The sequence below is a fragment of the Catellatospora sp. NPDC049111 genome, assembly GCF_040648615.1.
Lineage (GTDB): Bacteria > Actinomycetota > Actinomycetes > Mycobacteriales > Micromonosporaceae > Catellatospora > Catellatospora aurea.
Map to the genome: position 1 here is coordinate 1 of NZ_JBEZEB010000028.1, position 55034 is coordinate 55034.

57 protein-coding genes and 4 tRNA genes (1 of these 61 running past the window's edge) are annotated in these 55034 nt (G+C 71.7%); 39 read left to right on the forward strand and 22 right to left on the reverse strand.

Features of this window, described 5'->3' with window-relative positions; genetic code table 11:
* Positions 1-115: 115 nt before the first annotated feature.
* The 5 genes from AB0B66_RS29340 to AB0B66_RS29360 all read right to left on the reverse strand — a co-directional run bounded on the left by AB0B66_RS29340 (position 116) and on the right by AB0B66_RS29360 (position 4884).
* The gene (locus AB0B66_RS29340) at positions 116-1258 is read right to left on the reverse strand and encodes an Mrp/NBP35 family ATP-binding protein (protein ID WP_360536031.1); all 1143 of its coding nucleotides are present in this window, start codon (positions 1256-1258) and stop codon (positions 116-118) included.
* 128 nt (positions 1259-1386) lie between these two features.
* Positions 1387-1917 (reverse strand): DUF1003 domain-containing protein, encoded by a 531-nt coding sequence (locus AB0B66_RS29345; protein WP_360536033.1) that lies wholly within the window; start codon positions 1915-1917, stop codon positions 1387-1389.
* 138 nt (positions 1918-2055) lie between these two features.
* Positions 2056-3306, reverse strand: coding sequence for a CBS domain-containing protein (locus AB0B66_RS29350; protein ID WP_360536035.1), 1251 nt, complete (start codon positions 3304-3306; stop codon positions 2056-2058).
* Positions 3307-3344: 38 nt separating this feature from the next.
* Positions 3345-3833, reverse strand: coding sequence for a hypothetical protein (locus tag AB0B66_RS29355; RefSeq protein ID WP_360536037.1), 489 nt, complete (start codon positions 3831-3833; stop codon positions 3345-3347).
* A 118-nt stretch (positions 3834-3951) separates the two neighbouring features.
* On the reverse strand, positions 3952-4884 hold the full coding sequence (locus AB0B66_RS29360; RefSeq protein WP_360536039.1) for a DMT family transporter: 933 nt from the start codon (positions 4882-4884) through the stop codon (positions 3952-3954).
* Positions 4885-5013: 129 nt separating this feature from the next.
* Between AB0B66_RS29360 and AB0B66_RS29365 the strand changes: the two genes are divergently transcribed.
* Positions 5014-5739: an HAD family hydrolase gene (locus tag AB0B66_RS29365; protein ID WP_360536041.1), complete on the forward strand. Its 726-nt coding sequence runs from the start codon at positions 5014-5016 to the stop codon at positions 5737-5739.
* Positions 5740-5951: 212 nt separating this feature from the next.
* Here the strand turns inward: AB0B66_RS29365 and AB0B66_RS29370 are convergent, their stop codons facing one another.
* Entirely contained in the window at positions 5952-6719 is a 768-nt protein-coding gene (locus AB0B66_RS29370; RefSeq protein WP_203691209.1) for an SDR family NAD(P)-dependent oxidoreductase, read from the reverse strand.
* 89 nt (positions 6720-6808) lie between these two features.
* On the opposite strand from AB0B66_RS29370, the gene AB0B66_RS29375 reads away from it, so the two are divergent.
* On the forward strand, positions 6809-7462 hold the full coding sequence (locus AB0B66_RS29375) for a DUF4190 domain-containing protein (protein WP_360536043.1): 654 nt from the start codon (positions 6809-6811) through the stop codon (positions 7460-7462).
* A gap of 33 nt (positions 7463-7495) precedes the next feature.
* A complete protein-coding gene (locus AB0B66_RS29380; protein WP_360536045.1) occupies positions 7496-8647 on the forward strand; it encodes an SAM-dependent methyltransferase in 1152 nt (383 codons plus the stop codon).
* Between the two features lie 124 nt (positions 8648-8771).
* On the opposite strand, the gene AB0B66_RS29385 is transcribed toward AB0B66_RS29380, so the two are convergent.
* The 6 genes from AB0B66_RS29385 to AB0B66_RS29410 all read right to left on the reverse strand — a co-directional run bounded on the left by AB0B66_RS29385 (position 8772) and on the right by AB0B66_RS29410 (position 14699).
* A complete protein-coding gene (locus AB0B66_RS29385) occupies positions 8772-9818 on the reverse strand; it encodes a hypothetical protein (protein ID WP_360536047.1) in 1047 nt (348 codons plus the stop codon).
* Positions 9819-9843: 25 nt separating this feature from the next.
* Positions 9844-10782: a biliverdin-producing heme oxygenase gene (locus AB0B66_RS29390; protein ID WP_360536049.1), complete on the reverse strand. Its 939-nt coding sequence runs from the start codon at positions 10780-10782 to the stop codon at positions 9844-9846.
* A 120-nt stretch (positions 10783-10902) separates the two neighbouring features.
* Positions 10903-12633, reverse strand: a complete 1731-nt coding sequence (locus tag AB0B66_RS29395; protein WP_360536051.1) for a DEAD/DEAH box helicase — start codon at positions 12631-12633, stop codon at positions 10903-10905.
* 298 nt (positions 12634-12931) lie between these two features.
* Positions 12932-13591: a ferritin-like fold-containing protein gene (locus AB0B66_RS29400; protein ID WP_360536053.1), complete on the reverse strand. Its 660-nt coding sequence runs from the start codon at positions 13589-13591 to the stop codon at positions 12932-12934.
* Between the two features lie 155 nt (positions 13592-13746).
* Positions 13747-13974 carry a DUF3107 domain-containing protein gene (locus AB0B66_RS29405; RefSeq protein ID WP_120317219.1) on the reverse strand — a complete coding sequence of 76 codons (228 nt, stop codon included), beginning with the start codon at positions 13972-13974 and terminating at the stop codon, positions 13747-13749.
* Positions 13975-14045: 71 nt separating this feature from the next.
* Positions 14046-14699 (reverse strand): TetR/AcrR family transcriptional regulator, encoded by a 654-nt coding sequence (locus AB0B66_RS29410; protein WP_144121707.1) that lies wholly within the window; start codon positions 14697-14699, stop codon positions 14046-14048.
* A 275-nt stretch (positions 14700-14974) separates the two neighbouring features.
* On the opposite strand from AB0B66_RS29410, the gene AB0B66_RS29415 reads away from it, so the two are divergent.
* From AB0B66_RS29415 to AB0B66_RS29435, 5 genes are all read left to right on the forward strand, one after another.
* Positions 14975-17653: a hypothetical protein gene (locus AB0B66_RS29415; protein WP_360536056.1), complete on the forward strand. Its 2679-nt coding sequence runs from the start codon at positions 14975-14977 to the stop codon at positions 17651-17653.
* 20 nt (positions 17654-17673) lie between these two features.
* Positions 17674-18579: a DUF3152 domain-containing protein gene (locus tag AB0B66_RS29420; protein WP_360536058.1), complete on the forward strand. Its 906-nt coding sequence runs from the start codon at positions 17674-17676 to the stop codon at positions 18577-18579.
* Positions 18579-19457 (forward strand): DUF3152 domain-containing protein, encoded by an 879-nt coding sequence (locus AB0B66_RS29425; protein WP_360536060.1) that lies wholly within the window; start codon positions 18579-18581, stop codon positions 19455-19457. The genes AB0B66_RS29420 and AB0B66_RS29425 overlap by 1 nt, the downstream gene beginning before the upstream one ends.
* A gap of 176 nt (positions 19458-19633) precedes the next feature.
* Entirely contained in the window at positions 19634-20815 is a 1182-nt protein-coding gene (gene moeZ / locus AB0B66_RS29430; RefSeq protein ID WP_360536062.1) for an adenylyltransferase/sulfurtransferase MoeZ, read from the forward strand.
* Between the two features lie 367 nt (positions 20816-21182).
* The gene (locus AB0B66_RS29435; protein WP_360536064.1) at positions 21183-22043 is read left to right on the forward strand and encodes a squalene--hopene cyclase; all 861 of its coding nucleotides are present in this window, start codon (positions 21183-21185) and stop codon (positions 22041-22043) included.
* Positions 22044-22120: 77 nt separating this feature from the next.
* Here the strand turns inward: AB0B66_RS29435 and AB0B66_RS29440 are convergent, their stop codons facing one another.
* Together AB0B66_RS29440 and proB are read right to left on the reverse strand one after the other, a co-directional pair.
* Positions 22121-23365: a glutamate-5-semialdehyde dehydrogenase gene (locus tag AB0B66_RS29440; RefSeq protein WP_360536066.1), complete on the reverse strand. Its 1245-nt coding sequence runs from the start codon at positions 23363-23365 to the stop codon at positions 22121-22123.
* 178 nt (positions 23366-23543) lie between these two features.
* Positions 23544-24659, reverse strand: a complete 1116-nt coding sequence (proB, locus tag AB0B66_RS29445) for a glutamate 5-kinase (protein WP_360536068.1) — start codon at positions 24657-24659, stop codon at positions 23544-23546.
* A 144-nt stretch (positions 24660-24803) separates the two neighbouring features.
* Between proB and AB0B66_RS29450 the strand changes: the two genes are divergently transcribed.
* The gene (locus AB0B66_RS29450; protein ID WP_360536070.1) at positions 24804-25097 is read left to right on the forward strand and encodes an MGMT family protein; all 294 of its coding nucleotides are present in this window, start codon (positions 24804-24806) and stop codon (positions 25095-25097) included.
* Between the two features lie 92 nt (positions 25098-25189).
* On the opposite strand, the gene AB0B66_RS29455 is transcribed toward AB0B66_RS29450, so the two are convergent.
* The gene (locus AB0B66_RS29455) at positions 25190-26593 is read right to left on the reverse strand and encodes a gamma-glutamyltransferase (protein ID WP_360536072.1); all 1404 of its coding nucleotides are present in this window, start codon (positions 26591-26593) and stop codon (positions 25190-25192) included.
* A gap of 28 nt (positions 26594-26621) precedes the next feature.
* On the opposite strand from AB0B66_RS29455, the gene AB0B66_RS29460 reads away from it, so the two are divergent.
* From AB0B66_RS29460 to AB0B66_RS29475, 4 genes are read left to right on the forward strand one after another with little or no spacing between them, the layout of a single operon-like run.
* Positions 26622-28010 (forward strand): MFS transporter, encoded by a 1389-nt coding sequence (locus AB0B66_RS29460; RefSeq protein ID WP_360536074.1) that lies wholly within the window; start codon positions 26622-26624, stop codon positions 28008-28010.
* Between the two features lie 43 nt (positions 28011-28053).
* Entirely contained in the window at positions 28054-29073 is a 1020-nt protein-coding gene (locus tag AB0B66_RS29465) for a hypothetical protein (RefSeq protein WP_360536076.1), read from the forward strand.
* A 48-nt stretch (positions 29074-29121) separates the two neighbouring features.
* Complete coding sequence (locus AB0B66_RS29470) at positions 29122-29643, forward strand: NADH-quinone oxidoreductase subunit B (protein ID WP_144121717.1); 522 nt, start codon at positions 29122-29124, stop codon at positions 29641-29643.
* A 51-nt stretch (positions 29644-29694) separates the two neighbouring features.
* Positions 29695-31002 carry a DUF2252 domain-containing protein gene (locus AB0B66_RS29475; RefSeq protein WP_360536078.1) on the forward strand — a complete coding sequence of 436 codons (1308 nt, stop codon included), beginning with the start codon at positions 29695-29697 and terminating at the stop codon, positions 31000-31002.
* Positions 31003-31012: 10 nt separating this feature from the next.
* Here AB0B66_RS29475 and AB0B66_RS29480 read toward each other — a convergent pair whose 3' ends face one another.
* Both AB0B66_RS29480 and AB0B66_RS29485 read right to left on the reverse strand, forming a co-directional pair.
* A complete protein-coding gene (locus AB0B66_RS29480) occupies positions 31013-31825 on the reverse strand; it encodes a hypothetical protein (protein WP_360536080.1) in 813 nt (270 codons plus the stop codon).
* Positions 31818-32318, reverse strand: coding sequence for a SigE family RNA polymerase sigma factor (locus AB0B66_RS29485; protein WP_360536082.1), 501 nt, complete (start codon positions 32316-32318; stop codon positions 31818-31820). Before AB0B66_RS29485 ends, AB0B66_RS29480 begins: the two co-directional genes overlap by 8 nt.
* 131 nt (positions 32319-32449) lie before the next feature.
* Here AB0B66_RS29485 and AB0B66_RS29490 point away from each other — a divergent pair, with 131 nt between their 5' ends.
* From AB0B66_RS29490 to htpX, 9 genes are all read left to right on the forward strand, one after another.
* Positions 32450-33010 carry an NADH-quinone oxidoreductase subunit C gene (locus AB0B66_RS29490; RefSeq protein WP_360536084.1) on the forward strand — a complete coding sequence of 187 codons (561 nt, stop codon included), beginning with the start codon at positions 32450-32452 and terminating at the stop codon, positions 33008-33010.
* Positions 33007-33963 carry a complex I subunit 1 family protein gene (locus AB0B66_RS29495; protein ID WP_360536086.1) on the forward strand — a complete coding sequence of 319 codons (957 nt, stop codon included), beginning with the start codon at positions 33007-33009 and terminating at the stop codon, positions 33961-33963. The genes AB0B66_RS29490 and AB0B66_RS29495 overlap by 4 nt, the downstream gene beginning before the upstream one ends.
* 114 nt (positions 33964-34077) lie before the next feature.
* Complete coding sequence (locus tag AB0B66_RS29500) at positions 34078-34587, forward strand: NADH-quinone oxidoreductase subunit I (RefSeq protein WP_120317202.1); 510 nt, start codon at positions 34078-34080, stop codon at positions 34585-34587.
* Positions 34584-35123: an NADH-quinone oxidoreductase subunit J gene (locus AB0B66_RS29505; RefSeq protein WP_360536088.1), complete on the forward strand. Its 540-nt coding sequence runs from the start codon at positions 34584-34586 to the stop codon at positions 35121-35123. The genes AB0B66_RS29500 and AB0B66_RS29505 overlap by 4 nt, the downstream gene beginning before the upstream one ends.
* A complete protein-coding gene (gene nuoK, locus AB0B66_RS29510) occupies positions 35123-35479 on the forward strand; it encodes an NADH-quinone oxidoreductase subunit NuoK (RefSeq protein WP_360536194.1) in 357 nt (118 codons plus the stop codon). Before AB0B66_RS29505 ends, nuoK begins: the two co-directional genes overlap by 1 nt.
* Positions 35476-37245 (forward strand): NADH-quinone oxidoreductase subunit L, encoded by a 1770-nt coding sequence (locus tag AB0B66_RS29515; RefSeq protein ID WP_360536090.1) that lies wholly within the window; start codon positions 35476-35478, stop codon positions 37243-37245. Before nuoK ends, AB0B66_RS29515 begins: the two co-directional genes overlap by 4 nt.
* Before the next feature lie 22 nt (positions 37246-37267).
* Positions 37268-38746, forward strand: a complete 1479-nt coding sequence (locus AB0B66_RS29520) for an NADH-quinone oxidoreductase subunit M (protein WP_360536092.1) — start codon at positions 37268-37270, stop codon at positions 38744-38746.
* An 11-nt stretch (positions 38747-38757) separates the two neighbouring features.
* Positions 38758-40272, forward strand: coding sequence for a proton-conducting transporter membrane subunit (locus tag AB0B66_RS29525; RefSeq protein WP_360536196.1), 1515 nt, complete (start codon positions 38758-38760; stop codon positions 40270-40272).
* 290 nt (positions 40273-40562) lie between these two features.
* A complete protein-coding gene (gene htpX, locus AB0B66_RS29530) occupies positions 40563-41438 on the forward strand; it encodes a zinc metalloprotease HtpX (protein ID WP_360536094.1) in 876 nt (291 codons plus the stop codon).
* 204 nt (positions 41439-41642) lie between these two features.
* Here the strand turns inward: htpX and AB0B66_RS29535 are convergent, their stop codons facing one another.
* Positions 41643-42137, reverse strand: a complete 495-nt coding sequence (locus AB0B66_RS29535) for a YajQ family cyclic di-GMP-binding protein (protein WP_360536096.1) — start codon at positions 42135-42137, stop codon at positions 41643-41645.
* 126 nt (positions 42138-42263) lie between these two features.
* Between AB0B66_RS29535 and AB0B66_RS29540 the strand changes: the two genes are divergently transcribed.
* The 4 genes from AB0B66_RS29540 (at position 42264) to AB0B66_RS29555 (ending at position 45005) form a co-directional block, all read left to right on the forward strand.
* Positions 42264-42347: transfer RNA gene (locus tag AB0B66_RS29540), tRNA-Tyr, on the forward strand.
* Between the two features lie 192 nt (positions 42348-42539).
* Positions 42540-42815, forward strand: coding sequence for a hypothetical protein (locus tag AB0B66_RS29545; RefSeq protein ID WP_360536098.1), 276 nt, complete (start codon positions 42540-42542; stop codon positions 42813-42815).
* A gap of 298 nt (positions 42816-43113) precedes the next feature.
* Complete coding sequence (locus tag AB0B66_RS29550; protein WP_360536100.1) at positions 43114-43533, forward strand: hypothetical protein; 420 nt, start codon at positions 43114-43116, stop codon at positions 43531-43533.
* A 119-nt stretch (positions 43534-43652) separates the two neighbouring features.
* Positions 43653-45005 carry an MFS transporter gene (locus AB0B66_RS29555; protein ID WP_360536102.1) on the forward strand — a complete coding sequence of 451 codons (1353 nt, stop codon included), beginning with the start codon at positions 43653-43655 and terminating at the stop codon, positions 45003-45005.
* A gap of 27 nt (positions 45006-45032) precedes the next feature.
* Here the strand turns inward: AB0B66_RS29555 and AB0B66_RS29560 are convergent, their stop codons facing one another.
* From AB0B66_RS29560 to AB0B66_RS29570, 3 genes are all read right to left on the reverse strand, one after another.
* A complete protein-coding gene (locus AB0B66_RS29560; RefSeq protein WP_360536104.1) occupies positions 45033-45164 on the reverse strand; it encodes a hypothetical protein in 132 nt (43 codons plus the stop codon).
* 114 nt (positions 45165-45278) lie between these two features.
* On the reverse strand, positions 45279-46091 hold the full coding sequence (locus AB0B66_RS29565; protein WP_360536106.1) for a class I SAM-dependent methyltransferase: 813 nt from the start codon (positions 46089-46091) through the stop codon (positions 45279-45281).
* 10 nt (positions 46092-46101) lie between these two features.
* Positions 46102-46656, reverse strand: coding sequence for a GNAT family protein (locus AB0B66_RS29570; protein WP_360536108.1), 555 nt, complete (start codon positions 46654-46656; stop codon positions 46102-46104).
* A 76-nt stretch (positions 46657-46732) separates the two neighbouring features.
* On the opposite strand from AB0B66_RS29570, the gene AB0B66_RS29575 reads away from it, so the two are divergent.
* Complete coding sequence (locus AB0B66_RS29575) at positions 46733-47320, forward strand: TetR/AcrR family transcriptional regulator (protein ID WP_360536110.1); 588 nt, start codon at positions 46733-46735, stop codon at positions 47318-47320.
* 41 nt (positions 47321-47361) lie between these two features.
* On the opposite strand, the gene AB0B66_RS29580 is transcribed toward AB0B66_RS29575, so the two are convergent.
* On the reverse strand, positions 47362-47583 hold the full coding sequence (locus AB0B66_RS29580; RefSeq protein WP_203692245.1) for a hypothetical protein: 222 nt from the start codon (positions 47581-47583) through the stop codon (positions 47362-47364).
* 273 nt (positions 47584-47856) lie between these two features.
* Here AB0B66_RS29580 and AB0B66_RS29585 point away from each other — a divergent pair, with 273 nt between their 5' ends.
* The 12 genes from AB0B66_RS29585 to rplA all read left to right on the forward strand — a co-directional run.
* Positions 47857-48072: a hypothetical protein gene (locus AB0B66_RS29585; RefSeq protein ID WP_360536112.1), complete on the forward strand. Its 216-nt coding sequence runs from the start codon at positions 47857-47859 to the stop codon at positions 48070-48072.
* Between the two features lie 51 nt (positions 48073-48123).
* Positions 48124-50652, forward strand: coding sequence for a sensor domain-containing phosphodiesterase (locus AB0B66_RS29590; protein ID WP_360536114.1), 2529 nt, complete (start codon positions 48124-48126; stop codon positions 50650-50652).
* Between the two features lie 106 nt (positions 50653-50758).
* Positions 50759-50831 (forward strand) — tRNA-Thr (locus AB0B66_RS29595).
* Positions 50832-50871: 40 nt separating this feature from the next.
* Positions 50872-50944: transfer RNA gene (locus AB0B66_RS29600), tRNA-Met, on the forward strand.
* A gap of 176 nt (positions 50945-51120) precedes the next feature.
* A complete protein-coding gene (rpmG, locus tag AB0B66_RS29605) occupies positions 51121-51288 on the forward strand; it encodes a 50S ribosomal protein L33 (RefSeq protein WP_018347744.1) in 168 nt (55 codons plus the stop codon).
* Positions 51289-51362: 74 nt separating this feature from the next.
* Positions 51363-51812, forward strand: coding sequence for a MaoC family dehydratase N-terminal domain-containing protein (locus tag AB0B66_RS29610; protein WP_155374068.1), 450 nt, complete (start codon positions 51363-51365; stop codon positions 51810-51812).
* A 1-nt stretch (position 51813) separates the two neighbouring features.
* Complete coding sequence (locus AB0B66_RS29615) at positions 51814-52221, forward strand: MaoC family dehydratase (protein WP_360536117.1); 408 nt, start codon at positions 51814-51816, stop codon at positions 52219-52221.
* A gap of 151 nt (positions 52222-52372) precedes the next feature.
* A tRNA-Trp gene (locus AB0B66_RS29620) sits at positions 52373-52445 on the forward strand.
* 227 nt (positions 52446-52672) lie between these two features.
* Positions 52673-53065, forward strand: a complete 393-nt coding sequence (gene secE, locus AB0B66_RS29625; RefSeq protein ID WP_360536119.1) for a preprotein translocase subunit SecE — start codon at positions 52673-52675, stop codon at positions 53063-53065.
* Positions 53066-53133: 68 nt separating this feature from the next.
* On the forward strand, positions 53134-53796 hold the full coding sequence (gene nusG, locus AB0B66_RS29630) for a transcription termination/antitermination protein NusG (RefSeq protein WP_239167327.1): 663 nt from the start codon (positions 53134-53136) through the stop codon (positions 53794-53796).
* Positions 53797-54037: 241 nt separating this feature from the next.
* A complete protein-coding gene (rplK, locus tag AB0B66_RS29635; protein WP_120317156.1) occupies positions 54038-54469 on the forward strand; it encodes a 50S ribosomal protein L11 in 432 nt (143 codons plus the stop codon).
* Positions 54470-54558: 89 nt separating this feature from the next.
* Positions 54559-55034 carry the 5' portion of a 50S ribosomal protein L1 gene (gene rplA / locus AB0B66_RS29640; protein WP_360536121.1) on the forward strand. Its footprint extends 238 nt past the window's final position, so the window shows 476 of its 714 coding nt (coding positions 1-476); its start codon is at positions 54559-54561; the stop codon falls past the right edge of the window.

The window sequence follows — 55034 nt, forward strand, 5'->3', positions numbered from 1 at the left end:
ACGCCCCCCCCCTTACTCCCAAAACTATAAACCCCCCCCGCCCACAGACACCTTCTGAGGCCGCGAGTCTTTAAGAGTTGCGCCAGGTGGGGGGGCCGGGTCGGGCGGCCCGGGGTCAGCGCTTGGCGGGGGAGAGGCCCAGGGACTTGCCGACGAGGGACTCGCGGCGCAGGGCAAGGCGGTCGGCGATGGCGTTGAGGGCCTTGCCGGCGGGGGAGTCCGGACCCGCGAGCACGGCGGGGACGCCGTCGTCGCCGGCTTCGCGTACGCCGGTGTCCAGCGGGATCTGGCCCAGCAGCGGCACCGACGCGCCCGTGAGACGGGTCAGCGAGTCGGCCACGGTCTGCCCGCCGCCGGCCCCGAAGACCTCCATCTTGCTGCCGTCGGGCAGTTCGAGCCAGGACATGTTCTCGATGACGCCGACCAGGCGCTGGTGGGTCTGCAGGGAGATCGCGCCGGCGCGCTCGGCGACCTCGGCGGCCGCCGCCTGCGGGGTGGTGACGACCAGGATCTCGGCGGTCGGCAGCAGCTGGGCCAGCGAGATGGCGATGTCGCCGGTGCCCGGGGGCAGGTCGAGCAGCAGCACGTCCAGGTCGCCCCAGTAGACGTCGGCGAGGAACTGCTGCAGGGCGCGGTGCAGCATCGGCCCGCGCCAGACGACGGCGGCGTTGCCGCTGGTGAACATACCGATGGAGATGACCTTCACGCCGTGCGCCTGCGGCGGCATGATCATGTCTTCGACCTGGGTGGGGCGGCCCTGCACGCCGAGCATGCGGGGCACCGAGTGGCCGTAGATGTCGGCGTCGACCACGCCGACGGACAGGCCGCGGGCGGCCAGCGCCGCGGCCAGGTTGACGGTGACGCTGGACTTGCCGACGCCGCCCTTGCCGGAGGCGACCGCGTACACGCGGGTGCGGCTGCCGGGCTGGGCGAACGGGATGACCGGCTCGGCCGCGGCGTTTCCACGCAGCCGCTTCTGCAGGTCCTGCCGCTGGTCCGGGCTCATCACGCCGAAGTCGATCTCGACCGAGGCCACCCCGGCGACGGTCTTCGCGGCTGCCGTGATGTCGGTGCGCAAGGTGTCCTTGAGGGGGCAGCCGGCGACGGTGAGCAGGATGCGGACGTACGCCACACCCGCGTCGACCTTCACCGACTCGACCATGCCGAGCTCGGTGATGGGACGCTTGATCTCCGGGTCGTTCACGGAGCCGAGCGCGGCCAGGACTGCCTGGTCGTCGGCGTGCACAGCGGTGGACATGCGCCCATGCTACCCGCGGCATCGATCATGACCGCGGAACGCGGGGACCGGGTGGTACGCGCAACATTCTCGCAACCCGTTGCCCCGGTTCGCCCGATCGTGGGACCATCAGACGAACCAGCCGCGCGTCATGCCCCTTGCGACGCGCGGCTCTTCTTTTCCTTGCGCTCGGCTTTCTCCTGCTGGTGCCGCCGGTTCGCCGCGTCGTCCAGCTCCTCGGCCAGCTTGAGCAGCTCCGAGCGGATGTAGTCGCGGGTCGCCACCTCGTTGAGGGCCATGCGCAGCGACGCGATCTCGCGGGCCAGGTACTCCGTGTCGGCCTTCTGCGCCTGGGCGCGGCGGCGGTCCTCGTCCAGGGTCAGCCGGTCGCGGTCGGCCTGCCGGTTCTGGGCGAGCAGGATCAGCGGCGCGGCGTACGACGCCTGGGTGCTGAAGAACAGGTTGAGCAGGATGAACGGGTACGGGTCCCACTGCAGACCGAACACGCCCACCAGGTTGATCAGGATCCAGACGATCACGAAGACCGTCATGTAGACGAGGAACTTCGCGGTGCCCATGAACCGGGCGAACTTCTCCGCGAAGTTGCCGAACGCGTCGGGGTCCCAGCGGGGCAGGCGGATGGTGCGCGGCTCCCGCGGCTGGTCCAGGCGGTCGCTCATGCCTCCTCCTCGCTGCGCTCGTCGGTGGCATGCCTGCTGAGCCTGTTGATTCGCTCGCGAGGCTCGCTCATGCCTCCTCCTCGCTGCGCTCGTCGGTGACATGCCTGCTGAGCCTGCTGATTCGCTCGCGAGGCTCGCTCATGGGGTGCGATCCGCGGCGCGTTCCTGCTCCCGCCAGTCCCGCGGCAGCAGGTGGTCGAGCACGTCGTCCACGGTCACCGCGCCGACCAGCCGGTCGGTCGAGTCCACCACCGCGATCGCGACCAGGTTGTAGGTCGCCATCCGCCGGGTGACGTCGGCCAGCGGCAGGCTCGGCGACAGCGGCGTGATGTCGCGCTCCAGCACCCCGCCGAGCAGGTCGCCAGGCGGCTCGCGCAGCAGGCGCTGGAAGTGCACCACGCCCAGGTAGCGCCCGGTCGGCGTGTCGATCGGGGCACGGCACACGAACACCTGCGCGGCCAGCGCCGGGGACAGGCTCTTCTCCCGGATCCGGGCCAGCGCGTCGGCGACGGTGGCGTCCGGGGTCAGGATCACCGGCTCGCTGGTCATCATCGCGCCCGCGGTGTTCGGCCGGTACTGCATCAGGGCCCGCACCGGCGCGGACTCCTCCGGCTCCATCAGGTCCAGCAGCAGGGCCCGCTCGGTCGGCGGCAGCTCGGCGAGCAGGTCGGCGGCGTCGTCGGCGTCCATCTCCTCCAGCACGTCGGCGGCGCGTTCGCGGTCCAGCCGGGCCAGGATGTCGACCTGGGCGTGTTCGGGCAGCTCCTCCAGCACGTCGGCCAGCCGCTCGTCGTCCAGCGCCGCGGCGACCGCGTGCCGGCGCTGGTCGGGCAGGTCCTGGAGTGCGTTGGCGAGGTCGGCCGGGCGCATCTTCTCGAGCACCGACAGCAGCGCTCCGGTGCCCTGCAGCGCCCCCGCGTCGACGAGGCCGGTCAGCTCGTGCCACTCGAACTGGTGCAGCTGGCCGCGCCGGCTCAGCCGGCTGGTGACGTCGCGTACGGCGACGCGCCCGAGGTTCCACTGCCCGGCCCGGTCGGACTCCATGGCGACGTCCACCACGGTGGCGGGGGTGCCGTTGGGTGTGGTGATGCGCCGGTCGAGCAGGTCGGCGAGCACCATCAGCTCGACCGGGCCCTTCTGGAAGCGGCGCAGGTTGATGGTGCCGGAGCCGAGCACCACGCTGTCGGCGTCGATCGAGGTGACCCGGGCGATCGGCAGGAAGATCTGCCGCCGCGGCGGCATCTCCGCGACCAGGCCGACGACCGACGGCGGTCCGTCCGGGCGCAGCCGCGCGACGGCGTCACGCACCCGGCCCACCTGGTCGCCGTTCGGGTCGTAGACGGGCAGGCCTGCGAGCCGGGCGACGAAGACCCTGGTCAGCGTGGCCATATTCGCATGGTATGCGTATTTCTCACATCGGTTGGGTGTTATCGACGGCGGACCCGGTGCAGCCGGAACGGCTTGCGGGTCGCGTTGGTCGCCGCGCTCGGCCGGGGCTCGGCCCGCCCCGACTCGTCGCCCGCGGGCACCGGGTCGCCGGCCGGTGTGAGCGCCACCAGCGCGCACTCCCGGCCCCAGCGCTCGGCGAGCGCCTCCGCGGTCCCCGGTGAGTTGAGCCGCTTGCCGGCCAGCGTCACCGCGACCGCGTCCCACAACTCGCCACCCGGCTCGATCCGCTGCACCTGCGCCGGATAGGTCACCACCGCCCCGCCGTGGTCGCCGCGCAGCGTCACCGTCGCGGTCGCCGCCCCCGCCAGCCCCGGCAACTCCTGCTCGCCAGGCCCGACCACCACATGCAGCCGCCCGTCCTGCGGCAGGCACCACACGGCGTACGCCGGCCCGCCCCCCACCGACACCCACGCGACCGCCGCCTTCTTCGCGGCCTCCTCCACCAACGGATGCGTCATGCCGCCCATCCTCCCACCCAAAGGAAGGGCACCTTGCCATCGCTATGCGTAGAGGAAGGGCACCTTCTTAACGCCCCACCGTCGGTGAGCTGCTCACCGGCCCGAGCGTTCGAGGTGAAGAGTGGCGTCAGGCGTTGCGGGCGGGGAGGTCGACGTCGACGGGGTCGGGGGTGGGCAGAGCGGCCGGGCGGCGGGCACCGAGGATGACGGCGGCCACACCGGCCATGAGCAGGGCGATGCCGGGCCAGGCGGCGGCGGGCGGTGCCTGGCCCAGCCACACCCAGCCGAGCAGCGCCGCCCCGGGCACCTCCAGCAGGATCAGCACGCTGATGGTGGTGGCGGAGACCTTGTGCAGGGCGTAGTTGAACATCGAGTGCCCGAGCAGCTGCGCCCCGGCGGTGAGCGCGACGATGGCGAGCCAGGTCCGATCGTCGAAGCCGGTCAGTTCGACCCCGAACAGCAGGCACACGCCCAGCAGCACCACGGCGCAGACCGAATAGCAGACCGTCGTGTACGTCGTCGTCGAGGTGCTGCTGCGCGCCTTTTCGCCGAAGGAGGTGTAGATCGCCGCGAGCAGCCCGCCGGCCACCGCGAGCAGGTCGCCGACCACGGCCGTACCGCCTCGGGTGAAGTCCGCGCCTGTCGCGATCGCCGCGCCCACCACGGCGCTGCCGATGCCGAGCCAGGTCCACCGGCCCAGCCGCCGGCCCTGCCAGAGCGCGATCAGGCCGGCCCACACGGGCTGCGTGGCGACGAGGGCGGTGGCGGTGGCGACCGTGGTCATCTTGACGCTGGGCACCCAGGTGGCGAAGTGCCCGGCGAGTGCGAGCCCGGCCAGCACGCTCCACCGCCAGGCGTGGTCGGTGCGCAGTCCGCGCAGTTCGACGCGGCGGCGGGTGAGGGTGACCGGGGCGAGCACGCCGACGGCGAGGGCGTTGCGCCAGAAGGCGATGGCCAGCGCGGGCGCGGCGGCGTACGCGATGAGTGGCCCGGACGACGACACGGCGATGATCGCGATCGTGATCGCGGCGATGGTGAGCGGGTCGAGCCGGGATCGCATGAGGCCCGATCCTGCCAGGCGCAGGTGAGCGGCCTGTCGGCACTCTGTCATCTACTCCATGCGTTCATCTGCCCACTGTGCGCGATCATCCTATGTACTTCATGTGATCAGCTGATTACTGTCGCTCGAATGGATTCAGAACCTTCGTTATCCGGTGTACCGCCGCGCGCGATCCTCTTCGATTTCTATGGCACGCTGACCTCGGCGTGCACCCGCGGACCGGCCCACGAACTGGCCCCCCGGCTGCTCGGCTGCGAGCCCGCCGAGTACTTCGCGGTGCTCAACACCTCGTTCTACCCGCGCTGCCGCGGCGCGTACGGCGACGCCCTGGAGACCATGCGCTGGGTGGCCGCCGAGCTGGGCGTACGCGTCACTCCCGCCCGGCTGCGCGCGGCCCAGGCCGCCCGGCTGATGGCGGTGCGCGCCGACACCCACCTGCGGCCCGAGGCGGTGCCCACGCTGTGGCGGCTGCGCCGGGCGGGCGTACGCCTGGCCGTGGTCAGCGACTGCGCCTGGGAGCTGCCCGAGATCATGCGCTCGCTGCCGGTGGACCGGCTGCTCGACGCGAAGGTCTACTCGGTGCAGGTCGGGTGCAGCAAGCCGGACCCGCTGATCTACCGCACCGCCTGTGACCGGCTGGAGGTGGCGCCCGAGGAGTGCGTCTTCATCGGCGACGGCGGTTCGCGCGAGCTGACCGGCGCGCAGGCGCTCGACATCCGGGCGATCCGCCTGGCCGCGCCCGACCTGGCCGACCACCTGCAGTTCTCCTCCGACGACGCCTTCACCGGCGAGTCGGCGGTCACCCTCGCCGACGCGGCCACGCTCGCGATGACCCCCCAGCCCGCCTGGGCCTGACCACCCACCGCCCACCCCTCCGCACCAAGTGCAAGGAAGGGCACCTTGTTACCGCTTTCCGTAGAGGAAGGGCACCTTCTTAACGTCGAGACGACGGCGCGCCCCGCCCACCGCGCTGCCACACGCCTCCCGCCGCAGGCGGGGGCCGTGCCGGCGTTAAAAAGGGCACCTTCTGCAACGCATAGCGTTAAGAAGGTGCCCTTCCTTGGGGTTCAGCCTTGGCGGACGGACTGGCCGCCGTCGATGACGAGCATCTGGCCCGTGATGTAGCCGGCGGCAGGGGAGCAGAGGAAGGCGATGGTCGCGGCGACCTCGTCGGGCGTGCCGGGGCGGCCCATCGGGGTGTCGTAGCCGAGTTTGAGCTCGGCCAGCGTGGACGCCGAGGTGTGGATGGTGCCGGGCGCGACCGCGTTCACGGTGATCCCGTCGGCGACCAGTTCCATCGCCAGGGCCCGGGTCAGGCCGAGCACGCCGGCCTTCGCGGCGGCGTAGCCGGCCTCGGCGGGCAGCGCGTTCACCGTTCCGGCGGTGGCGGCCAGGTTGACGATGCGGCCCCAGCCACGCTCCGACATGCCGCCGAGGAACGCGCGGCTGGACAGGAACGCTGTGGTCAGGTTGCGGTCGATCTCGGCCTTCCACTCCTCGAAGGTGAGTTGCGCGACCGGCCGGATGACCTCCGGGCTGGCCCGGCTGGTCAGACCGGCGTTGTTGACCAGGATGTCCACGTCGCCCAGCTGCTCGGTGACCGCGTCGGCGAGCGCGCCGACCTCCGCCTCCAGGGTGAGATCGGCGACGAAGCCGAGCACGCCCAGTTCGCCGGCGCGTTCGTGGATGCGCCGGGTGGTGGAGACGACGGCGACCTTCGCGCCGAGTGCGGCCAGCTGGCGAGCGGTGGCGAAGCCGATGCCGTGCGGGCTGCCTGCACCGGTGACGAGTGCGACCCGGCCGTCCAGCCGGAAGAGATCCATCCGCTCGTTCATGGCTTGATCCTGCCGGTTTGTCCGAGCTGACGCCAGTAGGAGGCACCGCTTACTCTGTCGGAACCCCCTTTCCGGATGGAGCCAGGCCGATGAGCGACCCGACCGCGCCGCCGCCCGCGAGCCCGGATCCCGGCCTGTCGCAGCCGGCCTTTCCGGAGCCGGTGCCGCTCACGTTCGGCTCGGCCGACCCCTTCCCGGCTGCTCAGGCACCCGCGTTGGGCAGCCCGGCGGGAGACTCGGCCCCGCTCGGCAGCCCTGCCGCCGACTCTGTCGCCGCGGTCCCGGGTCACTGGCCGAACCCGTATCAGGCACCCGGCCAGCCCTCGGCGGGCGGTTATCCGACAGGCGCCTGGCCACAGGTCCCGGGTCAGCCACCCGCCTTCCCGCCGCACCCGTACGGCATCCACCCGGGATACGCCCCGTACCCGTATTACCAGTCACAGCGGCGCATCAACGGCATGGCCATCGGCGCGATGGTGACCGCGCTGGTCGGCGTGTTGGGGATCTGCCTGTACGGGGTGCCCACGCTCATCCTCGGCCCGCTCGGCGCGATCCTGGGGCACGTGGCCCGCCGCCGGATCCGCCAGAGTGGCGAGGACGGCGACGGCATGGCCCTGACCGGCGTCATCGTCGGCTGGATCGGCACCGCGCTGGCGCTTCTCATAATCGCCGGCTTCGTGGTGGCGATCTTCTTCGTCGGGGACGACCCGGGCTACCGCAACGAGCCGGGCGGGGCCTTCTGACCGGCTCCGCGGCCCATCGCGCATCCTTGACGTATGGCAGCACTCCCTGAAGCCCTGGCCGAAGTACGCGAACTCCTGCTGGCCCCGGACCTGATCCGGGCCACCGCGGGCGGGCAGCGCAGGGACGGGACGCCGTCCGTGCAACGCGCCACGCTGCGTCCGGTGACCCTGAAAGCGGGCGACCGGGTGCAGTTGGTCACCGAGGACGGGCAGCGCCCCACCACGGTCAACCTCGCTCCCGGCGCGGAGCTGGCCGACCGGGTCGACGAGCTGCTGGCCGAACCGTTCGGCAGCTGGACGGTGGAGACCGGCCACGGCACGCTGCGCCTGCAGACCACGAAGAAGGGCGCGGTGCTGCACCGCTCGGCAGCCCCGCAGGCCGCGCCCGCCGCCACCGCGCACGACCGGGCGCGGGAGCACCTCATCGACCCCGGCGATCCGCTGTACGCCGTGATCGGCGGCGACGCCGCCAAGCGCCGGCAGGTCGACGCGTTCCTGCGGGCGCTGGACGCCACCCTGCCCGACCCCTCACAGCTGCCGAGCCCGCTGCACGTCGTCGACCTGGGCTGCGGCAACGCGTACCTGACCTTCGCCGCGTACCGCCACCTGTCCGGGCTCGGCCTGGACGTGCGCCTGATCGGCGTGGACGTGCGCGACGACCAGCGCGAGCGCAACACCGCGATCGCCCGCAAGCTTGGCTGGACCGATCACGTCAGCTTCGTCGCGGGCACCATCGCCGACGCCCCGGTGCCGCGGGCCGACGTGGTGCTGGCGCTGCACGCCTGCGACACGGCCACCGACGACGCGCTGGCCCGCGCCCTGTCCTGGGACGCGCGCTGGATCCTGGCGGCGCCGTGCTGCCACAAGGATCTGTCCCGGCAGCTGCGCAAGCACCCGCCGACGGGCGCGGCGGGGCTGCTCACCGAGCACGGCATCCTCCGCGAGCGCTTCGCCGACGTGCTCACCGACACGGTGCGCGCGGCACTGCTGCGCCGGCAGGGGTACGCGGTGGAGGTGGTCGAGTTCATCGACTCGGCGCACACCCCGCGCAACGCCATGATCCGCGCCCACCGCACGGGTCGGCAGCCATCTCCCGCCGAGGCCACGGAACTCGACGCCCTGCTCGCCGAGTGGCACATCCAACCTCACCTGGCCACCCTGCTGGCCACCACTCCCACCACCTGACCGCCCACGCTGACCGGCCCTGCGGCCAGGGCCCAAGATCGCTCGACTTGCCAGGCAGGTGGGCGAAGAGCGGCTCAAGATACGCACAGGTGCCAGGCAAGTCGGATGATCAAGGGCCGCTCGGTCAGGGAGTGAGGGCCTTGGCGAGTTCGATGGCGGTGTCGGCGAGCAGGGTGTCCGGGGGCATCGCCGTGCCGGCCAGCACGGCGACGTAGGCGGCGAAGCCGGGCAGCGGGTAGCCGTCCTCCTGCGCGATCGCCGGATCGTGTTTGGCCAGCGAGGCGCGGGTGCGGGCCCAGGCGTCGAGCAGCTCGCGCTGCGAGGGGACACCGAAGCCGTGGCCGACCGGCGCGCTGTGGCGCAGTTTCACCACCGCCGACTCGTTGAGCGCCGCGGCCAGCCGGCAGCCGTGCGTGACGACCTCGGCCTGCCGCGCGTCGAGCCGGCGGTAGACGGTGCACCGGCGGTGGCAGGTGGTCGCGCAGACGCAGAGCGCGTGCGAGGTGTTCGAGTGCTGGCGGTCCAGGTAGGTGCGCCAGCCCGCGTTGTTCTCGTGCGCCACGGTGAGGCTGCGCCGGGCGGCGGACTTCTCCGGCTTGGTGTGCGGGCAGTCCCGGTCGTCGAAGTCGCCCCACGCGCTGCCGTCGCCGCCGACCGCCGCCGGCAGCCGCAGCGGGTCGGCGGCGTGGCCGAGCACCCGTTCCCAGACCAGCAGCGGGCCGTACTCGCTGGCGATGTGCACCGCGGCGACCACGGCCGTGGTCTCGCCGCGCCGGAACCGCGCGTCGATGACCTCCAGCAGCAGCCGGAACGTGGGCCGCATGCTGCCCAGCGCGCCGCGGTGCACCTCCCTGGGCGCCTGCGGCATGCGGCACGCCAGCGCCCGCTCCCGCAGGTGCTCGGGGATGTGGTCGCCGTGCACCTGGTCGGCGACGGTGTGCTCGGTGTTGGCCTCGGCGGCGGCGTTCAGCTCGCCGAAGTCCTCGGCGTCGAGGTCGAGCAGCCGCTGCCCGAACGCGCACAGCTGCTGCACGTGGGCGACGGACTCGGTGGACAGCGCGCCGCCGCCGGCCCGCGGCAGCACGCCGGAGTCCGGGGCGACCAGCGCGGCCACCTCCGCGAAGGCGTACCGCCTGGTCAGCGCGATGAGAACGTCGTGTGCCGTCTCCACACCGGCCAGTGTTCCACGCCCGCGCTCACCGGGCAGGCACCCCGAGCAGGGCGCATGCCTCGCGGTAGAGCCGGGTCACCTCGACGCGCACCTGGGCGCGCTCGGTCAGCCGCTGCGCGAAGGGCACCCGGATCGACGTCTCGACCCCGTCGATCACGGCTTGGAACTCGATGCCGCGGTTGTCCATGCCCGACATCACCGCCGCCGTGGCGTTCGGGCGGGCCGGCTCCGGCAGCGTGGCCTGGCAGATCAGCAGGGAGTCGGCGGGGTGGTCGTCGTTCATGTGCCGCATGATCTGGGCGATGACCTCCGGCGGGAACGGGTTCGGGTGGACCCGGCCCAGGTCGGCGAGCAGGTCGGTGTTGAGCAGGTAGGCCAGCTTCACCTCGTTGATGATCCGGTCCTGCTCGGCGGCGTCCCAGGGCGCGGCGTCGAGCCGGGCGCGGTAGCCGTCCTTGAAGGCGGTGGGGTCGGCGATGCCGTCGAAGGCGTAGAAGCGCAGGCCGTCGCCGCCGAGGGCGAGCCCGTACGAGCGGGCCAGGGCGCGGGCCACGTACTGGCCGCCGGACAGGTCGCCCAGGTAGCGGTTGTAGTGGTGGGCGACGAAGCCGCCGGGCCAGGTGAAGGCGACCTCGCGCAGGCGGGCGGTGTATTCGGCGGTCGTCGCGACCGGGGTGAGCGCGTCGCGCCAGTCGGCGCCGAGCAGGAAGGCGAGGTCGTCGGCGAGCGCGGGCAGGCGGGTGAGCGCGTCGGCATGGAAGCCGCCCGCGACCGGGTCGCCGCTCCAGTGCGCGGCGGCCTCCTCCAGCACCTGGTAGACGAGGTAGTGCTGCGCGGTCAGCGCGGCGTGGGCGGCGACGGTCAGCCGGCCCCGGGTCAGGTCTTCCAGGAACGTCGTCTGCTCGGCCGAGCTGTGGTCGGACCAGGTGGCGGCGCGCAGGCGGGCGGAGAAGGGCTCACTCATGCGCAGCACCGTACGCGAGTAAGGTCACCCTAACCTCAAACTTTCGTTTGATCCTGGCCTGCGAAAAGGGACGCCCCCACGCTGGTTCTACCGCGTGGGGGCGTCCCTTTATCGCAAATGTCAGCTCTCGACCGAGGTCTCCAGCGCGCCTTCGGCCGGGCCACCGGACCCGCCGGAGCGGCGACGGCGGCGGCGCGAACGCGAGCGCGAAGCGCCACCCTCGCCTGCCGCGGCGGGCTCCGCCGGGCCGTCGGGGCCGTCCCCGGGGCCGGAGAACAGCGGCGCCAGGCCGCCCTCGTGGGTCACTGACGCGGCGACCGCGGCCCCCGTGCCCGCACCCCGGCCGCGTCGACGGCGGCGGCCACGGGTGGCCTCGCCCTCGGCGGCGTCGGTGTCGGCGGGCGTGTCCGTGGCGTCGGCCTCGGCCGCGGGCGCGGTGTCGTCGTCTCCGGACAGTCGACGGCGGCGGCGCGGCGCGCGCTCACGCGGCGGGGCCTGCTCGGCGGCCGGTCCGCGCTTGCCCCGGCCGCCGCGAGGACGGCCGCCCAGGTCCTCCTCGACCTCGGCGGACAGGCCGGCCCGGGAGCGCTGGGCGCTGGGCAGCAGGCCGCTGACGTCGCTGGGGATGTCCAGGTCGGTGTAGACCCAGGGCGAGGTGTGGTACGTCTCCGGCGGGCCGTCCGGGCCGGTCAGCTCCAGGCCGAGCGTCTTGTCGACGATCCGCCAGCGGGGCATGTCCTCCCAGTCGACGAAGGTCACCGCGACACCGGTGGCCCCGGCGCGGCCGGTGCGGCCGATGCGGTGCACGTAGGTCTCCGCGTCGTCCGGGCAGTCGTAGTTGATGACGTGGGTGACGCCGGAGACGTCCAGACCGCGGGCGGCCACGTCGGTGGCGACGAGCACGTCGACCTTGCCGGCCCGGAACGCGCGCAGGGCCCGCTCGCGGGCGCCCTGGCCGAGGTCGCCGTGGACCGCCGCCGCGGCGAAGCCGCGGAAGTCGAGGTCCTCGCTGACCCGGTCGGCGTTGCGCTTTGTCCGGGTGAAGATCATGGTGAGGCCGCGGCCCTGCGCCTGCAGGATGCGGGCGAGCAGCTCCAGCTTGTTGAGCTGGTGCGTGCGGTACACGACCTGCTTGGTCTGCGGGCTGACGCCCGGCTCGGTGGTGTGACCGGCGTGCACGGTGACCGGCGTGCGCAGGAACCGGCGCGACAGGGTCACGATCGGGTCCGGCATGGTCGCCGAGAACAGCATGGTCTGCCGCTCTTCGGGCAGCATCTTGAGGATCTTCTCGACGTCGTCGAGGAAGCCCAGGTCGAGCATGCGGTCGGCCTCGTCGAGCACGAGCGCCTTGACCTTGTCGAGCTTGAGGTGCTTCTGCTTGCACAGGTCGAGCAGGCGGCCGGGCGTGCTGACCACGATCTCGACGCCGGCCTTCAGCGCCTCGACCTGCGGCTCGTACGCGACGCCGCCGTACAGCGCCAGCACCCGCACGCCGCGGGACTTGCCCGCTCCGGCGAGGTCCTTGGCGACCTGCAGGCCCAGCTCACGGGTCGGCACGACGACGAGCGCCTGCGGCTGGCCGCCGGTCTCGCCCTCGCTCGGGGCGACCGCGCGGTCGATCAGCGGGATGCCGAAGCCGAAGGTCTTGCCGGTGCCGGTGGGCGCCTGCCCGATCATGTCGCCGCCGCGCAGCGCGATCGGCAGCGCGTACTCCTGGATGGCGAAGGCGCGCTCGATGCCCATCGCGGCGAGTGCGGCCACGGTCTCCGGGCGCACGCCGAGCTCGGCGAAGGTGGGCGCGAGGGTGATCTTGGGAGTGCTTTCGGTGGTGCTTTCGATGTTTTCGGTCATCAGGTTCTGGGGTGCCCTCTCAGTGATCCGCGTACGGCGGACCCCTGCGGGCTGCCCAGCGGATGTCGGTACGCCCGTTTTCATCGAAGGGCGTATATGTAGTCTCCAGCGCGGGGCGCGGCGATGAAGGAAATGGATCCCATCGCGCGGCGCGATCGTTGGGGATCGCGGCGCCGCACACGCGACGACATGGGCATCGGGCCCATGTCAACTCAGCCATCGTACGGCCCGGTGGCCGTCTGGTCACCTGGTGTGTGTCGAATTCCCGGTTCTTAGTGGGATTTCCCACGCAAAACGGTCAGTTATTGAGCCCGACCGCCGTCATCCTGGCCGTGTGCGCGGTGGTCAGCCGCCGGAAAAGCCCGTCCACGGACTCCCCGTCGCCCACGCCCGCCAGCACCAGCGCCGTCAGCGGGGTGCGCTCCTGGGCCACCGACTGCGCCTGTGACAGCGCCTCCCCGGTCAGCCGACGCGCCCACATCGACAGCCGGTTGGCCACCTTCGGGTCGGCCGCGATCGCGGCGCGGATCTCGCCGGCGGCGAAGTCGGCGTAGCCGTCGTCGTGCAGCACGTCGAGCACCAGGGCCCGGTCCGGCCCGGCCAGCACGCCCTCGGGCAGCACCTCGGCCACCTCGCGGAAGAAGTCGTCGGAGATGCCCTCGCCGACGTACGCCTTGGTCAGCGCCTCCAGCCAGTCGCCCGGCTCGGTGTTGTCGTGATACGTGCGCAGTGCCGTGACGAACGGGAGCATCGCCTGCTCCGGGTCCACGCCCAGCGCGGTGAGCCGGTTGGCCAGCCGCCGGTAGTTGGCCATCTCCCACGCGGCCATCTCGGCCAGCCGGGCCTGCCGGCCGAGGTCCGGCGCGAGCCGGGAGTCGGCCGCCATCCGGTCGAAGGCCAGCAGCTCACCGTAGGCGAGCATGCCCAGTAGATCGATCACTCCGGCATCGGTCGACACGTCCGCAGACTACCGGCCGTACGCCCGCCGGGCACCCGGCCGCTGACGCGGTCCTGCGCCGCCCGGCGCGCCGTGAGGCGTCGGCGACGAAGACGGAGAACGGCACGGTGCAACGTGCACCGTGCCGTTCTCCTGCAGTTATGTGCTGCGCCGCCTCAGCGGGCCGAGAAGCCGACACTCCGCGTCGACGCCTCGGCGATCTCCACATATGCCAGCTTGTCCAGCGGGACGATGACCCGCCGGCCCTTCTCGTCTACCAGCGTCAGCAGCTGGGCCTTCGACGCGAGCGCGTCGGCGACCATCTGCTCGACCTCAGCGGGCGTCTGCGTGCTGTCCACCACCAACTCGCGGGGGGCGAACTGCACACCGATCTTGACCTCCACACAACCTCCTCGGCTCGTCAGCGAGATTACCCCGCTGTCGCGTCCGGACGGCGCGCAAGCGCGCAACCGTGTCAGTGATCGGTTCCGCTGAGCGGGAAGCTGCTGATGCCGCGCCAGGACAGCGTGGTGATGAGCTGCTCGGCCTCGTCCTGGGCGATGACGCGGCCGCCGGCGAGCCACCAGCGGGCCGAGACTTGGGCGGCCCCGCACAGGCCGGCGGCCAGGACCTCGGCGCGGGCGCGGCTGACGCCGGTGTCGGACATGATCGTCTCGGTGATCGCCTCGACGGACAGGCGCTCCATGCGGTCCACCCGCTCCGCTACCGCGGGGTCGTTGCGCAGGTCGGACTCGAAGACCAGCCGGTAGGCCTCGCTCTCGTGCGAGACGAAGTCGAAGTAGGCCTGCATCGCGCCCCGGACTCTTTCCTTGTTGTCCGTGGTGGCCGCCATGGCGGAGCGGATGCGCTCGGCGAACGCGTCGCAGTGCGTGTCGAGCAGGGCCAGGTAGAGCTCCAGTTTTCCGGGGAAGTGCTGGTAGAGCACCGGCTTGGAGACGCCCGCCCGTTCGGCGATGTCGTCCATCGCTGCGGAGTGGTAGCCCTGGGCGACGAAGACGTCCTGAGCAGCGGCGAGCAGCTGCTTGCGTCGTGCCGACCGGGGCAGCCGGGTCGGCCGGCCCGTGGCTGTCGAGCCGGTCGGGTTGGCGCCACTGGTGGCCGCGGTCATCGAATCTCCTCACCCTGCAGACGGATCCTTTGACGGATCTTGCAAACTGGCCCGTCGTTGCAACTTATCGTCATTCGCCGTTCACGGTAGCCTCAGCGTGGGCGACGGAGGAGCGCACGGTGGACGTAACAGGGCAGACCGGAAATACAGCGGGAGCTGACGAACCCGCCAACGGGTCAGCCGGCGGAGTCGGACACCCGACGGCTAACGGGCATAAACCCGCGAGCTGGGCGGATTCCGACCGTACGGATGGATGGTCGAGTGCGGGTGCGGCGTTGGAACCCGGATTCGAACCGCTGACACCGTGGCACGCCACGGTAGCCGATCGTCGGGGGATAGACGCGCTCACGGGTGCCGACCCGGTCACCACCACGCTGGTACGCCCGCCGGACACCGCCCCGTCCACGCGCAATGGCCACACCCGCCCGTACGAGCGGCCCCTGCCGGAACCCTCCTCACCCGGCGAGGACCCGTATGCCGACGAGTTCGCGCAGACCTCGGCCGAGTTCGCCCGCCACGCCGCGTTCGACGAGCCGACCCCCGTCAACGGCTCACCGGCGCTCGGCCTCGACGACACGAGCCGCATCCCCGTGTTCAAGCCGTACCAGCCCGGCCCCGGGGCCGCGGTCGCGCCGCCGGAGGTGATCCCGATCCCGGTCATGCCGCCGCTGCCCGCCGGGGCCAATCCCGCGCTGACCATGCCCACCGGCGGTTATCCGGTGCCGCCGCCCGGCCTGCGGCCCTCGCTGCCGGCCGAGCTGTCCGGGCCGGTGCCGTCCGCCCCGCCCGCTGACGCGCCGCTGGCCGCGATGGCCGAGGCCGCCACCCGTGCCGTGCCGCCCGCGCCGGAGCACCCCGCGCCGGCCGCGGCCGCCCTCGACGACGAGCAGGACGAGGACCAGGAAGAGGCGGAGCAGATGTCACTCGGCGCACGCTTCGGCATGGCTTTCGCCGAGCCGGTATCGCAGGCTCCGCGTCCCGCCGCCAACGGCCGCCCGGTCCAGGAGCCGGGCCCCTCCGAAATCGCGGACGCCGCCGAGCGGGGCCGCACCGGGGAGTTCCCGGTGCTGCCGGACCCGGCAGCAGCGGCCGCCGCACGGCTCGACGCGGCCCGCGAGGGCTACGCCGCGGCCCAGCTCGGGATGGCCCGTCAGGCGGCCCGTGCGGCGCAGCTCGGCAGTGCGCACGACGATTCCGTGGGCTCGCCGACGGCGACCGGCCACGGTTCCGCCGCACTGCGCGACGCCGCGGCTCTGCGCGACGCGGCCGGCCTACGCGATGTCGCTGCGCTGCGCGACGCGGCGGGCCTTCGCGACGTCGCCGGACAGCGCGACTCGTCCGTGCTCCGTGACGCCGCCGCCCTGCGCGACGCGGCCGGACCGCGTGACTCGGCCGCCCTGCGCGATCCTGCGGCGCTCCGCGATCCTGTGGCCCTTCGCGATGCGGCCGCGCTCCGCGATGCGGCAGCTCCCCGCGATCCTGCGGCACCCCGCGAGGGCGCGGCGATCCGCGACGGCGCGGCGATCCGGGATGACGCTGCGGTCAACGGCAATGGCAACGGCAGCGGTGACGGCCGCGCGGCGGGTGGTGGCAGCCGGGCCGAGCGGGGCGGGGCGCCGGAGGCGGCGCAGGCTGCGGGCATACCCGGCCAGGAGCCTGGCCGCCAGGGCGGCGGCGACCTGCCCGGCGGTTTCCCCGGCCAGCCCTCGTTCGTCTCGCAGCCGCGGCCCTACCTGCCGCCCTCACCACAGCCGCACATCCCGCAGCCCGCGGGTCCGCCCGTCCCGCCCGCGGGTGCGGCGGCGCAGCATTCTTCGGACCGGCAGTCAGGGGTTCCCGAAGCCCGGCGCGCCGAGCCCGGTCAGCCCGGGAACGGCCAGCCCGGCAGCGGCCCGGCCGCCGCGGAGCACCTGCCGCAGCGGGTGCCCGCCGTGCCCGACGTGCCGCCCGCCATCCACCCCGTCGTCGAGGCGGAACCGGTCGTGGCGGCCACGCCCCAGCTCGACCGCATCGCCTCCCACCTGCGCCGCAGTGACGACGTGGGGACCGACGAGCGGCCCGACGGGTTCGACGTCGACGCGGTGCTGCGCGCCGTGCGCGGCGTCGCCGGGGTACGCGACGCGGCCCTGCGCACCACCGCGACCGGTGCCCATCACCTGCGGCTGGACCTGGCCGAGGGGGCCGACCCCGCGGCGATCAGCCGGATGGTGGCCCGCATGCTGCAGGAGCAGATGGGCATCGACGCCGCGCCGGCCGGCCCGCCGGTGCCCAGGCCCGCGCCTGCCGCCGACGCCGCTCCGCCGTCGGCCACGCTGCCCGCGCCGCGCTCGGGCGCCGGGGCCGCCCCGCCGCCGGGGCTGACCGGGCTGCACCCGGATCCGCTGTCCGACCAGTCGCCGCGTGAACCGCGCCGCCGCCACCCGGTGAGCGTGCCGCGCCGGGCGCCGGGGGAGTTGCGCGACCGGGTCGCCGCGCTGCGCTCGGTGAACAGCGAGCCGGAGCTGCCCGCCGCGGCCTCGCCGCCGCCGCTGCCCACCGAGCGCGACCAGGGCCCTCGCGCGATCATCGAGCACGTGCAGACCAGCACGTTCGGCCTGGACGCGACGGTGGAGGTGCGCCTCAACACCGGCGACCGGCAGGCCGTCGGGGTGGCCAGCGGGCCGGCCGTCGACGCGTACGTGCTGCGCTTGTGCGCCGCGGCGACCGCGGTCGCGATCGACGACCTGCTGCGCGAGGGGACCACGACCGGGGAGTCCGGCCGGTGCTTCGTGGAGCAGGCGACCATCGTGCCGATGGGCAGCTGTGAGGTGGCGGTCGTGGTGGTGCTGCTGGTCTGCGGCGGCTGGGTAGAGCAGCTCGCGGGCTCGGCCCTGGTCTCCGGGGACCCCCGCCGGGCGGTGGTCCGAGCCACGCTCAGCGCGGTGAACAGGCGGCTAGCGGCGCTCCTGCCGTAGGGATGTGGCAGGCTGTGTCGATGCGCACCGCCCTGGCACCGCCGCCGAGGACCGACTGGGAGCCCCCGGTCCGGTCCTCGCGAGTGGAATCCGGGAGGCTCGCCAGGGCCCGCGCCCGCCAGCGCCGACGCCGCGCGACCGCGGTGTTCCTGCTGCTCGGCGCGGCTCTGCTGGTCGGCGTGGACCTGCTGCGCGGTGCGCCCGATCCGGCCCCCACCCGGCCGGTGGCGTCGACGCCGGTGGCGACCGAGAGCCCGGAGCCGGTGGCCTCGCCGTCGGCTCAGCCCTCGCCCAGTGCCGAGCCGGAGCCCGTCTACCAGATGGACGGCGAGTTCCCCTCGTCCGGCCCGGGGACCTGGACGTACGCCAAGAGCCAGAGCGAGGTGCTGGGCACCGCCGGCAGCATCAAGCGGTTCCGGGTCGCGGCGGAGAAGAACGTCGCCGCGGACGAGCTCGACGTGTTCACCAGCCTGGTCGACGAGACCCTGGGCGACCCGCGCAGCTGGATCGCGGGCCGGCAGTACCGGCTGCAGCGGGTGCCGTCCGGGTCGTCGTACCAGTTCACGATCTATCTGGCGACCGGTGAGACGACCCGCAAGCTGTGCGCGGCGGGCGGCATGGACACCCGGATGGACGGCGTGTCGTACACCTCGTGCCGGTTGCCGGGGCGCGTCGTCATCAACCTCAACCGTTGGCGTCTGTCGGTGCCCGACTACGTCAACGGCAAGATCGACCTGCACGACTACCGGCAGTACGTGATCAACCATGAGGTCGGCCACGAACTCGGCCGCTTCCACGAGGGCTGCCCCGGCAAGGGCAAACCCGCACCGGTCATGCAGCAGCAGACGTACGGCCTGAAGGGCTGCACCGCCAACGCGTGGCCGTATGTCGGCGGCAAGCGCTACACCGGGCCCCCGGTGGCCTGATGCACGACGAACTGGAGCTCTTCGAGCAGCGGGAGGCGGCCGCGCGCCGCGCGCCGGACGAGGCGTCCGGATCCCGGGCACGCCGTCGCGCCGTGATCCAGGCCCGGCGACGGCGCAACCTGTTCGTCGTCGCCGGCGTGCTGGGCCTCATCGTGGTGCTGGTCGGGATCGACCTGGCCCGCGGCGGCGACGGCCTGCTGCTCGACGGGCCGGCCGCGCCCGTTGCCGGCTCGCCTGATCCGGCGAGCCCTTCGGCCGCTCCGGGCGCGTCGGAGCAGCCCCGCGAGGAGAGCACGGCGGCACCGGTCGGCAGCGGCAAGTTCGGTTTCGCCACCGGCGGGGGCAAGGTCCTCGGCAGTGCGGGCACGGTCCGCAAGTTCCGCGTCGCCGTGGAGAAGGACACCGGCACCGACGTCAAGGCGTTCGCGGGCGAGGTCGAGCGCATCCTGGCCGACCCCCGCGGCTGGACCGGCGGCGGCAAGCACCGCTTCCAGCGGGTGGCCGAGAAGACCTCGCACGAGTTCACGGTGTACCTGGCCACGGCCGGCACCACGCAGAAGATGTGCGCGGCGGGCGGCCTGCACACCGAGGGCTTCACCTCCTGCCGCTTGCCCGGCCAGCTCATCATCAACGCCGACCGCTGGCGCGACGCGGTGCCCGGCTACGGCGCGTCGCTACCCGACTACCAGGCCTTCGCCCTCAACCACGAACTCGGCCACCAGCTCGGCTACGGCCACGACGCCTGCCCCGCCCCCGGCAAGCCCGCCCCCGTCATGCAACAGCAGTCCACCGGCCTCAAGGACTGCACCCCCAACCCCTGGCCCCACCCCGCCGCCCCCACCGACCCCGCCCTCTACCGCGGCCCCGCCATCCCCTGACAGGCTCTCGGCCCTGCGGGCCAGGGCCGTTGATCATGAACTTGTGGCACGGTTCGGCGGCGTGTTGTGGGAATAACTTCATGATCAAATGAAGGCTGATCAGCGCGTGATGCAACTCGCATCCCAGCGGGTTGGAGATCATGGCATTCCCTACCGCGGCGAGCGAGAATGTGCCTATGTCGTTGCCGCCGCTTGTGGAGCCTGCCGAGTCGCTCTCGGTGGACGAGATCCGCCGCTACAGCCGCCATCTGATCATCCCCGACGTGGGCGTCGAGGGGCAGAAGCGGCTCAAGAACGCCAAGGTGCTGTGTGTCGGCGCCGGAGGGCTCGGCTCGCCCGCGCTGATGTACCTGGCCGCGGCCGGTGTCGGCACGCTGGGCATCGTCGAGTTCGACACCGTCGACGAGTCGAACCTGCAGCGCCAGATCATTCACGGCCAGTCGGACATCGGCCGGCCCAAGGCCGAGTCGGCCGCCAACAGCGTCCGGGAGATCAACCCGTACGTCAACGTGGTCATCCACGACACCGCGATCGACCGGGACAACGTCTTCGAGATCTTCGGGCAGTACGACCTGATCGTCGACGGCACCGACAACTTCGCCACGCGTTACCTGGTCAACGACGCCGCGGTGCTGCTCGGCAAGCCGTACGTGTGGGGCTCGATCTACCGCTTCGACGGCCAGGCCAGCGTCTTCTGGGCCGAGCACGGCCCCTGCTACCGCTGCCTCTACCCGGAGCCGCCGCCGCCCGGCATGGTCCCGTCGTGCGCCGAGGGCGGCGTGCTGGGCGTGCTGTGCGCCAGCATCGGCTCGATCCAGGTGACCGAGGCGATCAAGCTGCTCACCGGCATCGGCGAGCCGCTGGTCGGGTCGCTGATGGTGTACGACGCGCTGGAGATGACGTACCGCAAGATCAAGGTTCGCAAGGACCCGTCCTGCGTCCTGTGCGGCGAGAACCCGACCGTCACCGAGCTGCTCGGCGACTACGAGGCGTTCTGCGGCGCGGTCTCCGCCGAGGCGGCCGAGGCCGTGATCGACTCGACCATCACCGCCCGCGAGCTCAAGGAGTGGCAGGACGCCGACAAGGACTTCCTGCTCGTCGACGTGCGCGAGCCGGCCGAGTACGAGATCGTGCGCATCCCGGGCAGTGTGCTGATCCCCAAGGGCGAGATCCTGTCCGGCGAGGCGCTGGCCAAGCTGCCGCAGGACAAGCAGATCGTGCTGCACTGCAAGTCGGGCGTGCGGTCCGCCGAGGCGCTCGCCGCGCTGAAGGCGGCCGGGTTCTCCGACGCGGTCCACGTCCAGGGCGGCGTGCTCGCCTGGGTCAAGACCGTCGACCCCTCCCTGCCCAGCTACTGAGGTCCAGCCCGGACCATCCGGTCCGCACCGCGGAGGCCGGCGACTGATGAAGTCGCCGGCCTCCGCCGTTGCCGGACGCCGCACCGCGCTTCGCGGCACGGGCCGGCGGAGCGCGATCGGCAACCGCCCGACGCGCGGCCCGGTAGGTGGGCGCGGTTGTCGGGAATCCGGCTGTGACTTCGATCACCGTCCATGCGTGAGGTTCGTCTCGCGGCGTGCTCCCGAAGCTGGAAAACGCCGCCGTACGGCGCTTTTGTAGGTCGTCACGGAGGCTGGAAACGGCTGTTTCCGAATTTATTTCACCCGCCCGTTCTGTTGACCTTGACCAACCTGATGAGGCCGGAGGGTCACCGGGCACGTACCCTCGATGACCGTGGTGGATCTCGACGCGGCTATCGGATTCGTGGTGAAGAAGGGCGACCCGGTCGACCGGGCACGCCTGTCATACCTGCGTACCGGCGTTTCGCCCGCCGAGGACATCCTCGCCGCGGCCGAAGCCGGACAGGCCGACGGCGGTGGCTGGTTCGCCACCCAGCGCGGCAAGATCCCATCCGTCGACGTCACCTGTTTCCGGCTCGCCCAGCTCGACGACCTCGGCGCGCTCGCGCGGCCCGGCGTCAAGCGCGCCTTCGACTGGCTGGCCGGTCGCCAGGCCGCCGACGGCAGCTGGCAGGAGGCCAAGGAACTCGCCGCGGACGCGCCCGAGTGGGCGCAGCCCGGCGACCCGGAGGCGACGCTCTACCTGACCGCGAACGCCACGTTCTGGCTGACCGTGATGGGGCTCGACGTGCGCTCGTCACTGCCGTACGGTGACCCGACGCCGATCCCGTACGCCGACGCGGCCCTGCGCGGCGCGGAGTTCATCAAGGCCAGCCTCAACTCGGACGGCACCTGGCCGTCCTACCTGGTCACCGGGTGGCTCGGCGCGGCCGTGATGTACCGCCAGGACATGTTCTACGAGGCCGCGCGCATGCAGGCGGTGCTCGGCGAGCGCCTGCCCGCGATGGCCCCCGCCGATGCCGCCGCCATGGCGGCCTCGATGCGCCGGGTCGGCGTGTCAGCCGACGACTGGACGATGATCGCCGCCAAGCGCCGCCTGGCCGAGACACAGCGCACCGACGGGGGCTGGGACTCCGAGGACGGCGAGACCTTCGACGTACACCTCACCCTCAACGTCATCCGCGCCCTGTACGAGATCACCCCACCCGGCCAGTCCACCCTCCTCTGACCACCCGCGGCGGCCGGGCGGCGCGCCTGGCCCACCTGCCTGCGCCGGAGGCGCGGCGCGCGCCGGGCGCAGGTCGGTCAGGCTCGGACGTGGCCTTCGCCGGTGATGACGTATTTGGTGCTGGTCAGTTCGGGTAGGCCCATGGGGCCGCGGGCGTGCAGCTTCTGGGTGGAGATGCCGATCTCCGCGCCGAAGCCGAGTTCGCCGCCGTCGACGAAGCGGGTCGAGGCGTTCACCAGCACCGCCGCCGCGTCGACCTGTGCCGTGAACCGGTTCGCGGCGGGCAGCGACGAGGTGATGATCGCCTCGGAGTGGCCGGAGCCGTACCGCCGGATGTGCGCGACAGCCTCGTCCAGCGACGGCACGACCCGCGCGGACAGCTCCAGGGCCAGGTACTCGGTGCCCCAGTCCTCCTCGGTCGCCGCCACGACGTCCGCGGAGTACGCCGCGACCTCCGGCGATCCGTGCACGGTCACGCCCTGCTCGCGCAGCGCGGCCAGGGCCTTCGGCAGGAACGTGTCGGCGACGGCCGCGTGCACCAGCAGCGACTCGGCCGCGTTGCACACCGACGGCCGCTGCACCTTCGCGTTGAGCAGGATGGTCAGCGCCATGTCCAGGTCGGCGGACTCGTCGACGTAGAGGTGGCAGTTGCCGACGCCGGTCTCGATCACCGGGACCGAGGACTCCTCGACCACGGTGCGGATCAGCGACGCGCCGCCCCGCGGGATCAGCACGTCGACCAGCCCGCGCGCCCGCATCAGCTCCTTGACGGTGTCCCGGGTGGCCGAGTCGACCAGCTGCACCGCGTCGGCGGGCAGCCCCGCCTGGACCAGCGCGTCGCGCAGCACGGCGACGATCGCCGCGTTGGAGCGGGCCGCCGAGCCGGAGCCGCGCAGCAGCACCGCGTTGCCGGACTTGAGGGTCAGCCCGGCCGCGTCGGCGGTGACGTTCGGGCGGGCCTCGTAGATGATGCCGACGACGCCGAACGGCACCCGCAGCTGGCGCACCTGCAGGCCGTTGGGCAGGGTGCCGCCGCGTACCACCTCGCCGACCGGGTCGGGCAGGCCCGCGATCTGGCGCAGGCCGTCGGCCATGCCGGCCAGCCGCGACTCGCTGAGCGCGAGCCGGTCCACGGTCGACTCGGGGGTGCCCTGCTCGCGCGCCGCGGCCACGTCCAGACCGTTGGCTTGCAAAATCTCGGGGGTACGCGCGGCGAGCGCGTCGGCCATCGCCGCCAGCCCGGCGTCCTTGGCCTTGCGCGACGCCGTGGCCAGCACCTGTGCCGCCGTCCGGGCGCGCGTCGCCTGCTCGATGACGCTCATGTCGTTTCCCGCCTTCCGTGGGTGCTGAAGTTGGTCGGCGCGCCCGCGTCAACCGGGACGCGGGCCCGGCGCGAGCCGCCCGCCTGCCCTGCGCTCGCCGCAAAGCCGCAGCTCAACCCGCATGGCGCGATGGGAAGGTGCCCTTCCTCTACGCATAGCGATAACAAGGTGCCCTTCCTTACAGCAGGACGAGGTCGTCGCGGTGGATTACCTCGCGTTCGTAGGCGGGGCCGAGGGTGGCGGCCAGTTCGCCGGTGGAGCGGCCGAGCAGGCCCGGCAGTTCCAGGGCGTCGTAGTTGACCAGGCCACGGGCCACGGCGCGGCCGGCGATGTCGATCAGGTCGACGGGGTCGCCGGCGGTGAACGCGCCGTCGACGCGGGTGATGCCGGCCGGGAGCAGGGAGGCGCGGCGGTCGACCACGGCGGTGACCGCGCCCGCGTCCAGGTGCAGGCGGCCGCGGGCGGTGGTGGCGTGGGCGAGCCAGTGCAGGCGGGCGGTCGCGCGTACGCCCGCGGCGTGGAAGAGCGTGCCCACCGGCTCGCCGGACAGGGCCGCGGCGGCCAGCGGGGCGGCCGTCAGCACCACCGGGATGCCCGCGTCGGTCGCGATGCGGGCCGCCTCGACCTTGGTGACCATGCCGCCGGTGCCCACCCCGGCGCTGCCCGCGCCGCTCACCGACACCTCGGCGAGCTGCGCGAAGTCGGTGACCTCGGCGACCTTCCGGGAGCCCGGCTGCGACGGATGGCCGGTGTAGAGGGCGTCCACGTCCGACAGCAGCACCAGCAGGTCGGCCTGGACGAGGGCGGCCACCAGCGCGGCCAGCCGGTCGTTGTCGCCGAACCTGATCTCCTCGGTGGCCACCGTGTCGTTCTCGTTGATGATCGGCACGGCCCGCATGTCGAGCAGTTTGCGCAGCGTACGGTGCGCGTTGCGGTAGTGCGCCCGCCGCGTCACGTCGTCCACGGTCAGCAGCACCTGCCCGACCGTCCGCCCGTGCCGCCCGAACTCCTCGGTGTACGCGTGCATCAGCCGCCCCTGGCCCACGCTCGCCGCCGCCTGCTGCGTGGCCAGGTCCCGCGGTCGCCGCGCCAGCCCCAGCGGAGCCAGCCCCGCCGCGATCGCCCCCGACGACACCAGCACGACCTCCCGCGGTCGGTCCCGGTCGTCAACGCTGCACAGCGCCCCCACCAGCGCCGCCAACCGCTCCGGATCCAACCCTCCGGCGGCCGTCGTCAACGACGACGACCCCACCTTCACCACCACCCGACGAGCCCGGGTGACCACTGCACGCATCAACCCATTCTGCCGCCCCACCTCCCCCTCCCCCCGCACCGATCCCACCCACTGGCCACGCGCCTTCCGCGTTGATCATGAACCTATGGACGTGTTCGACGGCGTGTCGCTGCCTTGGGGCCGTGGTCAACTAGCCTGGCGCGCATGACGCCGGAGGAGTACACCGAAGCGGTGCTGCGGATGGTCGAGCAGATTCCACCCGGCCGGGTGATGACCTATGGCGCGATCGCCGACGCCCTGGCCGACGAATCGGGCCGCAACTCGGCGCGCCGCGTCGGCACGATCATGGCCCGGCACGGCGGCGGGGTGCCCTGGCACCGGGTCGTCGGCGCGGGCGGCCGGTTGCCCCCCGGCCACGAGAACGAGGCCCGTCGCCGCCTCACCGCCGAGGGTGTCCCCTTCCGCGGCGACCACGTCGCCCCCTCCGCCGTCAACTGACGGCGCCCACCTGCCAGCGGATGATCACGGCGCCAAGGTAGGGACACGCCGTCGAACACGTCCATAAGTTCATGATCAACGCGGTGGGGGGGTCAACCTGTGAGGCGGGCGGCGCCGCCGCGGCGGGGGTCGCCGGAGGCGCCGGCGGCGCCGATGGCGGAGACGCCGCCGAAGTAGTGGCTGCGGGAGGGCCAGCGGTTGACGGTGTAGCCGGCTTCGGCCAGGGCCATCTCCTCGGGGACGGGGAAGTGGGGTTCGACGTGGACGATGTCGTCGACGGGGTGCAGGCGGGGGGCGCGTACGGCGTCCGGGGTGTCCAGGCTGTCGACGAGCACCCCGATCAGGGTGCGCAGGAGCGCGGAGCGGATACGCGACGCCCCGGCGGAGCCGATCGCCAGCCGCAGCCCGCCGTCGGGGTCGAGCACCACGAGCGGGCACATCATCGAGGCGAGGCGCTCGCCGGGGGCCAGCTCGCCGGAGTACAGCTCGCCCTCGCCGAGCATGGAGTTCAGGTGCACGCCCAGCCCCGGTAGCCAGACCCCGGAGCCGAGGCCGAGGGTGGTGGTGATGACGCAGGCGTTGCCGGCCGCGTCGACGGCCGTGACGTTGGTGGTGTCGCCGAGCCGGTCGTCGGGGCCGCGTACGTCGAGCGCCCCGGCCAGCACCACGGCGCGTTCGGGCCGCGGCAGGTCGGCGAGGTCCGGGGGCAGCCCGCGCAGAGTCTGCACGGTGCGGTTGAGGTCGGCGCGCCCGTGCACGGTGTGCCCGGCCAGCTCGGCGGTGGTCACGGCCCGTTCGAGCACCTGGTACGCGGACAGGTCGAGCGGCCCGAGCGCCCCGCCGTCGGCGCGGACCGATTCGACGACGGCGGCGCCGAGCTTGCCGGTGTAGCAGGTGGCCGGACCCTCCGCGGCGATGATCTCCAGCGCGTCGGCGAGCCCGGCGTGGAACAGCCGGTCCCCGCCCTGCAGCAGCCGCCCGCCCGGGGCGTACGCCGGGCCGCCCTGGCCGGGCAGCATGGCCTCGATCAGCGAGGGCAGCGTGATCGCATGCGCGAACGGCATGGCCACGCCCGTGCGGGCCAGTTCGGCGGCGGGCGCGACGACGTCCGCCCAGGGCAGCGCCCCCCAACGTGAGTGAATCTCGCCACATCCGGCGGGCAGGCCGGGCACCGCGACGGAGGCTCCGCCGATCTCGTACGGCAGCGGCACCTCGCCGAACCGCACCGCGATCGGCGTCATCGGCTCTGCCTTACGATCCCCATCCAGGCCAGGCATCGCTACGAAGAAATCAAGGCAGGTAACGCGCCCGGTCGAAGATTCGTAGTACGTGGCGAATCCGCCGCCGCCCAGCCCCGTGAAGATGGTCTCGGCGACGCAGGCGGCGAGGGCCGCGGCCACCCCCGCGTCGGCCGCCGTTCCGCCCATCCGCAGTACCCGAAGGCCTACCTCAGCGGTGGCCGGATGGCCAGCTGCCACACCGGCAGGTACCAGCATTCACTCGCCTCCCGTACCATCCGCGCTCATGACATCCAGTGTGGAGGTGATGGAGGCCCCGGACGAAGCGCTTCCCACTCGAGTGCGAGTCGGATATTCGCTCGGCTCCCTGGTGACCGGTGCTTTCGGCACCGTCCCGGGCCTGCTGCTGCTGCCGTACCTGACCGACACCCTGGGTGTCGCCGCCGGCCTGGCGGGACTGCTCGTGCTGCTCCCCAAGGCCTGGGACGTCATGCTCAACCCCGTGGTCGGCCGGATCTCGGACCGCACCCAGACCCGCTGGGGCGCCCGCCGCCCCTACCTGCTCTTCGCCGGCCTCGGCATGGCCGTGCTGTTCGCGCTGCTGTTCGCCGCCCCGTTCGGCGACGGCGGCCAGGCGGGCCTGTACGTCGCGGTGATGTTCCTGCTCACGGCCACCGCGTTCGCGTTCTTCCAGGTGCCCTACGTCGCCATGCCCGCCGAGATGACCAGCTCCTACTCCGAGCGCACCCGGCTGATGACCTGGCGGGTCGCGCTGCTGGCCACCTCGATCCTGGTATCCGGCGCGATGGCCCCGATCATCCGCGACGCGATGGGCGGCGGCCTGCCCGGCTACCGCTGGATGGCGCTGTTCGTCGCGACGATCATGGTGGCCGGCACCCTGATCGTCTTCGTGAGCACCCGCTCCGCCCCGACCGGCGCCATCACCGCCAGTGAGCCGTCGCTGCGCGCCCAGCTCAAGGTGGTCGCCGCGAACCGCCCGTTCCGGGTGCTGGTCGCCTGCTTCGTGGCCCAGTCGACCGGCGTGGCCTGCATGCTCGGCGGCGTCGAGTACTTCGCCAAGCATGTGCTCGGCGACGCGGGCACCACCACGGCCCTGTTCGTGGTCGTGGTCAGCCCGGCGCTGTTCGTGATGCCGCTCTGGCGGCGGGTCGGCGAACGCCTCGGCAAGCTCAAGGGCTACGTGGTCGCCTCGATCACGCTCACCGTGGCGACGCTCGCGCTCGCGGCCGCCCCGCTGCTGCCGCACTGGACGATCTACTCGATCATCGCGGTGATGGGCTTCGGCTACGCCGGCCAACAGCTGTTCGGCCTGTCGATGCTGCCCGACTGCATCGCGTACGACACCGCGCGGACCGGCAAGCGGCAGGCGGGGGTGTTCACCGGGGTGTGGACCGCGGGGGAGACCCTGGGCCTGGCGCTGGGGCCGTTCATCTTCGGCATCGTGCTCCAGCTGTTCGGTTACATCTCCACCACCGCAGGTGAGACGGTCGCGCAGAGCGATCTCGCGAAGACGGGAGTGCTGCTCGGGTTCACCGTGGTGCCGGGTCTTATCGTGGGCATCGCGCTGGTGCTGCTGCGCGGGTACGACCTCGGCGGCGACCCGGCCGTCACCGAGAACCGCGAACCGCTGCCCGCGGCGGCTCCGGCCAGCTAGCTTCACGTCTCGCGGACAGACCTCAGGGGAGGGTGCACGCCACATGTTCGTGCAGCAGGTTCAGCGGTTCCACCAGCTCATCCTCGGCCAGGACGTGAACTCCGCGCTGGCCGCGGTGGCACCGCTGGTGCAGGCCGCGCGGCTCGCCCCGGCGCACGAGCTGACCCCGGCGGTGACCCATCTGGCCCCGGCCATCGGCGCGGCGCCGATCCCGTTCGTCGCGGCTACCGCGGCCACCGCCGCGGGCGCGCTGGTCGAGCTGGGCGGCTCGCCCGGCCCGCTCACCCGGATCGTGCTGGAACGCCTCGGCAGCGCGCTGACCGGCACGCACGCGTTCATCGACGCCTGGCTGGGGTACGGCGGCGGACGGCCGCTGCCGGAGCGCACGCAGATGGACATCACCGTGGCGACCGGACTGCTGGCCTCGCAGCTCGGCCCGGACCGGGCGATGCCGCTGGTCGCGGCGTGGCGCGACGCTCCGCACTGGGCCCTGGCCGCGGTCGCCTGCCTGCACCACGCCGAGGCGCGGGCCCAGCTCGGCGATCGCGCCCCCTGGACCGCGCAGGTCGACCCGCTGCACTCGGCCGCGCCCGCGTTCATGCGGCTCATCCTCGCGCTGCGCATCATCGACGAGCACCTGCTGGTGCTGCACCGGCCGACCCGGCGCGGGGCGATGGTGTTCGTCAGCGGCGTGGCCGACAACTTCCAGCTGCAGACGCTGCTCGCCGACGCGCTCATCGGCGCGGGCCTGGTGCAGGGCAAGCGGCCCGACGCGCGCTGGGTCAGCGCGTTCCAGCACGGGCCGGACGGCACCGTGCTGGAGCATGTGGACGACGCCTTCCACCTCACCGACGCGACCGGCGCGACCATGCGCAACGAGGCCGGCCCGGCCGACATCGCCGTGGTCAGCGGCTCGCGCATCCTGGTGCTGGACGACGCCCGCTACAGCCGCCACTGGCGGCCGGGGCGGCGTTTCCCGATCACCGCGCAGGTCCGCGTCGACCGCATCCTGACCCAGGAGGAGGTCGAGGCGTGGTTGGGCTACGTCCCGCCGGTGGCGTGACGAGGACGCGCTGGGTCCGATCCGCCCCCAAGGTTTAGGCTTCCCGGTATGGCCCTGCCCTCGGTGCTCGGAGATCCGATCAAGTTCGTGCTGAACTGGGGTCGGCGCTACTCGCTGTGGGTGTTCAACTTCGGGCTGGCCTGCTGCGCGATCGAGTTCATCGCCAGCAGCATGGGGCGGCACGACTTCATGCGGCTGGGCGTGATCCCGTTCGCGCACGGCCCCCGCCAGGCCGACCTGATGGTCGTGTCGGGCACGGTCACCGACAAGATGGCCCCGGCCATCAAGCGGTTGTACGACCAGATGCCCGAGCCGAAGTACGTCATCTCCTTCGGCGCGTGCAGCAACTGCGGCGGGCCGTACTGGGACTCGTACTCGGTGACCAAGGGCGTGGACCAGATCATCCCGGTGGACGTCTACGTGCCCGGCTGCCCGCCGCGCCCCGAGGCGCTGCTGCACGGCATCCTGCGCCTGCAGGAGAAGATCGCCGCGGAGCAGTCCGGCTTCGGCGGCGTGCACCGCCCCGACCCGGCCGCGCTGACCGCCCCGATCGTGTCACCACCTGCCTGACCTGTCCTGTTTCTGCCGCCGCACGTTGCGACGGCGCGTTAGCGTCCACCCATGACGCGATCCGAGCAGATCCTGGATGTGCTGGTCACCGAGTTCGGGCCGCTGATGACGGCGGAGCCGGCCGCGTTCCGGCGCAAGTTCCGCAAGATGGCGTCCAGCGCGTTCGCGTTCTACCGCGGCAGCGCGTCCCTGTTCTACGCCGACATGACCGGGCAGTACGCCGACGACACGTTCCTGACCCCGCAGACCAGCCGGGTGTGGATCCACGGCGACCTGCACGCGGAGAACTTCGGCACCTACATGAACGCCGAGGGCGTGCTGGTCTTCAACGTCAACGACTTCGACGAGGCGTACGTCGGCCCGTTCCTGTGGGACCTGCGGCGGCTGTGCGCCAGCATCGCCCTGCTCGGTTACGCCAAGGCGCTGTCCGACGAGACCATCAGCTACCTGATCAAGGACTTCGCCGGGGCTTACCTGGCCGAGCTGCGCGCGATCGCGCTCGGCGGCGACGACGCCATCGGCTCGCTGACCCTGTCCACCACCACCGGCCCGCTGCACCGGGTGCTCCAGCAGGCCCGCCTGAACACCCGGGTGGACCTGCTGCAGGGCATGACCGTGATCGACCGGTATGAGCGGCGCTTCGTCGAGCGCGAGGGCGTGTTCCGGATCGACGCGCCGACCCGGGCCGCGGTGGAGGAGGCCTTCCGCGGCTACCTCGGCACGCTGAACCCGCACCACGCGCACAACGGCCACTCCGGCGTCGAGCGCACGATCAAGGACGTGGTGCTGCGCAAGGGAGTGGGCATCGGCTCGGCGGGGCTGCCGTCGTACAGCCTGCTGCTGGAGGGGCACACCCAGGCGCTGGAGAACGACGTGGTCGTCTACATGAAGCAGGCGCAGACCCCGGCCGTGGCCCGGCACATCGACGACGCCCGGGTACGCGGCTACTTCCTGCACCAGGGCCACCGCACCGCCGAGTCGCAGCGCGCCCTGCAGGCCGCCGCCGACGCCTGGCTGGGCTACACCGAGCTGGACGGGGTCGGGCAGCTCGTCGCCGAGGTCTCGCCGTACGCCGCCGACCTGGACTGGTCCGACGTCAACGAGCCCGACGAGCTGGTCAGCGTGGTGCGCGAGCTGGGCCGCGCGGTGGCCCGCATGCACTCGGTCGCCGACGACGAGTCGAGCCACGACCTGGTCGACTTCTCCACCGAGGAGGCGATCGTGGCCGAACTCGACCGGGACGAGGCGGGATTCGTCGGCGGACTGGTCGAGTTCGCGCACGCGTACGGCGCCCAGGCCCGTGGCGACCACCAGCTCTTCGTCGACCTGTTCCGCAACGGCGCGATCCCGGGCGTGTGACGCCGCGGTCTCAGCAGTCCGCCGGCGGCACCAGGTAGTGGCGCAGGAAGACGCCCGTGGTGCGGCCCGGCGCCCACGACGGCAGGTCGAGATGCTCGCCACGGGGGAACGTGTCGGGCAGCGTCGGGAGGCTGCCGAAGGAGAAGTAGCGATCGCCGGGGCAGCCGTACTCGCCGCCGAGCCGGCGGGTCCGGGTCGGCGACGCGGCGGTGAGCACGAAGTCGTCGCCGCCGGTGTACATCTGGACCTGCGCGTCGTAGGTGCGGTAGGACGCCCAGCTCACGTGGATCGCCCAGCCCTCGCAGAGCCGGTCCAGGTCGGCCGGGGCGATGCTGAACGTGATCGAGGCGGGGGCGGGCGTCGCCGCATTGGTGATCTGCGGGATCACGATGTCCACGCAGGCGGGCGGCGGCGGCGAGGGGGACGGGGAGGGGCTGGCGCCCGGGTCCGGGTTCACCACCGGCTGCCCGGTCGGCCGTGGCGTCGTTCCGGGTGACGGCGAGCCACCCGGGCCAGGTGACGGCACGGGGGTCGTCGACGGCAGGGCCGTCGGCGTCGCCGCGGGCCAGGACGGCGAGGCCGACGGGTCGACGGTCGGGCCCGTGGACGGGGTCGGCAGCAGCGGCGGCACCGGCGAGGTGGACCGCGGGATGAGGTTCGTGCCGAGGACGAGCGCCAGCGCCAGCACCACGGCCAACCCCGACACCCGCGTGACCCGGCGTCGCCGCAGCGTCCGGCGGGCGGCCTCGTGACCGGGTGGGCGCACGTGCGGCAGAGCGGCTCGGCCGGCGTCGGCGAGCAGGCGGCGTAGGTCGTCAGACACGGTCGACCTCCTCCGGGGCCAGCTCGGACAGCCGGTCGGCGAGGGTGGTCCGGGCCCGGTGCAGCCAGGACTTCACGGTGCCCTCGGCCACGCCGATCATCGCAGCGATCTCCGCGATCGGCAGATCCTCCAGATAGTGCAGGATCACCGCCTGTCGCTGGCGGGTGGGCAGGTCGGACAGCGCGGCCACGATGGCCACCCGGTCAGGTTCGGGGCCCGGCGCGAGCTCTTCGCGGTGCCCGCGGGAGGCGAGTTCGAGACCACGGCGCACGCGCCGCCAGCGGCTGGTGGCGATGTTCCAGGCGACCCGGCGCACCCACGCGGCCGGCTCGTCGTACGTGGACACGGTCGACCATCGGGCCAGCGCACGGATCATGGCTTCCTGCACCACGTCCTGGGCTTCGGCAAGGTCCCCGGTGTACACGTACAGCGCGGCGGCGAGCTTCTGGAACGACGCGCTGTAGAACTCCGCGAACTCGCGGTGTTCGGTCACGGGCAGCTCCAGGGGTGTCAGAAATCCGCCGCAGCATAGCGGGTCTGATCAAAGGCCCCGCAGGGCCGTTCGGACGGTCGCCGCCGGTGAGGTGGGGCATGGTGGGCGGTCGCGGGCATAGGATGCCGGGCATGACGCCGGAGGAGATCGGAGCGCGCCTGGCGGAGGCCGTCGCGGGCGCACAGCCGGGCGTGTCGGGCGGCGGAGCGTACGCCCGCGCGGTCGTCGACGTGCCCGCCGGATCGTGGCTGCCCGCGCTGACCGCCGCGCGCGACGAGCTGGGCTGCGACTTCTTCGACTGGCTGTCGGCCGTGGACGAGCTGGACGCGGGCTATGACGTGGTCGCGCACCTGTGGTCGACGAGCGCGCGGCACGGTGTGCTGGTGCGCACTCGGGTGCCGGTGGACGGGGCCTCGCTCGCCTCGGCCGTGGACGTGTACCCGGGCGCGGCGTGGCACGAGCGGGAGACGTACGAGATGTTCGGCATCGGGTTCCCCGGCCCGCTGGAGCCGCTGCTGCTGCCGCCGGAGTTCGAGGGCCACCCGCTGCGCAAGAGCTTCGTGCTGGCCAGCCGGGTCGCCAAGCCGTGGCCCGGGGCCAAGGAGCCGGGCGAGTCGGAGACCGGCTCCAAGCGCCAGGCGATCCGCCCGCCGGGCGTGCCCGCGCCGGGGGAGTGGGGTCCGACGGCATGACCTGGGAATTGATCTTGAGGGTGGCGCTGGTGGCGGTGGCGTTCCTGACGCTGCCGCTGCTGGTCGGCCAGACCGAGCACAAGGTGATGGCGCACATGCAGGCCCGGCTCGGCCCGATGTACGCGGGCGCGTTCCACGGCTGGGCGCAGCTGATCGCCGACGGCGTGAAGTTCGCGCAGAAGGAGGACGTGACCCCGCGCGCCGCGGACGGCCCCGTGTTCCGGCTCGCGCCCGCCGTGGCGCTGCTGCCGTACCTGCTGGTGCTGCTGGTCATCCCGCTCGGGCCCGGCGACCTGGTCGGGCAGCCGCTCGACGTGGGCCTGTTCTTCGTGCTGGCGGTCGTCGGCGTGGGCGTGATCGCGGTGCTCATGGCGGCGTGGGCCTCGGCCAACAAGTACTCGCTGCTGGGCGGCCTGCGCGCGGCGGCCCAGCTGCTCGGGTACGAGCTGCCGTTCGTGCTGTCCGCGGCGAGCGTCGCGATGGCCGCGGGCACGCTCAGCCTGCCCGGCATCGTGGCCGCGTGGGAGCCGTGGTGGCTGCTGTGGCAGCTGCCCGCGACGATCGTCTTCTTCGTGTCGGGGCTGGCCGAGATCCGCCGCCCCCCGTTCGACATGCCGATCGCCGACTCCGAACTGGTCTTCGGCTACATGACCGAGTACACCGGCCTGCGCTTCGCGTTCTTCCTGCTCGCCGAGTACGTCGGCATCGTGGTCATCTCGGCGCTGACCGCGGCGCTGTTCCTCGGCGGCTGGCACGGCCCGTGGGCCGAGTCGGTCGGCTGGCTGTGGATGCTGCTCAAGACCGGCGCGGTGGCGTTCGTCGTGATCTGGCTGCGGGTCTCCTGGCCCCGGCTGCGCGAGGACCAGCTGCAGCGCCTGTGCTGGCTGGTCCTGGTGCCCCTGGCACTGGCCCAGCTGGTGCTGACCGCCGGCGTCCGTGTGGCGCTGAGCTGACCTGCTACTCGCGTGGTGACTCCTCAAACGGCAGGATGAAGACATGAGCGAGCGCAGCGAGCGAATCATGAGCACAGTTACTCGTGCCGCCGACGAGCGCAGCGAGGAGAAGGCATGAGCATTCCGGGTGCGGGACTCGGCAAGGGTCTGGCGGTCACGCTGAAGACCCTGGTGACCCCGTCGACGACGCAGCAGTATCCGGACGTGGCCCCTGAGCTGCCGCCGCGCTCCCGGGGCGTGATCGCCCTGCGCGAGGAGAACTGCACGGTGTGCATGCTGTGCTCGCGCGAGTGCCCGGACTGGTGCATCTACATCGACTCGCACAAGGAGGAGGTCGTGGTGCCGGGCGCGGCCCGCCCGCGGCAGCGCAACGTCCTCGACCGGTTCGACATCGACTTCTCCCTGTGCATGTACTGCGGCATCTGCATCGAGGTGTGCCCGTTCGACGCCCTCTACTGGTCCCCGGAGTTCGAGTACGCCGAGTACGACATCCGCGACCTGATGCACGACAAGGACCGGCTGGGCGAGTGGATGGCCACCGTGCCGCCGCCGCCCCCGCACGATCCGCTCGGTGAGCCGTCGAAGGAGGAGACCGCCGTGGCCAAGCGCGCGAGCGCCTCGTGACGTTGCAGGACGTGCTGCTGTCGGTGGCCGGCCTGGTCGCGGTGGCGGGCGGGCTCGCGGTGGTGACCACCAAGCAGCTGGTACGGGCCGGCCTGTGGCTGGTCGTCGCGCTGGGCGCGGTCGCCGTGGAGTTCCTGCTGCTCGGCGCGGAGTTCGCGGCCTGGGTGCAGGTGCTCATCTACGTCGGCGCGGTGGTCGTGCTGCTGCTGTTCGCGGTGATGCTGACCCGCGCGCCGATCGGCCGCAGCACCGACCTGGACCGCCCGGCCCTGCCCGCGGCGCTGGTCGGCGCGGCCTCCGGGCTGGGCCTGTCGGCGCTGTTCATCGCCGTGTTCGGGCAGTTCCGGGTCACCCCGCCCGCGGTCGGCACGGCCGAGCGCATCGGCGGGTCGATCTTCGACGACTGGGTGCTGCCGTTCGAGGTGCTGTCGATCCTGCTGCTGGCCGCGCTGGTCGGCGCGATCGTGCTGTCGCGCCCGTCCGCCCCGCCGGCCGACGCCCCGGCCGACGCGGTCGCGCAGGGGAGCAGCCGATGATCCGTCCGGTGATCCCGCTGGTGACCGCGGCGCTGCTGTTCGGGCTCGGCGCGTACGGCGTGCTGCGGCGGCGCAACGCGGTGCTGGTGCTGATGTCGGTCGAGCTGATGCTCAACGCGGTGAACCTGATCCTGGTCACCGGCGACACCCTGCGCGAGCGCGTGACCGGCCAGGTGTTCGCGCTGTTCGTCATCGTGATCGCGGCGGCCGAGGTGGGCGTGGGCCTGGCGCTCGTGCTGCGGCTGTTCCGGCTGCGCCAGGACATCAACACCGACCAGGTGGCGCTCGACGACGAGCCGCGCGCCGCCGCGCCGTCCGAGGAGCCCGCGCTCGCGCAGGCCGGGGAGCAGGCATGATCGCGACTCTGGTGCTCGCTCCGCTCGTCTGCGGGCTGGTCGGCCTGCTGCTGCCGATGCGCAACCGGCCGCTGGGCGCGGCCCTGGGCATCGCGGGCGCGGCGATCAGCCTGGCGCTGACGGTGCTGCTGCTGGCCGACGGCACGCGGGGCGAGTTCTCGGCGACCTGGGTGCGCTTCGGCGACCTCGGGGTGACGCTGACCGCGCTGGTCGACACCCGCGCGCTGCTGATGTCCCTGGCGGTCGGCGTGGTCGCGCTGTGCGTGCAGGTGTACTCGGTGGGCTACCTGGCCGGGGACGGGCGCTACGGCCCGTACGCCGCGCAGATCTCGATCTTCACCGGCGCGATGCTGACCGTGGTGTTCTCCGGCGACCTGATCTCCCTGCTGATCGGCTGGGAGGTGATGGGCGCCTGCTCGTACCTGCTCATCGCGCACGACCGCACGCTGCCCGAGGCCCCCGCCGCCGCGGTGAAGGCGTTCCTGGTCACCCGGGTCGGCGACGTCGGCTTCCTGCTCGGCATCGTGCTGCTCGGGGTCACCGCGGGCAGCTTCCGGATCACCGAGGTGCTGGCCGCCGTCCCGGCGATGTCCGGCGCGACGGTGACGACGGCGGCTCTGCTGCTGCTCGCCGGGGTGGCCGGCAAGAGCGCGCAGTTCCCGCTGCACACCTGGTTGCCCGACGCGATGGCGGGCCCGACGCCGATCTCGGCCCTCATCCACGCCGCCACCATGGTCGCCGCCGGTGTGTACGTGGTAGCCCGCCTTTTCCCGGTTTTCGCGGCTTCCCCGACGGCGCTGGCCGTGATGGCGGCCATGGCCGGGATCACGCTGCTGCTCGGCGCGCTGGCCGCGACCGCCGCCGACGACATCAAACGCGTGCTGGCCTGGTCGACGGTGTCGCAGCTCGGCTACATGATGGCCGCGCTGTCCGCGAAGGCCGTCGACGCGGCGATGTTCCACCTGCTGGCCCACGCCGCGTTCAAGGCGCTGCTGTTCCTGTGCGCGGGTTCGGTGATCCACGCGGTGGGCAGCAACCTGATGTCGCGCATGGGCGGGCTGCGCAAGGACATGCCGCTGACCTTCTGGACCATGACCATCGGCCTCGGCGCGCTGGTCGGCCTGCCGCCGTTCGTGGGCTTCTTCAGCAAGGAGGCCGTCGTCGGCGCGCTGCACACCCAGCCCGCGCTGTGGCTGGCCGCGCTGCTCGGCGTCGCGCTCACCGCCTGGTACTCCACCCGCCTGTGGCTGCTGACCTTCTTCGGCCCGGCCCGCGACAGCGCGGTGCACGCGCATGAGCCCGGCTGGGCCATGCGCGCCCCGCTGCTGCTGCTCGCCGTGCCCGCGGCGGGCCTGGGCGTCGGCGCGCTGGTCGCCGACTACGAACTGGCCCACCTGGGCGTCGAGCTGGTGCTGCCACTGGTCCTGGCCGCGCTCGGCGTGGCTGCCGCCTGGTGGGGCTGGCGTCGCGCCGACGCCGGAGACCCGGCGGCGGTGCTCGGCCAGGCCGGAGCGTTCCTGGCGGGCGGCCTCGGCCTGGACACGGTGCAGGACCGGCTCGTGGTCCGGCCGGTGCGGGCCCTGTCGAAGGCGGTCACCGCGGTCGACGTGTCCGGCGTGGACGGCGCGGTCAACGGCCTCGGCCGGGCGACCGCCGGGGCCGGAGCCGGGCTGGCGGCCTGGCACCGCGCGGCGCTACCCCGGGCCCTGGCCGGGGTGCTGATCGGCGCGGTGCTGGTGACGGTGACGGCGGTGGTGTTCGCATGAGCGAGGACTTCGGGGTGGCGGCATGAACACTTCCGCGTTGCTGCTGATCGGGTCGTTGGCGGTGCCGCTGGTCGGCGCCGTCGCCGCGCTGCTCGTGCGTGGCCGCGGCGGCACGGTCGTGGCGACCGTCGCCGCGGCGCTCACCCTGCTGCTGACCGCGCCGCTGCTGCTCGGCCGGGAGACCGCCCGGCCGTCCGGGCTGTGGCACGAGGTCGACCAGCCGTGGGTGCCCGACCTGCAACTGCGGCTGCACCTGGGCGTGGACGGCATCTCGTACCCCCTGGTCGTGCTGACCGCGTTGCTCACCCTGCTGTGCTGCGGCTACCTGCTGTGGCAGCGGCCGGAGCAGGCCAACCAGCTCGCCGCGCTGCTGCTGGTGATCGAGGTGGGCATCCTCGGCACCTTCCTCGCCTTCAACCTGGTGCTGTTCTTCCTCGCGTTCGAGGTGGTGCTGCTGCCGATGGCAGCGGTCATCGCGGGCTGGGGCGGCCCGGCCCGGCGCGCGGCGGCACTGAAGTTCGCGCTGTACACCCTGGCCGGGTCGGTGCTGCTGCTGGTCGGCGTGGTCGCCGTGGTGACGCAGACCGGCACCGCCGACATCGCCCGGCTCACCACCGAGCAGGGCCTGCTGTCGCACGACGCCCAGCTGTGGATCTTCGGACTGTTCGCGCTCGCGTTCGCGGTGAAGAGCCCGCTGTGGCCGCTGCACACCTGGCTGCCCGACGCGCACACCGAGGCCCCTACCGTCGGCAGCGTCATCCTGGCCGGAGTGCTGCTGAAGATGGGCACGTACGGCCTGATCCGGGTCGGGGTCGGCGTGACGCCCGAGGGCGCTTCGGCGTTCGCGCCCGCGCTCGGCGTGCTCGCTGTCGCCGCGATCCTGATCGGCTCGCTGGTCTGCCTGTCCCAGACCGAGGTCAAACGCCTTATCGCGTACTCCTCCGTCGGGCACATGGGTTTCGTGCTGCTCGGCATCGCCACCCTCAACGAGATCGGCCTGCAGGCCGCGCTGATCGGCAACATTGCCCACGGCCTGCTCACCGGCCTGCTGTTCTTCCTGGCCGGTGCGATCAAGGACCGGGCGCACACCGGCCTGCTCGCCGACCTGGGCGGGCTGCGCGAACGCCAGCCCTGGCTGGCCGGCGTGCTCGGCTTCGCCGCCCTCGGCAGCCTCGGCCTGCCCGGCCTCGCTGGGTTCTGGGGCGAGGCGTTCGCCGTGGTCGCCGCCGTGCGGCGGGACGGCACGCTGTGGACCGTGCTGGCGGTGCTGGCCGCGATCGGCGGCGCGCTGACCGCGGCGTACCTGCTGCGCCTGCTGCGCCGGGTCAGCCACGGCCCGCAGGCCGCGGCGCTGGCGGGCGCGCCCGAGGCTCGCGTCCCGGAACTGGTCGCCTGGTCGCCGCTGGTGGCCCTGGCACTGCTGCTCGGCGTGATGCCGATGCTGGTGCTGGGCATGTCCGCCGACGCGGTGGCCGCCCTGACGAGAGCGGTGGCGCCGTGAACCTGCAACTGATGCTGCCCCTGCTGGTCGCCGCCGGGACCGCCCTCGCGGTGCTGGTGGTGGATCTGATCACGCAGCCGCGCTGGCGCTGGCCGCTCGGCGTCGGACTGCTCGGCGCACTGGCCACCGCCGTGATCGCGGCCTTCACCGAGCCGCGCCAGATCGGCACCTTCTGCGCCGGCCTCGCCGCCCCCGGCAGCGACGCGATCATGCCGGTGGACTGCGCACTCGTCTTCGACTCCCGGGCCCGCCTGGTGGCGGTGCTGGTGGCGGCACTGACCGTCGGCGCGCTGCTGCTCTACGTCCCGGCGCTGCGCCGTGGCGACGCCCCCGCCGGTGAGACGGTCTTCCTGTTCGCGTGCGCGATGACCGGCGGCGTCGCCCTCGCCTCCGCGGGCGACCTGATCACCCTGATCGTGGCGCTGGAGACACTGACCATCCCGCTGTACGCCCTGGTGGCGCTGCACCGGCGGCGCGCGGGCGAAGCCGCGGCGGCCGCAGTGACCTTCTTCGCCAACAGCGTCGCCGCGACCGCGGTGACCCTGCTCGGCGCGGCGCTGCTCTACCTCGCCTCGGGCACCGTGCAGCTGCGCGGCCTGGTCTCCGCGCCGCTGTTCGCCACGGGGCAGTGGCGTCCCGTCGCGCTCACCGGCCTCGCGCTGATCCTGGTCGGCCTCGGCTTCAAGGTCGCCGCGGCGCCCCTGCACGCCTGGGCCCCGGCCACCTACGAGGGCGCGCCCGTGCCCGTCGCCGCGTTCCTGTCCACCGCCTCGAAGCTGGGCGGCGTGGTGGCGATCCTGATCGTCGTCGACGGCGTGCTGGCCACCGGCGCGGCCGGCGACGACCGCAGCATGTTTGTCACCGCCGGCATCACCCTGGCCGTGCTGGCCGCCCTGTCGATGCTGATCGGCACCCTGGTCGCCCTGCGCCAGCGGCGCACCGTACGCCTGCTCGCCTGGTCCTCGATCGCGCAGGCCGGGTTCATCCTCGCGCCGCTGGGCGGGCTCACCGGGCTGGCGCTGGCCGGTCAGGCCGACGGGCTGCTCGACGCCGCGCTCGCTTACACCGTGTTCTTCCTGGTCTTGGAACTCGCCGCGTTCAGCGCGGTGGTGGCGCTGCGCCCGGACGCGGCGGACGGCGGCAGCCTCGCCGACCTGCGCGGCCTCGGCCGGACCGCGCCCTGGCGGGCCGCCGCGCTCACCTTCGCCCTGGTCGGCCTGGCCGGCCTGCCGCCGATGCTGGCCGGCCTCTTCGCCAAGATCACGGTGATCCAGGCGCTGCTGCGCGTCGACTCCTACCGGCTCGCCCTGCTGGTCGCCCTGGTCTCCGTCATCGGCCTCGCCGTGTACTGGCGACCCGTCGCGGCGCTCTACGGCGCGGCCGACGTGTCCGGCGGATCCGATGCCGGCCCGGCCGCCCGCGTGGCGTGGGCCCCCGCCGCGGCCCTCGGCCTGGCCACCGCGGCGGGGCTGCTGCTGACCGTCGATCCGCAACTGGTCTACAGCGTGGTCACCGCCTGGCGGTGACCACGCTCCGGCCGCGGTTCGGCGCTTCGAGCGTGCCCGGCCCGCGCGAGCGGTGCGTCGTGTGCGCCTTCACATCGATTTTGATGTGGCCACATCAAAATCGATGTGAACCGCCGTCCCGAGTGACCCTGCCGCGAGGCGGCTGATGTGCCTTGAACCGGGCAAGCCACTCACAACGGATAACATGAACTTTCAGCATGTTCACAGCCCGCAGCGGGAACGTGGATGCCAGGAGCACTGGTTGCACCAGATGCGCGGCACACCCACCGCGCCACTCGTGGAGGGAAGGCATGCACAGCCACAACGGTCTGAAGACCGCAGCCCTACTGGGCCTGCTGACAGCGATCATCCTCGGCATCGGCTACTGGTTCGGGGGCAGCACCGGCCTGTTCATCGCCGTCATCGTGTCGCTGCTCATGAACGGTGTGAGCTACTTCTTCTCCGACAAGCTCGCACTGCGCTCGATGCGCGCCCAACCGGTCAGCGAGGCTGATTTCCCCCAGCTCCACCAGATGGTGCGCGAACTGTCCCAGCAGGCCGGGCAGCCCATGCCCCGCCTGTACGTCAGCCCCACCATGCAGCCCAACGCCTTCGCCACCGGCCGCAACCCGCAGCACGCGGCGGTCGCGGTCACCGAGGGCATCACCCGCATCCTCGACTACCGCGAACTGCGCGCCGTCATCGGCCACGAGCTGTCGCACGTCTACAACCGCGACATCCTCATCTCCAGCGTCGCCGGAGCGCTGGCCGGCATCATCACGATGCTGGCCAACCTCGCCTGGTTCATCCCGCTCGGCGGCGACGACGAGGACGGCCCCAACCCGCTGGCGCTGATGATGATGCTGATCCTCGGCCCGCTGGCCGCCACGATCATCCAGCTCGCCATCAGCCGCAGCCGCGAGTTCCAGGCCGACGCCTCGGGCGCGCAGCTGACGAACGACCCGCTGGCCCTGGCCAGCGCCCTCAAGAAGATCCACATGGGGGTACAGCAGATGCCGCTGCCCGCCGAGGGGCAGCTCGCCAGCTCCGCCCACCTGATGATCGACAACCCGCTGAAGGGCGGCGGTATCGCGTCGCTGTTCTCGACGCACCCGCCGATGGAGGAGCGGGTCCGGCGCCTGGAGGCCATGGCCGCCAGCTCCGGCCCCATCCAGTACATGCGCTGACGCCAACGAAAAGGCCCCGCCACACGGCGGGGCCTTTTCGTGTTCCCAACGTTTGGACCCCCGCGCTTCCGAGGCGTAACCAGGGCCTCGGACCCCCGCGAGGGCAGGACCAACGTACGACACCCGTACGACAAAATCGCGGGGGCTGTGCCGGGACCCCGGTGCCTGCGTTGACGCGGGCGAGGGCCGTGATCCCGGCAACTGCTACCGGTAGTTGGTGAACTGGAGGGCGACCTCGAAGTCGGCTCCCTTGAGCAGGGCGATGACCTCCTGCAGGTCGTCCTTCTTCTTGCCGGTGACCCGGAGCTGGTCGCCCTGGATCTGCGCCTGGACGCCCTTGGGGCCCTCGTCGCGGATCTTCTTGGAGATGGCCTTGGCCTTCTCCTGGTCGATGCCCTGAATGATCTTGCAGTCGATCTTGTAGACCTTGCCGGAGGACTTCGGCTCGCCGGCGTCCAGCGACTTCAGGGAGATGTTGCGCTTGATCAGCTTCTCCTTGAAGACGTCGAGCGCGGCCCTCGCCCGGTCCTCGGTGTTGGCCTGGACGGTCACGCCCTCCTCGCCGGCCCAGGCGATGGATGCCCCCGTGTCACGGAAGTCGAACCGCGTGCCCAGCTCCTTCTCGGCCTGGTGCAGGGCGTTGTCCACCTCCTGCCGATCAACCTTGCTGACGATGTCGAACGACGGGTTAGCTGCCATGCGTACCGTTTTAGCAGATCCGGCGGCGCGCCGTGCTCATGGTCCAACCCGCTTGCACATCGCTGCGGGCGTACCGCTATCCTTAGCGAGCCAACATCGCGTGCGGTGCTGGCAGCGCTGTTACCAGGCGGGTTGCCCGAGCGGCCAATGGGAGCGGACTGTAAATCCGTCGCGAAAGCTACAGAGGTTCGAATCCTCTACCCGCCACCAGCAGCAAGAACGCGGTTCTGACCAGCAAGAACGGTCGGGGCCGCGTTTCGCTTTGGGTGGTGGAACCCCGGGGTCTAGCGCCCTGACGGTAATGATCATGGATGTGACCGGCGGTGGGAGCTGCGGTCAGTCGGTCCGACGAACGTTCGATAAATTGCTCATAAATGGATCAGGCTGCATCTGGAGCCGGCAGTGAGCCTAAAAGATCGCCTCTCAGACTGGGTCGATGCCGATGGGGCTGCGTACAGTCTTGCTCTTGAGCTGGGCGTAATTGATCAAGGCATCCCCTTTGGGGAAGTGAAGTACCTGTTCTGGACGGTCAACCCGGTGGGAGACGGGCTCCATGCGGCGTTGCTTGCGCTTGTCGAGGCGGGTGTGCTGGAGATGCGTGACGATCACGCCTTCAGGTGGAGTCCGGGCTTCGCGGTGAAGGCGGTTCAGGCGCTGCGGGAGTCTGCGGAAGGCTAGGCCGCGCTGCGGTCGGGCTGTCCGGTCGTCCGGTCGATGTCGATGAGCAGAACCCGGTGTCCACTCCCGGGGTGGGAGCTCATGCAGAGGCTCGAATCCTGCTCGCGGTGCCTGCGCGGTGATCGGCCAAAAAGGCTATCTGTGCAGGTCACGGTTAGTAACGTGAGTACCGCACGCGCCGTGCCCGGTGCCGGGCGGTGCGCATCACATCGGACGGTTACCGAACGGAGAGCCGAACACGATCGTGATCGTGGATATGCCTGGGTGGAGAACCGCGTCTGTCCGTAACGGGTGGGCGGTGGAGCCGCTCAAGTTCGCGCGGTTCCCGAGCGGGACGCTGGACTCCGTCAGCCTCGTCGGCACCGCGCCGAATGCGGAGGAGGGCAAGGCCTACCTGTTCGATGTCCGGTACGCCAAGTCGGCACCGGCCGATGTCGTGGAGGCCATGGGCGGTGACCCGTGGACGGGCATCACTCGCGGAGCGTCGTACATCCAGCACGGGAATTTCCAGGTCGGGCACGTCTTCGGGCTGGACCAGGGCCGCAGCCTGAAGCTGGACGGGGCAAAGCAGGAGTTCAGAGTGCTTGCCCAGGAGGTACGCCCCGACGCGGAGTTCAAGGGGCGCAACCCGATGGCCATCTTGAGCGCGGCCCGGGATCGACGGAACTACGTCGGTGAAGCGTTTATCGCCGGAGTCGGCACCACCACGCTGCACTGAGCAAGTGCTGCGATAGGTGCACGCCGGCATCGGCCGGCGCTGACCACTCCGCTGTGGGATGTGGCGGGGACGGGTTAATTGGGGCGACAACCGTCGTACCGTACCCAGAGAATCCCCGGGTGACGCTCTCCGCCCTTCTCGGCCGTGCCCGCCCCCCGTCGCCCCTGGCGGGCCGCCTGTCCGTGCAGTCGCTGCTGTTCGCGCTCGGCGAGGGCACGTTCATGACCGGCTCGGCGGTGTTCTTCACCAAGATCGTCGGGCTGTCCGCCGCCCAGGTCGGTCTCGGCCTGACACTCGCGGGCATCGCCGCTTTCCTCGCCGCCGTGCCGATGGGCAAGCTGGTCGACCGGTACGGGCCGAAGAAGATGTGGGCGGTCAGCGCTGCCGGGCAGGCGGCGATGTTCGCGGTCTGGCCGTTCATCACCGACTTCCAGGGCTACGTGCTCATGGCTGTCGGCATGGAGGTGATCGGCGCGCTCGGCGCCGCGGCGTACGGGGCGTACACGATCGACGTGCTGCCGCCGGACGAGCGGGTGAAGTCACGCGCCTACATGTACTCCGCGCTCAACCTCGGCTTCACCCTCGGCTCGGTGATGGGCGGCATCGCGCTCGCGTTCCAGTCCAACGCGGTGCTGCACGCGCTGCCCTGGTTCACCGCCGCGGTCTTCCTGGTCAACGCCGCTGCCGTCACCCGGCTGCCCAAGGCTTCGCACGACGAGCGCACCCCGGAAGACCGCAAGGTGCGCATCCCCGGCCCGGGGCCGCTGCGCAACCCGGGTTGGCTGCTCACCACCTTCTTCAGCGGGGTGTTCTGGACCAACCAGGTGCTGCTGAACGTCGTCATCCCGCTCTGGCTGGTCGAGCAGACCGACGCGCCGCGGGTGCTGCTGGCCTTCCTGTTCGCCACCAACACCGTGATGTGCATCTTCCTGCCGATGGTCACCTCGCGCGGCGTCAAGGATCTGCCGACCGCGCTCAAGGCGATCCGGCTGTCCTCGACCTTCTTCGTGCTCTCCTGCCTGATCACGCTAGCCACGCACGACACCGTCGGCTGGGTGACGATCGCCCTGGTCTGGCTGGGCCACGTCACCGTGACCGGGGCCGAGCTCTACCTGTCGGCGGCGAGCTGGTCCTTCGAGGCCGAGCTGATGGATCCGCGCCAGCGCGGCGCCTATCAGGGCGCGGCCGAGCTGAGCGGCACCCTCGGCAAGGTCTGGGCGCCGGCGGTGTACACCTTCCTCGCGTTGAGCTGGGGCGCGGCCGGTTGGCTGGTGATCGCCGGCATCATCCTGCTGGCCACCGTCGCCATCCATCCGTCGACCCGGCTGGCCCGGCGATTCCTCGAACGGCACGTCCCCGCGGATGTGCTGGCCGACGCCCGCGCCTCCGCTGGCGATGCCGACGAAGGCGCCGGTGCGCCGTCACCCGGTCCAGCCGACGTGTCGCCGCCGGAGCCGGTCGGCAGCCGCTAGGCGCGCTGCCGCTCGGTGGAACAGCGGTCAGTCGGGGGTCTGGCCGGAGGGCCGCCGCCGGGCGAAGGACCGGCCGCCGAGGTAGGCCAGGCCGACGACCAGCAGGGCGGCGGCGGCGAACAGGAACAGGATTTCAGGGACACTGAGGTTCTCGAACACCCCGCGAGGATAGGGGTAAGGGGCCGAGCGTGCAGCCCCGGATCGGACGAACGTATGAGTTTGTCGATGCGTGGCCGCCGTCCGGCCGTGAAAGCCGGGTCGGGACGGTCTCGATCAGGGGACTTGGCCTGCGGCGATGACTGCGGCGGTGGGCATCGCGAGTCGGCCGTCCGTGTCGAGATGGGTGGCCACGGTCCGGTCGTAGCATGCCTTGACCTCCGCGACCGCCGCGTCGTCCAGGACGGCGAGCATCGCGCCGAGCACGCCTATCCCGTTCGCCGGTCCGGCCCACCAGTCCTCGGGGTCGGCGCGGTGGATCCAGGTGACGGTGTGCGCCGAGACCTCGGTCAGGTCCGCACCGCGCAGCAGATTCGCGAGCCCGTCGGTGTCCCGGGTGAAGTTCAGCTCCTCGGCGACCAGCGGCGCGGATTCCGGGCGGCGCAGGCCGCAGGCAGCCGCGATGGTGGCCCAGAGCTGCTGGAGCGGCGGTGCGGGAGCCGGCCAGACGCTCACCGCGATCCGGCCGCCGGAGCGGGTGACGCGCCGCAGTTCCGCGACCGCCGCAGCGGGGTCCCCGACGTGGTTGACGACGAAGTTGCCGACCACGGCGTCGAAGCACCGATCGTCGAGTGGCAGGTCGGGCAGCACACCGTGGCGTACGTCGGCGCCGGGCGCCTCGCGGCGGGCCGCCTCGACCATGCTCTGCTCGGCGTCGACCGCGGTGACGACCGCGCCGCGCGCCAGGCCGAGCGCCGCGACGGTGCCGGTCCCCGTGCCCGCGTCGAGCAGCCGGGTCCGCTCGCCGACCCGGGCCTCGTCGAGCAGTACCCCGGCGGTGTGCCCGCACAGGGTGGCGAAACTGCGCCGGTACGCCGCGGCGCGGCCCTGCCACAGGCGGCGCTCGTAGTCGTCGAAGGGTGTCGTCACCGGCCGGAGCCTACCGGCGGGTCCGGTCCCGCCACTCGGCGGCGAGCAGCGAGTAGACCTGCGCGTCGTGCTTCACGCCCTGGTACGGGAAGGCTTCGCGCAGCACGCCGTCGAGGGTCATGCCCAACCGCTTCGCGCAGGCGATGCTGCGCGCGTTGCCGGGCACGGTGCGCCACTCGATGCGGTTGATGCCGCGCTCGTCGACCGCCCAGGCGATCATGCGCGTGGCGGCGCGGGTGATCAGGCCGCGTCCTTCGGCGTGCGGGGCGAGCCAGACGCCGATCTCGGCGGTGGAGAAGCGGACGTCGAACGTGCGGAAGAGGGTGCCGCCGACCAGTTCGCCGTCGAGCCAGATCCCGTAGATGCGGCCGCCGTCGCGGGCGGCCTCGTCGGCGTATCGCTGCAGCCAGGCCCGGGTCAGCGGCTCGTCGGTGAGGGCGACGGACCACGGCAGCCAGGGCGCGAGATGGGCGCGGTGCCGCTCGATGAAGGCCGCGAACTGCTCGGCGTAGGCGGGTTCGAGGGCGCGCATCTCGGCGGTGTCGGTGAGGCGGTGGGTCAGCACGGGGGCTCCAGTCTCGCGTACCAAACGTTTGTTATGTATGTTGGCGTAGCGTAGCCGATGGACCAGAGGAGTGGCGATGCCCGCACGCGGTGACCATGACGCCCGGCGTCGGGACGTTTCCCAGGCGGTGTGGGAGGTGCTCGCGGCGAGGGGCTTCGGCGGGCTGACCTTGCGCGCCGTCGCCGCGCAGCTGGGTGCGTCGACGGGGCTGCTCACGCATTATTTCCCCAGTAAGAAGGCGCTGATGCGCCATGCGCTGGAGGTGGCGCACGAGCACGGGCAGCGACGCGAGCGCCCGGTGGCCGAGGGTGAAGGGCTGCCTGGCCTGCGTGCCGCGCTGCTGCACGTGATGCCGCTGGACCCGGAGATCGCCGCGATGAACCGAGTGTGGGTGAGCTTCTGGGACGCCGCACTAGGGGACGACGAACTCGCTGCGGCTGAGCTGCGGCGATACGAACGCTGGCGGGGCATGCTGCGGCCGCACGTCGAGGCGGCCGTCCGCTTGGGGCAGTTGCCGGCCGACGCCGATCCCGACGACGTCGTGGCCACCGCGGCCGGGTTCGCGCACGGGCTGGTGGTGCAGGCGCTCTTCGACCCGGATCGGTTTCCGCCGCGGCGGCAGATCAAGCTGGTGGACGACTTCGTGGCACTGCTGGCCCGCTGACCGGCGGGGAGGGGCGCCTCGCGGTGGCGGCCCCGGCGCGGTCAGCGGTGCAGGTGCTCCAAGTTGCGCCATTCGCCCTGCGCGCACAGGCCGTCGGCGACCCGCCGGGCTTCCCGCTCGGTGGCGTACTCCCGCATCACGGAGCGCCCGTGCTGGCGGTGCTCGACCTCCCACGGCCCGGCCGGGTTGACGCGCAGGAACACGTCCTGGCGCCGGTAGCTGGCGGTGGTGCCGTTCCAGCGGTGCTCTACCAGTCGCATCATGGCGGTATCGTACACATGTTCGAACCACGGTCAAAGACTGTTCGGGGCACGCCCGGGGACGTACAGTGTTGCTTCGCGCACCTGCCGTCGGGAGGGCTGGTTCGGCCGGATATTCGAATCACCACCGAACGGCTATTTATCCGCGTGTCGGCGGCGTGGCACGTCATCCGGACTTCCTCCGTGCCAGCGACTGTGGCACGATCCATGGCAGTCCCTTATCTTTTCTGCTGTCCTATGGAGTCGAAGATGCGCACACGCAGGCTTGGCCGTCTGATGAGCCGTGGAGCTGTCCTCCTCGCTCTCAGCGCGGCTGCTCTCGGCGTCGCGAACCCGGCTTTGGCGGACCGGGAGACGTCGGACAAGCCGGCCGAGCCGGTGGCGGAGCTGCTCAGCACCGACTGGGGAATCGTCCAGCCGGTCCAGCCGGACGGCGGCGAGCAGGACCTGGGCGGCCCCATCGTCCGTACGGAGTCCACCGACTGGGGCTGACCGGGCAGGCCCCGTGGTCCCAGATCGGTCTGAGCGGAGCGGACAACGGCATTGGCTAGAGCTATCCGACGCGCCCAGCGTTCCGCGGAGCTCGCGTGGCTGATCACCGGACCGCTCGTCCTGATCACCCTGGGGCTGACGGCGCTGGTGGTGAACCGGAGCGTCGCGCCGCCTGTGGGCGACTGGGACCTGGCGCTGATCTTCCTCGGGCTCTTCCTCGGCGCCGAGATGGCCGTGGTCCAGTTCGAGATCCGGCGTCATCATTTCGTCGTCACGCTGGCAGACATCCCGTTCGTGCTCGCCCTGGCCTATCTGCCGCCGGTGACGCTGCTCGTGGTGCGAGTGCTGGTCTACGCGTTCGTCCAGTGGCGTCGCGGCACGGTGCCGGTCAAGGCCGCCTTCAACATCGCGCTCATGGCCGCGGGCACCGCCTGCGCGAACCTCGTCGTATTGAGCGGCGGCCCGATCGACCCGAGGGACCCGGGGACGTGGGCCGTGCTGGCCGTCGCCGTGCTGACCACGGACGCCGTGCAGGTCGCCGGCGTCGCGGGTGTCATCAGCCTGGTGCAGGGCCGGCTCGCGCCGCAGGAGCTGGCCTCCACGGCGGTGCCCGGCGCTGTCGTGGCCGTCGTCAACACCACCATCGGCCTGGCCGTGCTGGTGATCCTGCAGCAGGGCCCGGCGGCCTACCTGCTGCTCGCCGTGCTGGTCGCATTCTTCTTCCTCATGTACCGGTCATATGCGCGCTCCTCGAACCAGCACCGCACACTGACCGAGATCTACGACCTCACCGGCGCCATCTCCGACACCCCGCATGACGGCACCCTGCCCGACGTCCTGCTGGGCCGGGTTCGGCGGCTGCTGCAGGCGGAGTACGCCACGCTGTGGCTGCCCGCCCAGGGCCGCCACCCCGAGGTGCTGCTCAGCGCGCGGGCCGACGACAAGGGCCTGCTCGACGTGGCGGGCACGCCGGAGTCCCTGCGAAAGCAGGCGGTCGAGACCGGGCAGACGGTCGCCGCGAGTGCCAAGCTCGGCGACGACCAGCTGCGCACGCAACTGCGCGAGCACGGCACCAAGGACGCCATCGTCGTGCCGCTGCGGGCCAGCTCGGCCGTCATCGGCACGCTCGAGGTGGCGGGCCGGCTCGGTGACAATCTGTCCTTCGACCCCAACGACGTCCGCCTGCTGGAGGCGATCGCCGCGCACGCCGCGGTGGCGGTCGAGAACAACCGCCTGGTCGACCGGCTGCGGTTCGACGCCTACCACGACGCGCTCACCGCGCTGCCCAACCGCCGGCGCATCAACCAGGCGCTGGAGGAGGCCGTGCGCGTCCGGGCGCCCGGCGAGGTCGTGGCGGTGCTGATGTTCGACGTCGACGGGCTGCGCGACGTCAACGACTCGCTCGGCCACGCCGCGGGCGACCAACTGCTGGCCGAGGTCGCCACCCGGCTGCGCACGCTGTCGCCGCCGGCGGCGCTGGTCGGCCGGGTCGGCGGCGACGAGTTCGTGGTGACGCTGCGCCTGCCCAACGCCGAGGCGGCGCTGCAGCTGGCGGCGGAGCTGCGCGGCCAGCTGCAGGACCCGATGACCTTCGGTTCGCTGACGCTGGACGTCGACACGGCGGTCGGGCTCAGCCTGCACCCGGAACACGGCTCCGACCCGGCGACGCTGCTGCAGCGCGCCGACGTGGCGACCCACTCGGCGAAGGCGCTGGCCGGCGGAGTGCAGCTGTTCGACCTGGCGCTGGAGTCGCGCTCGGTGCGCCGGCTCGGGCTGGCCGGGGACCTGCGCCGCGCCCTGGACAACGACGAGCTGGAGGTCTACTTCCAGCCCAAGGTCACGCTGCGGGACCGCCGCCTGGTCGGCGTCGAGTGCCTGGCCCGCTGGGAGCACCCGACGCACGGCGCGGTGCAGCCGGAGGACTTCGTCGCGGTGGCCGAGCACACCGGGCAGTTGGCCCGGCTCACCGAGGTAGTGCTGCGGGAGGGCCTGCGGCGGGCCCGCCAGTGGGTGGACGCGGGCCGACCGCTGTCGGTGGCGGTGAACCTCTCGCCGCGCACGCTGGTCGACCCGGCGTTCCCGGACCGGGTGGACGAGCTGCTCCAGGAGTACGGCGTGTCACCCGACCGGCTGACCCTGGAGATCACCGAGGACGGCGTGGTGGACGGCGTCGACCGGCTGCTGCCGACCCTGCGCCGGCTCTACGACCTCGGCGTGCACCTGAGCGTGGACGACTTCGGCACCGGCTACTCGTCCCTGTCCTACCTGCGCCGCCTGCCGGTGCACGAGGTGAAGGTCGACCGCTCGTTCGTGCAGGGCATGGCCACCGATCCGGGTGACCTGGCCATCGTGCGGGCCGTGGTGGACATCTCGCGGCACTTCGGGCTGAGCGTGGTCGCCGAGGGCGTGGAGAGCGAGCTGACGCTGGAGCTGCTCGAGGAGATCGGCTGTGACATCGGGCAGGGCTTCCTGTTCAGCCGGCCATTGCCGTACGAGCGGCTGGAGGCCTGGCTGGGCGCCCAGACCGACGCCGAACCGACCCCGCTGGGCGAGGTTCGCCGCCTGCGTGCGGTGGGCTGAGCCACACCGCGCCGCGCCGGGGGTAACCCGATTTCCGCGGCGGCTGGTTGTTGTGTACTCTTACCAAGGCGCGCGGCGAGGTGGGAAATCACCTGGCAACGAGCACGCCCCCTTAGCTCAGTCGGCAGAGCGTCTCCATGGTAAGGAGAAGGTCTACGGTTCGATTCCGTAAGGGGGCTCGACCGGACTCCCGGTGCATCCACCGGGAGTGCCCGCCACGGCGGTGTAGCTCAGATGGCAGAGCAAGCGGCTCATAATCGCTGTGTCGCCGGTTCAATTCCGGCCACCGCTACGCTGTGTTGAATCGCTGGCGCGTGTCGCCAGTCAACGCGAGATCGCAGATCGGTGAGATATTCCCTGGTCGCGGTGTGAGGGTCGCCATGGCGAGCCTTTTTGCGTGTCTGGATGGACGTCGTCTATCGTGGCATGCCGGTAACTCAAAGAAGCTTGTTCTAGAAAGGCACTCCCGTGGCCAAGGCGACTGACGTACGTCCAAAGATCACCATGGCGTGCGTGGACTGCAAGGAGCGGAACTACATCACCAAGAAGAACCGGCGTAACGACCCGGATCGGATTGAGCTGAAGAAGTTCTGCCCGCGCTGCGGCAAGCACACCGCGCACCGCGAGACCCGCTGACCTTACGGTCGAGCAGACGTTCCCAGCAGGGGGCGGCCCATCGGGCCGCCCCCTGCTGGCATAGGTTCACGGGTATGCCGTTGGACCAGTCATTCACCGGTCGGACCTATCCGCCGACCGAGCCCTACCAGGTGGGCCGCGAGAAGATCAGGGAGTTCGCCACCGCCATCGGCGCGGACGACGCCCTGTACCACGACGTGGAGGCCGCGCAGAAGGCCGGCTATCGCGACGTCGTGGCCCCGCCCACCTTCCCGATCATCCTGAGCTTCGCCGCCATGGAGCAGATCGTCACCGACCCGGAACTGGGCATGGACTACACCCGCGTGGTCCACGGCGACCAGCGCTTCTCGTACCGCCGCCCGATCGTCGCCGGGGACGAGCTGGTCGTCGTCAGCAGCATCGACGACATCACGCACCGCGGCGGGCACGACTTCCTGACCACCCGCGCGGAGCTGGCCACGCCGGCCGGCGAGCCCGTGGTGACCGTGGTGTGCAAGCTCGTCGTCCGAGGGCATGGTGAGTGAGATGGCATACGAGAAGGGGCAGCAGCTGCCCCTGCAGACGTTCCGGGTGACCCGGGCCGACCTGGTCCGCTACGCGGGCGCGTCGGGCGACTTCAACCCGATCCACTGGAGCGAGCGCACCGCCGTCGGCGTGGGCCTGCCCGGGGTGATCGCACATGGGATGTACACCATGGCCCTGGCGGGCCGGGCGGTCACCGGCTGGGTCGGTTCCGCCGACGCGGTTCTCGACATCGGGGTCAGGTTCACCCGTCCGGTGCCGGTGCCCGACACCGACGAAGGCACCGAGGTGGAGTTCACCGCGGTGATCAAGAGCGTGTCCGAGGACGATCTGGTGACCTTCGACCTCACCGCGACCTGCGCCGGTGAGAAGGTGTTGGCGCAGGCCAGGGTCGTGGTCAAGCAGATCTGAGGGCGGCTCGATTGGGCGGCCGGCCGGTGCCGAGAGAAAATAGGGAGTGCCAGTTGGCCCACTCGCCTGTCTACCCGTACACTGGTCGGCCGTGGGGTTAGTGAACTCCGCCGGTGGTTTTCGGCCTCCGGCAGGGTGCTCTTTCCCGCACAGGGGTGTGGCGCAATTGGCAGCGCAGCGGTCTCCAAAACCGCAGGTTGCAGGTTCGAGTCCTGTCGCCCCTGCTGGCTCTGGCCTACCGGCCCGCGGTGGGCGATCATGGGAATCGGCCCACCGGTTGTCTTCCGCGACGACCTCGGCTGGTGGACCATGGTCGTATGGCCCGTATCGGCCCCACAGCGTGGGGGCGGGTCAGATGTGACAGGTGCTCCTCGTGCGACTGCGTCGGGCACACGGGATCGTGTTCCCTACACGGTTCCGACACCACCCCGCGAGATGGAAGTAGGGCGAAGTGGCCGAGAGCAACCGACGTGGCGAGGACGCCGCGGCCGAGCACGTTGACGACGTGTTCGACGACGCTGTCGACGACGACACCCAGGACGACGAGTCCGGCGTCTCCGGCGGTGGCACCGCGACCAAGTCTCGCAAGGTGACTGACGGCAAGGGCTCGCGCGCGGTCAAGAGCGCGGAGAAGGCCGAGAAGGTCGGCTTCTTCGGCCGTATCGGACGTTTTGTCCGTGAGATCGTCGCCGAGCTGCGTAAGGTCATCTGGCCGACGCGGAACGAGCTGCTGACGTACACCGCGGTGGTCCTGATCTTCGTGTCGTTCATGATGGCTGTCGTGACGCTGCTGGACCTCGCCTACGCCAAGGGCGTGCTGTTCGTCTTCGGCGACGCGAAGTAACACAAACTACGGAAGTGAGCGGCTACGTGCCTGAGTACGACGAGACGGCCCAGACGGAAGACACCGAGGTGACCTCCGCGGTCGCGGTGACCGACGAGCCCGCACTTGCGACGGCACCCGCTGAGGACGAGTTCGACCCCGCCGCCGAGCTGCGCCAGAAGCTGCGCTTCGCGCCCGGCGACTGGTATGTCGTGCATTCGTACGCCGGTTACGAGAACAAGGTCAAGACCAACCTCGAGACCCGGATCACGAGCCTCGACATGGAGGAGTTCATCTTCCAGGTCGAGGTGCCGACCCGCGAAGAGGTCGAGGTCAAGAACGGCAAGCGCACCCAGGTGCAGAGCAAGGTCTTCCCCGGCTACCTGCTGGTCCGCATGGACCTCACGCCGGAGTCGTACTCGTGTGTGCGCAACACCCCGGGTGTGACCGGCTTCGTGGGCGCGACGGACCGGGCTGACCGCCCGGCGCCGCTGAGCCTCGACGAGGTGCTGAAGTGGCTGCTGCCCGCGGTGGAGCAGCCCGGCGCCGGCCAGAAGAAGGCCAAGGCCGAGGTCCGGGTGCTGGACTTCGAGGTCGGCGACTCGGTCACCGTCACCGACGGCGCCTTCGCCTCGCTCCCGGCCACGATCTCCGAGATCAACGCTGACCAGCAGAAGCTCAAGGTGCTGGTGTCGATCTTCGGTCGGGAGACCCCGGTCGAGCTGAACTTCAACCAGGTCGCCAAGATCTAGTTGCGGATGTGACCGCGCGGCGGGTGTCCCTCGGGACCCCGCCGCGCGGCGTTTTCGGCGCTCCGCAGGTCACCTCGGGTGCGATGGCCCACCTCGCCGAATAGGCGTCCGCGAGTATGCGCTAACCTAGAACGTCCGGCCTGTGCCGCGCGCTGACCGTGCGCGCGAACGCACCGGCCGGTCCGGTGTAAACCACCCTGATCCGCCGAACGGGCGGGTCGACAAGTCCCAGGAAGTAGACATGCCTCCGAAGAAGAAACTCGTCAAGACGTTCACGCTGCAGCTGAAGGCCGGCCAGGCCACCCCGGCTCCGCCGGTCGGTCCGGCGCTGGGCCAGCACGGCGTGAACATCATGGAGTTCTGCAAGGCGTACAACGCCCAGACCGAGTCGCAGCGCGGTGACATCGTCCCGGCACAGATCAGCGTTTACGAGGACCGCTCGTTCACGTTCGTGCTGAAGACGCCGCCGGCCGCCCGTCTCCTGATCAAGGCCGCCGGTGTCGCCAAGGGCTCCGGCGTGCCGCACACCACCAAGGTCGGTTCGGTGACGCGTGCCCAGGTGCGCGAGATCGCCGAGAAGAAGATGTCCGACCTGAACGCCAACGACCTGGACATGGCCGAGCGCATCATCGCCGGCACCGCCCGGTCGATGGGCATCACCGTCAAGGACTGAATGCCGCACGCGGCATCCGCCGCCTGACGGTCGAAGTTTCGTGGGAGGGCCCGGCGAGGGCTCGACACAACCACAGGAGATCTTGAGAAATGAAGCACGGCAAGAGCTACAACAAGTCCGCTGAGCAGGTCGACCGGGACAAGCTGTACACCCCGGTCGAGGCGATCAAGCTGGCGAAGGACACCACCAAGGTCAAGTTCGACGCCACGGTCGAGGTCGCGATGCGCCTCGGCGTCGACCCCCGCAAGGCGGACCAGATGGTCCGCGGCGTGGTCAACCTGCCGCACGGCACCGGTAAGACCGCCCGCGTCATCGTCTTCGCCTCCGGCGAGAAGGCCGCCGAGGCGACTGCCGCCGGCGCCGACGCCGTCGGGACCGACGAGCTGGTGGCCCGAATTCAGGAGGGCTGGCTGGACTTCGACGCCGCGATCGCGACGCCGGACCAGATGGCCAAGATCGGTCGGATCGCGCGGATCCTGGGCCCGCGCGGCCTCATGCCGAACCCGAAGACCGGCACGGTCACGATGGACATCGCCAAGGCGGTGTCGGACATCAAGGGCGGAAA

Bases quoted from the DNA above. Each gene is read 5' to 3' on its own strand.
- AB0B66_RS29420 (WP_360536058.1), top strand. From the start codon at position 17,674: ATGCGCACCGCCCTGGCACCGCCGCCGAGGACCGACTGGGAGCCCCCG.
- AB0B66_RS29375 (WP_360536043.1), top strand. From the start codon at position 6,809: ATGAGCGACCCGACCGCGCCGCCGCCCGCGAGCCCGGATCCCGGCCTG.
- AB0B66_RS29470 (WP_144121717.1), top strand. From the start codon at position 29,122: ATGGCCCTGCCCTCGGTGCTCGGAGATCCGATCAAGTTCGTGCTGAAC.
- moeZ (WP_360536062.1), top strand. From the start codon at position 19,634: ATGTCGTTGCCGCCGCTTGTGGAGCCTGCCGAGTCGCTCTCGGTGGAC.
- AB0B66_RS29500 (WP_120317202.1), top strand. From the start codon at position 34,078: ATGAGCATTCCGGGTGCGGGACTCGGCAAGGGTCTGGCGGTCACGCTG.
- AB0B66_RS29490 (WP_360536084.1), top strand. From the start codon at position 32,450: ATGACGCCGGAGGAGATCGGAGCGCGCCTGGCGGAGGCCGTCGCGGGC.
- AB0B66_RS29610 (WP_155374068.1), top strand. From the start codon at position 51,363: ATGCCGTTGGACCAGTCATTCACCGGTCGGACCTATCCGCCGACCGAG.
- AB0B66_RS29475 (WP_360536078.1), top strand. From the start codon at position 29,695: ATGACGCGATCCGAGCAGATCCTGGATGTGCTGGTCACCGAGTTCGGG.
- AB0B66_RS29585 (WP_360536112.1), top strand. From the start codon at position 47,857: ATGAGCCGTGGAGCTGTCCTCCTCGCTCTCAGCGCGGCTGCTCTCGGC.
- AB0B66_RS29455 (WP_360536072.1), bottom strand. From the start codon at position 26,593: ATGCTGGTACCTGCCGGTGTGGCAGCTGGCCATCCGGCCACCGCTGAG.
- htpX (WP_360536094.1), top strand. From the start codon at position 40,563: ATGCACAGCCACAACGGTCTGAAGACCGCAGCCCTACTGGGCCTGCTG.
- AB0B66_RS29450 (WP_360536070.1), top strand. From the start codon at position 24,804: ATGACGCCGGAGGAGTACACCGAAGCGGTGCTGCGGATGGTCGAGCAG.
- AB0B66_RS29360 (WP_360536039.1), bottom strand. From the start codon at position 4,884: ATGCGATCCCGGCTCGACCCGCTCACCATCGCCGCGATCACGATCGCG.
- AB0B66_RS29395 (WP_360536051.1), bottom strand. From the start codon at position 12,633: ATGACCGAAAACATCGAAAGCACCACCGAAAGCACTCCCAAGATCACC.
- AB0B66_RS29495 (WP_360536086.1), top strand. From the start codon at position 33,007: ATGACCTGGGAATTGATCTTGAGGGTGGCGCTGGTGGCGGTGGCGTTC.
- AB0B66_RS29525 (WP_360536196.1), top strand. From the start codon at position 38,758: ATGCTGCCCCTGCTGGTCGCCGCCGGGACCGCCCTCGCGGTGCTGGTG.
- AB0B66_RS29575 (WP_360536110.1), top strand. From the start codon at position 46,733: ATGCCCGCACGCGGTGACCATGACGCCCGGCGTCGGGACGTTTCCCAG.
- AB0B66_RS29350 (WP_360536035.1), bottom strand. From the start codon at position 3,306: ATGGCCACGCTGACCAGGGTCTTCGTCGCCCGGCTCGCAGGCCTGCCC.
- AB0B66_RS29345 (WP_360536033.1), bottom strand. From the start codon at position 1,917: ATGAGCGACCGCCTGGACCAGCCGCGGGAGCCGCGCACCATCCGCCTG.
- AB0B66_RS29465 (WP_360536076.1), top strand. From the start codon at position 28,054: ATGTTCGTGCAGCAGGTTCAGCGGTTCCACCAGCTCATCCTCGGCCAG.
- AB0B66_RS29340 (WP_360536031.1), bottom strand. From the start codon at position 1,258: ATGTCCACCGCTGTGCACGCCGACGACCAGGCAGTCCTGGCCGCGCTC.
- rplK (WP_120317156.1), top strand. From the start codon at position 54,038: ATGCCTCCGAAGAAGAAACTCGTCAAGACGTTCACGCTGCAGCTGAAG.
- AB0B66_RS29535 (WP_360536096.1), bottom strand. From the start codon at position 42,137: ATGGCAGCTAACCCGTCGTTCGACATCGTCAGCAAGGTTGATCGGCAG.
- AB0B66_RS29380 (WP_360536045.1), top strand. From the start codon at position 7,496: ATGGCAGCACTCCCTGAAGCCCTGGCCGAAGTACGCGAACTCCTGCTG.
- proB (WP_360536068.1), bottom strand. From the start codon at position 24,659: ATGCGTGCAGTGGTCACCCGGGCTCGTCGGGTGGTGGTGAAGGTGGGG.
- AB0B66_RS29425 (WP_360536060.1), top strand. From the start codon at position 18,579: ATGCACGACGAACTGGAGCTCTTCGAGCAGCGGGAGGCGGCCGCGCGC.
- AB0B66_RS29520 (WP_360536092.1), top strand. From the start codon at position 37,268: ATGAACACTTCCGCGTTGCTGCTGATCGGGTCGTTGGCGGTGCCGCTG.
- AB0B66_RS29410 (WP_144121707.1), bottom strand. From the start codon at position 14,699: ATGACCGCGGCCACCAGTGGCGCCAACCCGACCGGCTCGACAGCCACG.
- AB0B66_RS29515 (WP_360536090.1), top strand. From the start codon at position 35,476: ATGATCGCGACTCTGGTGCTCGCTCCGCTCGTCTGCGGGCTGGTCGGC.
- AB0B66_RS29460 (WP_360536074.1), top strand. From the start codon at position 26,622: ATGACATCCAGTGTGGAGGTGATGGAGGCCCCGGACGAAGCGCTTCCC.
- AB0B66_RS29580 (WP_203692245.1), bottom strand. From the start codon at position 47,583: ATGATGCGACTGGTAGAGCACCGCTGGAACGGCACCACCGCCAGCTAC.
- AB0B66_RS29355 (WP_360536037.1), bottom strand. From the start codon at position 3,833: ATGGGCGGCATGACGCATCCGTTGGTGGAGGAGGCCGCGAAGAAGGCG.
- AB0B66_RS29435 (WP_360536064.1), top strand. From the start codon at position 21,183: ATGACCGTGGTGGATCTCGACGCGGCTATCGGATTCGTGGTGAAGAAG.
- AB0B66_RS29440 (WP_360536066.1), bottom strand. From the start codon at position 23,365: ATGAGCGTCATCGAGCAGGCGACGCGCGCCCGGACGGCGGCACAGGTG.
- AB0B66_RS29370 (WP_203691209.1), bottom strand. From the start codon at position 6,719: ATGAACGAGCGGATGGATCTCTTCCGGCTGGACGGCCGGGTCGCACTC.
- AB0B66_RS29390 (WP_360536049.1), bottom strand. From the start codon at position 10,782: ATGAGTGAGCCCTTCTCCGCCCGCCTGCGCGCCGCCACCTGGTCCGAC.
- AB0B66_RS29365 (WP_360536041.1), top strand. From the start codon at position 5,014: ATGGATTCAGAACCTTCGTTATCCGGTGTACCGCCGCGCGCGATCCTC.
- AB0B66_RS29615 (WP_360536117.1), top strand. From the start codon at position 51,814: ATGGCATACGAGAAGGGGCAGCAGCTGCCCCTGCAGACGTTCCGGGTG.